The organism is Pseudomonas sp. N40(2020) (assembly GCF_014472415.1).
In the GTDB taxonomy this organism is placed as follows: domain Bacteria; phylum Pseudomonadota; class Gammaproteobacteria; order Pseudomonadales; family Pseudomonadaceae; genus Aquipseudomonas.
Genome location: NZ_JACSZV010000040.1, coordinates 1 through 56,082, shown reverse-complemented (window position 1 = coordinate 56,082; position 56,082 = coordinate 1). Strand labels below are relative to the sequence as shown.

Annotated in this window: 56 protein-coding genes, 2 tRNA genes and 2 pseudogenes (1 of these 60 only partly in view); 30 read left to right on the top strand and 30 right to left on the bottom strand. The window is 58.5% G+C overall.

Annotated features, from left to right (window positions below):
• The 11 genes from IAI51_RS22335 to IAI51_RS22285 all read right to left on the bottom strand — a co-directional run.
• Positions 1-36, bottom strand: the 5' portion of a protein-coding gene (locus IAI51_RS22335; RefSeq protein WP_187680431.1) for a YbjN domain-containing protein. The gene continues 435 nt to the left of window position 1, outside the view; the window shows 36 of its 471 coding nt (coding positions 1-36); the start codon lies at positions 34-36; its stop codon lies off the left edge, out of view.
• Positions 37-79: 43 nt separating this feature from the next.
• Positions 80-709 carry a DNA repair protein gene (locus tag IAI51_RS22330; RefSeq protein ID WP_187680430.1) on the bottom strand — a complete coding sequence of 210 codons (630 nt, stop codon included), beginning with the start codon at positions 707-709 and terminating at the stop codon, positions 80-82.
• A gap of 18 nt (positions 710-727) precedes the next feature.
• A complete protein-coding gene (locus IAI51_RS22325) occupies positions 728-2,425 on the bottom strand; it encodes a putative porin (RefSeq protein ID WP_187680429.1) in 1,698 nt (565 codons plus the stop codon).
• Between the two features lie 39 nt (positions 2,426-2,464).
• Positions 2,465-3,169, bottom strand: a complete 705-nt coding sequence (locus IAI51_RS22320) for an energy transducer TonB (protein WP_187680428.1) — start codon at positions 3,167-3,169, stop codon at positions 2,465-2,467.
• A 3-nt stretch (positions 3,170-3,172) separates the two neighbouring features.
• A complete protein-coding gene (locus IAI51_RS22315; protein ID WP_186551381.1) occupies positions 3,173-3,598 on the bottom strand; it encodes an ExbD/TolR family protein in 426 nt (141 codons plus the stop codon).
• A gap of 11 nt (positions 3,599-3,609) precedes the next feature.
• Positions 3,610-5,409 carry a DUF2341 domain-containing protein gene (locus IAI51_RS22310; RefSeq protein ID WP_187680427.1) on the bottom strand — a complete coding sequence of 600 codons (1,800 nt, stop codon included), beginning with the start codon at positions 5,407-5,409 and terminating at the stop codon, positions 3,610-3,612.
• 12 nt (positions 5,410-5,421) lie between these two features.
• A complete protein-coding gene (locus IAI51_RS22305; protein ID WP_187680426.1) occupies positions 5,422-7,020 on the bottom strand; it encodes a ShlB/FhaC/HecB family hemolysin secretion/activation protein in 1,599 nt (532 codons plus the stop codon).
• A 57-nt stretch (positions 7,021-7,077) separates the two neighbouring features.
• Complete coding sequence (locus IAI51_RS22300) at positions 7,078-7,689, bottom strand: transposase (protein ID WP_187680425.1); 612 nt, start codon at positions 7,687-7,689, stop codon at positions 7,078-7,080.
• Positions 7,690-7,961: 272 nt separating this feature from the next.
• A complete protein-coding gene (locus tag IAI51_RS22295; protein ID WP_187680441.1) occupies positions 7,962-9,170 on the bottom strand; it encodes a DSD1 family PLP-dependent enzyme in 1,209 nt (402 codons plus the stop codon).
• Positions 9,171-9,244: 74 nt separating this feature from the next.
• Entirely contained in the window at positions 9,245-10,573 is a 1,329-nt protein-coding gene (locus tag IAI51_RS22290; RefSeq protein ID WP_187680440.1) for a D-arabinono-1,4-lactone oxidase, read from the bottom strand.
• A gap of 75 nt (positions 10,574-10,648) precedes the next feature.
• Positions 10,649-11,002, bottom strand: coding sequence for a c-type cytochrome (locus IAI51_RS22285; protein ID WP_187680424.1), 354 nt, complete (start codon positions 11,000-11,002; stop codon positions 10,649-10,651).
• A gap of 321 nt (positions 11,003-11,323) precedes the next feature.
• Between IAI51_RS22285 and IAI51_RS22280 the strand changes: the two genes are divergently transcribed.
• Positions 11,324-12,949 carry an NADP-dependent glyceraldehyde-3-phosphate dehydrogenase gene (locus tag IAI51_RS22280; protein WP_187680423.1) on the top strand — a complete coding sequence of 542 codons (1,626 nt, stop codon included), beginning with the start codon at positions 11,324-11,326 and terminating at the stop codon, positions 12,947-12,949.
• 46 nt (positions 12,950-12,995) lie between these two features.
• Positions 12,996-14,036 carry an FUSC family protein gene (locus IAI51_RS22275; protein ID WP_187680422.1) on the top strand — a complete coding sequence of 347 codons (1,041 nt, stop codon included), beginning with the start codon at positions 12,996-12,998 and terminating at the stop codon, positions 14,034-14,036.
• A gap of 3 nt (positions 14,037-14,039) precedes the next feature.
• On the opposite strand, the gene IAI51_RS22270 is transcribed toward IAI51_RS22275, so the two are convergent.
• Complete coding sequence (locus IAI51_RS22270; RefSeq protein ID WP_187680421.1) at positions 14,040-14,933, bottom strand: DMT family transporter; 894 nt, start codon at positions 14,931-14,933, stop codon at positions 14,040-14,042.
• A gap of 138 nt (positions 14,934-15,071) precedes the next feature.
• Between IAI51_RS22270 and IAI51_RS22265 the strand changes: the two genes are divergently transcribed.
• Both IAI51_RS22265 and IAI51_RS22260 read left to right on the top strand, forming a co-directional pair.
• A complete protein-coding gene (locus tag IAI51_RS22265; RefSeq protein WP_187680420.1) occupies positions 15,072-15,509 on the top strand; it encodes an Lrp/AsnC family transcriptional regulator in 438 nt (145 codons plus the stop codon).
• Positions 15,510-15,566: 57 nt separating this feature from the next.
• On the top strand, positions 15,567-15,893 hold the full coding sequence (locus IAI51_RS22260) for a YceK/YidQ family lipoprotein (protein WP_187680419.1): 327 nt from the start codon (positions 15,567-15,569) through the stop codon (positions 15,891-15,893).
• A 65-nt stretch (positions 15,894-15,958) separates the two neighbouring features.
• Here the strand turns inward: IAI51_RS22260 and IAI51_RS22255 are convergent, their stop codons facing one another.
• Positions 15,959-16,630, bottom strand: coding sequence for a Bax inhibitor-1/YccA family protein (locus IAI51_RS22255; RefSeq protein ID WP_187680418.1), 672 nt, complete (start codon positions 16,628-16,630; stop codon positions 15,959-15,961).
• Positions 16,631-16,752: 122 nt separating this feature from the next.
• Between IAI51_RS22255 and IAI51_RS22250 the strand changes: the two genes are divergently transcribed.
• Positions 16,753-16,840: transfer RNA gene (locus IAI51_RS22250), tRNA-Ser, on the top strand.
• A 439-nt stretch (positions 16,841-17,279) separates the two neighbouring features.
• On the opposite strand, the gene IAI51_RS22245 is transcribed toward IAI51_RS22250, so the two are convergent.
• Both IAI51_RS22245 and IAI51_RS28360 read right to left on the bottom strand, forming a co-directional pair.
• Positions 17,280-20,360, bottom strand: coding sequence for an autotransporter outer membrane beta-barrel domain-containing protein (locus IAI51_RS22245; protein WP_187680417.1), 3,081 nt, complete (start codon positions 20,358-20,360; stop codon positions 17,280-17,282).
• A gap of 315 nt (positions 20,361-20,675) precedes the next feature.
• A pseudogene (locus tag IAI51_RS28360) lies at positions 20,676-20,848 on the bottom strand (integrase); the annotation flags it as partial.
• 89 nt (positions 20,849-20,937) lie between these two features.
• Here IAI51_RS28360 and IAI51_RS28025 point away from each other — a divergent pair.
• A pseudogene (locus IAI51_RS28025) lies at positions 20,938-21,060 on the top strand (integrase); the annotation flags it as partial.
• Between the two features lie 140 nt (positions 21,061-21,200).
• On the opposite strand, the gene IAI51_RS22240 reads toward IAI51_RS28025, so the two are convergent.
• The gene (locus IAI51_RS22240) at positions 21,201-22,142 is read right to left on the bottom strand and encodes a LysR family transcriptional regulator (protein ID WP_187680416.1); all 942 of its coding nucleotides are present in this window, start codon (positions 22,140-22,142) and stop codon (positions 21,201-21,203) included.
• Between the two features lie 104 nt (positions 22,143-22,246).
• Here IAI51_RS22240 and IAI51_RS22235 point away from each other — a divergent pair, with 104 nt between their 5' ends.
• Positions 22,247-22,723, top strand: a complete 477-nt coding sequence (locus IAI51_RS22235) for a GFA family protein (protein ID WP_187680415.1) — start codon at positions 22,247-22,249, stop codon at positions 22,721-22,723.
• 78 nt (positions 22,724-22,801) lie between these two features.
• Here IAI51_RS22235 and IAI51_RS22230 read toward each other — a convergent pair whose 3' ends face one another.
• Positions 22,802-23,677, bottom strand: a complete 876-nt coding sequence (locus IAI51_RS22230) for a LysR substrate-binding domain-containing protein (RefSeq protein ID WP_187680414.1) — start codon at positions 23,675-23,677, stop codon at positions 22,802-22,804.
• Between the two features lie 154 nt (positions 23,678-23,831).
• On the opposite strand from IAI51_RS22230, the gene IAI51_RS22225 reads away from it, so the two are divergent.
• The 7 genes from IAI51_RS22225 (at position 23,832) to IAI51_RS22195 (ending at position 29,056) form a co-directional block, all read left to right on the top strand.
• The gene (locus IAI51_RS22225; protein WP_187680439.1) at positions 23,832-24,257 is read left to right on the top strand and encodes a VOC family protein; all 426 of its coding nucleotides are present in this window, start codon (positions 23,832-23,834) and stop codon (positions 24,255-24,257) included.
• 113 nt (positions 24,258-24,370) lie between these two features.
• The gene (locus IAI51_RS22220) at positions 24,371-25,627 is read left to right on the top strand and encodes a cation:dicarboxylate symporter family transporter (protein WP_187680413.1); all 1,257 of its coding nucleotides are present in this window, start codon (positions 24,371-24,373) and stop codon (positions 25,625-25,627) included.
• Between the two features lie 107 nt (positions 25,628-25,734).
• Positions 25,735-26,838, top strand: coding sequence for an alkene reductase (locus tag IAI51_RS22215; RefSeq protein WP_187680412.1), 1,104 nt, complete (start codon positions 25,735-25,737; stop codon positions 26,836-26,838).
• Between the two features lie 73 nt (positions 26,839-26,911).
• Positions 26,912-27,655: an SDR family oxidoreductase gene (locus tag IAI51_RS22210; protein ID WP_187680411.1), complete on the top strand. Its 744-nt coding sequence runs from the start codon at positions 26,912-26,914 to the stop codon at positions 27,653-27,655.
• Positions 27,656-27,725: 70 nt separating this feature from the next.
• The gene (locus IAI51_RS22205; RefSeq protein WP_187680410.1) at positions 27,726-28,106 is read left to right on the top strand and encodes a nuclear transport factor 2 family protein; all 381 of its coding nucleotides are present in this window, start codon (positions 27,726-27,728) and stop codon (positions 28,104-28,106) included.
• A 59-nt stretch (positions 28,107-28,165) separates the two neighbouring features.
• Entirely contained in the window at positions 28,166-28,552 is a 387-nt protein-coding gene (locus IAI51_RS22200; protein WP_187680409.1) for a nuclear transport factor 2 family protein, read from the top strand.
• Between the two features lie 66 nt (positions 28,553-28,618).
• On the top strand, positions 28,619-29,056 hold the full coding sequence (locus tag IAI51_RS22195; protein ID WP_187680408.1) for an SRPBCC family protein: 438 nt from the start codon (positions 28,619-28,621) through the stop codon (positions 29,054-29,056).
• 31 nt (positions 29,057-29,087) lie between these two features.
• On the opposite strand, the gene IAI51_RS22190 is transcribed toward IAI51_RS22195, so the two are convergent.
• A complete protein-coding gene (locus tag IAI51_RS22190) occupies positions 29,088-30,284 on the bottom strand; it encodes an MFS transporter (RefSeq protein ID WP_187680407.1) in 1,197 nt (398 codons plus the stop codon).
• Positions 30,285-30,514: 230 nt separating this feature from the next.
• Here IAI51_RS22190 and IAI51_RS22185 point away from each other — a divergent pair, with 230 nt between their 5' ends.
• From IAI51_RS22185 to IAI51_RS22165, 5 genes are all read left to right on the top strand, one after another.
• Positions 30,515-31,447 carry an AraC family transcriptional regulator gene (locus IAI51_RS22185; protein WP_187680406.1) on the top strand — a complete coding sequence of 311 codons (933 nt, stop codon included), beginning with the start codon at positions 30,515-30,517 and terminating at the stop codon, positions 31,445-31,447.
• Between the two features lie 89 nt (positions 31,448-31,536).
• Positions 31,537-31,992 carry a (2Fe-2S)-binding protein gene (locus IAI51_RS22180; RefSeq protein WP_187680405.1) on the top strand — a complete coding sequence of 152 codons (456 nt, stop codon included), beginning with the start codon at positions 31,537-31,539 and terminating at the stop codon, positions 31,990-31,992.
• On the top strand, positions 31,992-34,247 hold the full coding sequence (locus IAI51_RS22175) for a xanthine dehydrogenase family protein molybdopterin-binding subunit (protein ID WP_187680404.1): 2,256 nt from the start codon (positions 31,992-31,994) through the stop codon (positions 34,245-34,247). Before IAI51_RS22180 ends, IAI51_RS22175 begins: the two co-directional genes overlap by 1 nt.
• A 17-nt stretch (positions 34,248-34,264) precedes the next feature.
• Positions 34,265-35,617 (top strand): c-type cytochrome, encoded by a 1,353-nt coding sequence (locus tag IAI51_RS22170; RefSeq protein ID WP_187680403.1) that lies wholly within the window; start codon positions 34,265-34,267, stop codon positions 35,615-35,617.
• A gap of 12 nt (positions 35,618-35,629) precedes the next feature.
• Positions 35,630-36,667 carry an XdhC family protein gene (locus IAI51_RS22165; protein WP_187680402.1) on the top strand — a complete coding sequence of 346 codons (1,038 nt, stop codon included), beginning with the start codon at positions 35,630-35,632 and terminating at the stop codon, positions 36,665-36,667.
• Positions 36,668-36,873: 206 nt separating this feature from the next.
• Here IAI51_RS22165 and IAI51_RS22160 read toward each other — a convergent pair whose 3' ends face one another.
• From IAI51_RS22160 to IAI51_RS22150, 3 genes are all read right to left on the bottom strand, one after another.
• Positions 36,874-37,803: a ZIP family metal transporter gene (locus tag IAI51_RS22160; RefSeq protein WP_187680401.1), complete on the bottom strand. Its 930-nt coding sequence runs from the start codon at positions 37,801-37,803 to the stop codon at positions 36,874-36,876.
• 255 nt (positions 37,804-38,058) lie between these two features.
• A complete protein-coding gene (locus tag IAI51_RS22155; protein WP_187680400.1) occupies positions 38,059-38,274 on the bottom strand; it encodes a hypothetical protein in 216 nt (71 codons plus the stop codon).
• A 217-nt stretch (positions 38,275-38,491) separates the two neighbouring features.
• A complete protein-coding gene (locus IAI51_RS22150; protein WP_187680399.1) occupies positions 38,492-39,157 on the bottom strand; it encodes a TIGR02466 family protein in 666 nt (221 codons plus the stop codon).
• A gap of 191 nt (positions 39,158-39,348) precedes the next feature.
• Here IAI51_RS22150 and IAI51_RS22145 point away from each other — a divergent pair, with 191 nt between their 5' ends.
• Complete coding sequence (locus IAI51_RS22145) at positions 39,349-39,558, top strand: hypothetical protein (RefSeq protein ID WP_187680398.1); 210 nt, start codon at positions 39,349-39,351, stop codon at positions 39,556-39,558.
• A gap of 1 nt (position 39,559) precedes the next feature.
• Here IAI51_RS22145 and IAI51_RS22140 read toward each other — a convergent pair whose 3' ends face one another.
• Positions 39,560-39,973, bottom strand: a complete 414-nt coding sequence (locus IAI51_RS22140) for a cupin domain-containing protein (RefSeq protein WP_187680397.1) — start codon at positions 39,971-39,973, stop codon at positions 39,560-39,562.
• A 259-nt stretch (positions 39,974-40,232) separates the two neighbouring features.
• On the opposite strand from IAI51_RS22140, the gene IAI51_RS22135 reads away from it, so the two are divergent.
• Complete coding sequence (locus tag IAI51_RS22135) at positions 40,233-40,613, top strand: RidA family protein (protein ID WP_123464338.1); 381 nt, start codon at positions 40,233-40,235, stop codon at positions 40,611-40,613.
• A gap of 211 nt (positions 40,614-40,824) precedes the next feature.
• A complete protein-coding gene (locus IAI51_RS22130; RefSeq protein WP_187680396.1) occupies positions 40,825-42,813 on the top strand; it encodes a peptidase U32 family protein in 1,989 nt (662 codons plus the stop codon).
• 113 nt (positions 42,814-42,926) lie between these two features.
• Here the strand turns inward: IAI51_RS22130 and IAI51_RS22125 are convergent.
• A tRNA-Gln gene (locus IAI51_RS22125) sits at positions 42,927-43,001 on the bottom strand.
• A 318-nt stretch (positions 43,002-43,319) separates the two neighbouring features.
• Here IAI51_RS22125 and IAI51_RS22120 point away from each other — a divergent pair.
• A complete protein-coding gene (locus IAI51_RS22120; protein ID WP_187680395.1) occupies positions 43,320-44,354 on the top strand; it encodes an alpha/beta fold hydrolase in 1,035 nt (344 codons plus the stop codon).
• Between the two features lie 74 nt (positions 44,355-44,428).
• On the opposite strand, the gene IAI51_RS22115 is transcribed toward IAI51_RS22120, so the two are convergent.
• From IAI51_RS22115 to IAI51_RS22085, 7 genes are all read right to left on the bottom strand, one after another.
• Positions 44,429-44,725: a DUF6124 family protein gene (locus tag IAI51_RS22115; protein ID WP_187680394.1), complete on the bottom strand. Its 297-nt coding sequence runs from the start codon at positions 44,723-44,725 to the stop codon at positions 44,429-44,431.
• A 16-nt stretch (positions 44,726-44,741) separates the two neighbouring features.
• Complete coding sequence (locus IAI51_RS22110; protein WP_187680393.1) at positions 44,742-45,107, bottom strand: DUF6124 family protein; 366 nt, start codon at positions 45,105-45,107, stop codon at positions 44,742-44,744.
• A 442-nt stretch (positions 45,108-45,549) separates the two neighbouring features.
• A complete protein-coding gene (locus IAI51_RS22105; protein WP_187680392.1) occupies positions 45,550-45,888 on the bottom strand; it encodes a DUF6572 domain-containing protein in 339 nt (112 codons plus the stop codon).
• Positions 45,889-45,950: 62 nt separating this feature from the next.
• Positions 45,951-46,304 carry a DUF6572 domain-containing protein gene (locus IAI51_RS22100; protein WP_187680391.1) on the bottom strand — a complete coding sequence of 118 codons (354 nt, stop codon included), beginning with the start codon at positions 46,302-46,304 and terminating at the stop codon, positions 45,951-45,953.
• 10 nt (positions 46,305-46,314) lie between these two features.
• Complete coding sequence (locus IAI51_RS22095; protein ID WP_187680390.1) at positions 46,315-47,514, bottom strand: S-type pyocin domain-containing protein; 1,200 nt, start codon at positions 47,512-47,514, stop codon at positions 46,315-46,317.
• A 299-nt stretch (positions 47,515-47,813) separates the two neighbouring features.
• Positions 47,814-48,836: a GlxA family transcriptional regulator gene (locus IAI51_RS22090; RefSeq protein ID WP_187680389.1), complete on the bottom strand. Its 1,023-nt coding sequence runs from the start codon at positions 48,834-48,836 to the stop codon at positions 47,814-47,816.
• 87 nt (positions 48,837-48,923) lie between these two features.
• On the bottom strand, positions 48,924-49,817 hold the full coding sequence (locus tag IAI51_RS22085) for a LysR family transcriptional regulator (protein ID WP_187680388.1): 894 nt from the start codon (positions 49,815-49,817) through the stop codon (positions 48,924-48,926).
• A 114-nt stretch (positions 49,818-49,931) separates the two neighbouring features.
• On the opposite strand from IAI51_RS22085, the gene IAI51_RS22080 reads away from it, so the two are divergent.
• The 7 genes from IAI51_RS22080 to IAI51_RS22050 all read left to right on the top strand — a co-directional run bounded on the left by IAI51_RS22080 (position 49,932) and on the right by IAI51_RS22050 (position 55,979).
• A complete protein-coding gene (locus IAI51_RS22080; RefSeq protein WP_187680387.1) occupies positions 49,932-50,333 on the top strand; it encodes a RidA family protein in 402 nt (133 codons plus the stop codon).
• 168 nt (positions 50,334-50,501) lie between these two features.
• On the top strand, positions 50,502-51,365 hold the full coding sequence (locus IAI51_RS22075) for a putative selenate ABC transporter substrate-binding protein (protein WP_187680386.1): 864 nt from the start codon (positions 50,502-50,504) through the stop codon (positions 51,363-51,365).
• Positions 51,362-52,159 (top strand): phosphonate ABC transporter ATP-binding protein, encoded by a 798-nt coding sequence (locus IAI51_RS22070; RefSeq protein ID WP_187680385.1) that lies wholly within the window; start codon positions 51,362-51,364, stop codon positions 52,157-52,159. Before IAI51_RS22075 ends, IAI51_RS22070 begins: the two co-directional genes overlap by 4 nt.
• Positions 52,153-52,977 carry a PhnE/PtxC family ABC transporter permease gene (locus IAI51_RS22065; RefSeq protein ID WP_187680384.1) on the top strand — a complete coding sequence of 275 codons (825 nt, stop codon included), beginning with the start codon at positions 52,153-52,155 and terminating at the stop codon, positions 52,975-52,977. Before IAI51_RS22070 ends, IAI51_RS22065 begins: the two co-directional genes overlap by 7 nt.
• A complete protein-coding gene (phnE, locus tag IAI51_RS22060) occupies positions 52,974-53,741 on the top strand; it encodes a phosphonate ABC transporter, permease protein PhnE (RefSeq protein ID WP_187680383.1) in 768 nt (255 codons plus the stop codon). Before IAI51_RS22065 ends, phnE begins: the two co-directional genes overlap by 4 nt.
• Before the next feature lie 188 nt (positions 53,742-53,929).
• On the top strand, positions 53,930-55,609 hold the full coding sequence (locus IAI51_RS22055) for an MFS transporter (RefSeq protein WP_187680382.1): 1,680 nt from the start codon (positions 53,930-53,932) through the stop codon (positions 55,607-55,609).
• 151 nt (positions 55,610-55,760) lie between these two features.
• Entirely contained in the window at positions 55,761-55,979 is a 219-nt protein-coding gene (locus IAI51_RS22050) for a hypothetical protein (protein WP_187680381.1), read from the top strand.
• The last annotated feature ends 103 nt before the right edge of the window (positions 55,980-56,082 follow it).

Below are 56,082 nucleotides of genomic sequence, written 5' to 3'. Positions count from 1 at the left end.
GGATTGCGGGGAAACGTGGCTGATCAATTGAGTCATTGTTTCTTCCTTGTTTATCAGTCTTTTAAATCAGGCTTTTTAATCAGTGCAAGAGCGCGGCTTGCGGCGCGTCGAATTGAGTCTTGTAGAGGTCGTCACCCAACCCCTGGGCCAGTTCATCGAACTTGACCCGGGCGCTGCCCGCGAAGGGCTGGCGGATCTTCATCACCTCGGCCACATCGATGTTTTCGTAGGCAGTGAGGATCTGTTTGGCGACGCCGTACATCTGCTGATTCTTGACTGAACATTGCTGCACTTGTGTGTCACGTTCAGCCAATTGCGCTTGAAGCTTAGACCGTTCTGCCTCTTTGGCACGGGCCATGACCAACAGCTCGTCATAGGCCTTTTTGAACTTGCCGGTTTGCTCGTTACTGGCCGCCACTTGCGCCTGAGCCTGGCTGTGCAGGCTCTGCTGCTGCCCGGCGAGTTGCTCGGCGACGCCTTTGGCCTTGGCCAGTTCGGCGCTCAATTGCTTGATTTGCGCCTGGGCGGCTTTGGCCTCGTTCTGCGCCGCCAGTTGCGCGGCGCTGGCCTGGGCCTGCTGACTTTGCAGGGCCTGCAACTGCTGGGTAGTGCTGCGCAACTGGGTGCGCAGGCGCTCTTCCATGCCTTCGGCGCTCGCCCCGTGCGCGATGAAAAAACTCAGCCCCAACAGTAAAACTCGTGCGTGCATGATCGTTCTCCCGGCGCCTTAGAAGCGCGTGTTGATCTCAAGCTGCAAGACGTCGATGTCGAAAGGCGCGCCGTACACCGCCTCGGTGCTCATCCAGCGACCGGTGGCGTAAACGTTCTTCGCCAAGCCGTAATTACCACCGATGAAATAGCCCTTGGCATTGGTGCCGCCGAGGTGGAACGACGAGTCGTTAAAGCCGTCCGGCAAGGCATCCGGCTGGATGTACTTGTAGCCGGCGAACATATTCCAGTCGCCCTGCTTCTTCAGGTCCAGCGCGTTGCCGAGGGTGAACTGCACCATCCATGCATTGGCGCCGCTTTCGATATCGCCATTGCTGTCGAGGTTGTTGACGATCTGCCCGGCGGAACGCTTGCTCATGTCGCCTTCGTCGTAGCTGAGGTTGTGGATGTAGTTGCCCTGGCTGCGCAGTTTGAAGTCTTGCGGCAGATCGGCATCCCAGACCATGTTCAAGTCGAGCAGGTTGAACTCCGACGCCAGACCGACGAATTGCGGTTGCGGCGTGGTGGTCGGGTTAAGCGGGTTCGGCGTGATGTCCCGTAGCAGGAACACGCTGTTGCCCTTCTGCATGAACGCCGCGCGGCTGCCATCGCTGTCGCAGCCCGGCGCGCCGGCCCACGGCTCGCAGGGGCCGGAGCGCTGGCCTTCGATGTCGTCGAAGCGGTAATAAGCCAGTGCGCCCTTCAAGCGGTTGTTGCTGTTGATCGCCCATTTGGCGCCGATCTGCGCGCCGTATAGCCATTTGTTGTCGCTCTCTTCCTTGTCGAAGCCATTGCTGCTGGTGGTGTCGTTGGTGTAATCCACCGGAAACGCGCCGACGGTGCCGAACACGCCCCAATCACGATTGAGCTTGTGATCGAAAATCGCCGCCACGCCGTCGAAGTTGAGGTCATGGGAATAGAGCATGTCGGTGGACATGAACGGGTTGGCAAAGCGGCCACCGGTCAGGGTCAACTCGTCCGTCGGCTTCCAGTTCAGGTAACCCTGATCGAGCCAGATGTCTTTCTTGGCGAAACCGCCGCCCAGGCTTTGCGTGGTCGATACAGGGTTGTTGTCGGAGCCGGTGCCGATGCGAATGCCGGCGGTCCATTCCGGCGAGATTACCGCTTTCATGCCCAGCCGAGCACGAATGCGGAACTGGTTGGTGCGGTCTTCACGGGTGTTGAGCAGCGGCGGCAGGCTGGTGCTGCTGTTGGGGTTTACGTCGTACGGGCCGTTGTTGTTGAGTTTGGCAAAGTCGACGATTTCGTTGCTGTTGCTGTCCGAGTAATAGCGCGACTCGTTACGCAGGCGAATGTCGCCGTCAAAGCTGATGCGCGACGCCCAGTCCGGGAAGGTGTTGGGCGCTGCCCAGTTTTCCTGCTTGGCGGTGGCCATGACTTCGGCTTTGACCTGATCGCGGATCTGGTCGCGCACCGCTGCTGGTACATACTGCACGCGCACATCGCCTGGGGCGGCAACAGGCCCTGCCGCCACTGCCGTGGTTGCGGCAGCCTGTTTGGCCTGCGCCGCTTCGTTCTGCGCTTGAGCAATCAGCGCGTCGGCCTTGTCCTGTTTCAAAATGCCCTGCTCGACCAGCAAGCGGATCAGATTGATCGTGGCGTTCTCCGAGGGCGCAGGCGCTGCCACGGCCTGACCGACCAGGGTCGCGATGACCATGCCGACCGCCAGGGACAATCGATTCACGTTGGAAATCATCTGCACACAACTCCTTTTGGCAAAACTTTAAGAATTCAGTTAACCCGGACGCCGCCCTTGCAGGGACAGGCGCACAGGCAAAGTCATGGAGGCCGGTGGCCGTTCGCTTAAGTGCGGCGCACTGCGCAGCGCCGCCAAAACCTGGGTATCAATCTCGGGATTGCCGCTGGACTTGATCAGCTCGACCCGGGTGATCTCGCCAACGCTGCTCAGCCACACATCGGCCTGCAAGGTGAAGGCGAGGTTGCGCAGCTCCGGGTTCTCGCGCAGCAGCTTCTGAAAGGTGAACGCAAGGAACTGGCTGTAAGTGCCGTTACCCACGCGCCCGCCTCCAGCGCCGGCCATACCGCCGCCCTTGCCCGCACCGATGTTGAAGGCGTCGTTGCCCGACTGTGCATCGCCGTCCATTTGCATCGGGTTGGCCAGATCGTCCGCTGGCGATGGCGGCGCCTCTTCTTCAGGCTTGACCTCCTGCGGCTCGGGCGTTGGTTCCGGTTCGACGATTTTTTCTTCCACCGGGGTTTCCGGCTCCGGCGGTTTCTCGGGTGGCGGCGGTGGCGGTGGCGGCAACGGAATGATCGTCGGCACCTTCGGCGCTTCGCGGCGGATGCCACTCATGTCGTTGGCCCACTGCCACAGGAACCATGCGGCGAGCGCGCCAACCAATAGCCCGGCGCCCCACTTCACAAAGCGCATCGGCGACTTTTTCACCGGCAGCGGCTCGATCGGGAGTTGTGCGGTCATGACTCAGCCCTGACTCGGTTTGCCGGTCACAAGACCGACCTGGGACAGTTCGAGCCGGCGCAGCAGATCCAGCACTTCGATGACTTTCTGGTACTGCACCGTCGCGTCACCGCGCACGATCACCGGGAAGTCCGGGCTCTGTGCCTTTTCGATGCGCAGGCGCTCTTCCAGCTCGGCCAGCGTCACCGGGTAGGCATCGAGGAACACCTGGCCGCCGTCGTTGACCGAAATCGCCTTGGTCTTGGCTTCCGACAGCGACACCGATGCACTGGCCTTGGGCAGATTGATCTGGATGCCGGAAACCTGCGCGGTGGCGGTGAGGATGAACATCACCAGCACCACCATCAGCACGTCGACCAGCGGGGTGATGTTGATGCTGTCCACCGCAGCATCTTCTTCATCGTCGTGGGAGGCATTTACGGACGCCATGTCAATGCTCCTCAGGCCGGTACGGAATGGTTGGCGTGATGGCCGCGCGAGTGCGACGCCTCACTGAACTGGCTTTCGCCGTGCATCTCCGCCAGACGGGTGATGAACTCGTCGACGAACACGCGCATGTCGGCGCTGACTTCCTTGTTGCGGGTGATCAGGCGGTTGTAGCCAAACAGAGCCGGGATCGCGACGAACAGGCCCATGGCAGTGGCGAGCAGCGCGGCGGCCATGCCGGGAGCGATCGCATTGATGTTGACGTCGCCGGCCATCGCCGTGCCGAGGAAAACCACCATGATCCCCAGCACGGTGCCGAGCAGACCTATGTAAGGACCGCCGGCGATGGCGTTGGACAGTGTCGAAAGCTTCGAGCTGAGGGCCTGGTTTTCCCGGGTTCGCACGCCGTCCATCGAGCAACGGATCGCTTCGATGGTCGCCGCTGAAACCGAAGAGGTGTCGGCGCCCTGCTCGCGGCGGGTGCGGATTTCTTTCACCGCCACCAGATACAGACGCCACAGCGATGAATGCTGCAAACGCTGAGCGAGTTGCGCGTCATCGGCAAACATCTCCAGACGCGTGCCAACCTTGGCGAACTGCTCGCGGAAGGCTTCGTTGGCCTTGCTGACGCGGCCGAGGGTACGGTTCTTGCGCAGCATGATGATCCACGACTGGAACATCATCAGCACCAACACGGCGATGATCACCCAAGCGTCGACTGGCACCGCGTTGAGCAGGAAGCCGAGGCTGCCGAAACCGTAGCCGGACTGTTCTTCATCAACGCCGTAGGCCACCAGTTTCGACTCGGCGCCTTGCGAGGTGGCGTCGGCCAGTAATAACGGCGCAGGACGCGCGACTTTCGACAGGCGCAGTTCGTCGACAGCGCCCACGAATGGCTGGAAGGCGCTCGCGGAAAGGTCCGCGCCGATGGCCATGACCGAGTTGAACGCCGGCATCGCCACCGCCAGTGTCGTGCCTTCGCGACCATTGATGTACAGAGTGACTTTCGAGCCTTCGGCAGTCAGCGCGACGTGCTGCCATTGACCTGGATTCAGCGGCTGTGTGGCGACTGCGCGTTGGCCGTCGATTTCCACGAATGGCACACCCTGATTCACACCGACCAACAGACTGTTGGCACCTTCACGGCGGGCCAGAATCAGTTGCTCGCCATTAGCCTGATCCAGACGCAGCCAGGCACTGAAGGTGAATGCGCTGCCGGCGTTGTGTTGCAACGAGGGGCTGGCCGGCAGTAGCAATGGCTGACCGCTGAACTGCAAGGCACGCCCCACTACGCCGTCAATCGCCGCGCCGGTCGCGCTTTGCGCGGTGTTGCCATACGCGGTGGTGTCTTTGGCCGGCGTGCCGGTGGCGCCGTCGAAGTGATACAGCGCGGTGTAATTCGGGTCGAAGGTCAGTTGACCGTTGCCAGTGGCCGGGGCTTTTTGATTGCCGTAATACATCCAGATGTCCTGACGCTGACCGCCCTCGACATTCGGCACATCAACCCAGATCAGCGCCATGCCCATCAGCGCATCGAAGCTTTCGATCTGGTGATTGAGCACGGTCTTGTCATCGGCGCCGACAAAGCGCAGATCCGAACCGTCTTCTTTAACGCCATCGAAGGTGAAATTGCCGGTGTGCAGGCGCACCAGCAGCGCAGTGCGGCCCAATGCCTGATTGATCGCCGCGCCCTGCGGCGTGGTGTCGACGGTGATCTGTTTGCGGTAGTGCCAGTCGTCCTGCCACCAGGCCTGAGCCGTGGCCGGGAGCACGAAGCCCAGGCAGATCAACAACGAAAGGAAGAGGCGCTGCATGTACGTGCTCCTTTAGAAAGTGGCTTGAAGGTTGAAGTGCAGGCGCGATTCCTGTTTCGAGGTGTTCGGCCCTTCGAGTAGCGGATAGCCCCAGTCGAGGCTGCCGGACAGCCATTTGCTCAGGCTGGCGCGGGTGCCGAGGCCGACGCTGGCCAGGGCGAAATTGGCGTCCTGATCCGGCAGTTCGTCGCGCAGGTACAGTTGCGCGCCTTCGGCGAAGGCGTAGAAGCGCCAATCCTGCATCCAGGTGCCGGTGTACTTGGCGAGCGACGGCGTGCGCAGTTCCTGGCTCAGCAGGTAACCGTCATCAGCCGTGCGTTCGGCGGCCAGATAGCCGCGCACCGAGGTCGCGCCGCCGGCGGAGAATTGCTCGTTGGAAACCAGCGGCCCCGAAGCCAACTGGAACGCCGCTTTGCTCGCGCTCTGCCAGTCGTTGGCGAAGGTCCAGGTGAAACTGGTGTCGCCCTTGAGCACGGCGAAACTCGGGTTGGCGCGGTAGCGTTTGTAGTCGAAGTCTTCGTCGGAGCTGCCATAACCGAAGAGGCTGCGGGTGGCCGCGACCAGGCTCAGGCCGAGGCCGAGCTGGCTCTTTTCGGTGTAGCGATAGCCGTTGTAGGCGAAGGTGAACGGCGCGTATTGCAGCGGCACCTTGTCGCTTTCGCCGGACAGGGTCAGGCGTTCGTCGAAGTCCTTGAAGTCGATGCCCGCTGACAGCGAATTCGACCAACTGCCGCTGGACGGCAGTGTGTAGATCGCCGATACCCCATAGGAATGGCCCTTGCCCAGCACGTTGCTGCCGCCGATGGTGGCGACGTTGCTGTCGGACTGATAACCGGAGAACTGCACGCTCCAGCGATCAGTCAGCGGCGCGGTATACGAGCCGGACCAGACCTTGGCGTTGTCGGTGTCCTGCGGCGCAGTGAAGTAGGTCAGCGAAATGCTGTGGCCGAGTTGCCAGAGGTTGTTGTAGCCGAGGCTGGTGACGGCCCGCAGTTTTTCGGTGTCGGCGCTGTAGTCGTTGTTGAGGCCGACGCTGGCCGTCCAAGGGTTCTGGTCTTCGACCTGCAAATCGACGTCCATGGTGCCGGGGCGCTGACCTTCGCGAACCAGTGGCATGACCTGGCGGCCCGGGGTTTTGTTGAGTTGCGCCAGTTCACCCTGAACCTTGGCGAAGTCCGGGACCTCGCCCTCCTTGAGCGCGGGGACTTCGTCGCGGATGTCCAGTGGCGAATAGTGCTTGGCGCCCACCACGCGCACGCGGCCGACCTTGGTTTCGCTGACTTGCAGATAGACGATACCGTCCGCCACCGCTTGCTCCGGCAACTCGACGAACACCGATTGATAGCCGCGCTCCTGATAGGTCTTCTGCAACGCGTCGCGCGCGCCTTCGATATCGCTCAGGGCTTTTTGCGGGCCGAGAAACGGGTATACCGCTTCTTCGATCGCCCGAGCATCGAGCACGGTGTTACCACGCACGAAGTATTCGTTGACGTCGACGAGACGCTGCGCGGCGTTGGTTTCGGCGGCCTCTTCGGCCAGCGCCGGCTGCACGCCCGCCGTCACCAGCAGCCAGCCCCACAGCGCCAGCCGTGACGTAAAAATCTGTTCCACACTACCCCCTGAATTCGCGATGACCTGTTGGCGCTGTTGCGCGCCTTGTGTGTTGCGTCAGTTGCTGGCTGTCGAAGCGCAGGCGTGTTTACCGAGCCATGTGTGCAATAGCGCGAAGTTCAACGAGAACTCGGGCATTTGCAGCAAGGCACCGCAGAACACTTCGCCGATGATTTTCTGAATGAGTTGCACCGCACGCGGGTTGTTGAGCAGCGTGGCGATGTCGCGACTGAGGGCGTTGAAGCTCCAGACTTTCTGTTGCAGACCAAGGCCGACGAACCAGCGAAACAGCAGGTTGTAACTGAGCTGTTCATAGAGCTGCTGCTCGCTAGGCACCGAATACAGCAGTTGCAGGAGCAGAATGTGCATGACCGTTTGCGCGGGGATCAGCCGGCCGGGCTCGGCATTGAGGTCGTGCAGAAGGTCGCGATGGGCGTCGAGCAAATCGTCGATCTGCGGGCGTAGCAAGACCAGCGAATGACCTGGCGGAATGTAGCTGGAGACCTCTTTCAAGGCGCCCTGCCAGTCATCCTGCGAGACGATCCAGACCCACGGCGCGCCGTAGCGATACACCGAAACCGGCTTCTTGCGCGCGGCTTCGACGATCTTCGACAGACGTTGATCGAGTTCCTGCATGCCCACTTTCGAGTAGCGTTCCATAGTCCCCACTGCCTCACTCCCGGCGTCCCGCCTCGGCTTGTGAAAAGCGCCCTGTTGGGCCCCTCAAGCGCGTTACATAGGCATGACCGGACTGGCGATGTGCTACCGAACTTTTGTCATAAAAGCTTCATTACAGGATTGCTCGAGATTTAACAGACGACACTAAACCTGTGGGAGCGAGCCTGCTCGCGAATACGGTGTGCCAGTCAAGTAGATGGTGACTGACAGGACGCTTTCGCGAGCAGGCTCGCTCCCAGAGGGAGATTTACGGTGGGTTGGGGTCAGGAATAGACCGGCCACGTGTCGACGATCTTGCCGCCGCGCACAGCCAGCAAATCACCGAATTGCAACAGCACCGCTTCGGTCTGGGTCGGGCGCAGGAATACGTTATCTTCCACTGTCAGACCCACGGCATTCGAGCCATTGACCATCTCCTGATTGGAACTGCGCCCGTAGACACTGTTGCTTTGCAGACCCGGCGGCGATTCGAACGCGGCCATCCAGTTACCGCCGTAAATGAAAAAGGTCTGACGCTGGTTCGTATCCCACCACGAAAACAGCTTTGACTTGTCATCCAGCGCCGGGATGTTCACCGCGCCCGTGCTTTTCAAAACGGGCGTGGCGATGTAGGTGGCGGGCACATGATCGACCAGCGATGGCAAGTCGTAATGCGTCGGCTTGAGCATCGCCGTGCCCACCGACACTTCCGTGCTCAGCCTTTCGTTTTCATGGATTCGATAACTTGGGCTGCCGGCGGTGTTCAGGCACAAGCCGTCATGCCACAACTGCGGAAACTGCTGGCGGGTGAAATCGACGCAGCGCTGATAGATCACCATGACCTTGGCGAACAACTCTTCAGGCGAACCGAGAATCCCCGGCACGCCCATGCCCACGAAAGGGTCGTAGCCCATGAACCCGGCAAACTCCAGATGCTGCGGGTTGGCGCTGATCAGTGTGAGCATCTGCCCTAGCGCTTCAACGTCACTCACGCCGCCACGATGCAGGCCCACATCGAGTTCGATGTTGATGCGCATCCGCGTGCCCAACCCCTTCGCCAGCGCGAGGTATTGCTGCAAACGCTCAGGGCTGTCGAGCAGCCATTGCAGTTGCTTCGCCGGATCAAACGGGCCTTTGTGGGTTTGGTAGAACAGTTCAGCCGAGCGCACCGGCAGCGGCTTGCCGAGCAAGATGTCGGATTGCGGAAACTTCACGGCATCGTGGTTGAGAAACGGCTGATGAAATGACATCAAGTTCTGCGTTCCTGCTTTTTGGGCGATGTAACTGAGCAACCCCGGCGACGGCAGCGACTTTTCCACCAATCTCAGTTGCTTGCCACCGCGTCTCACCGACTGCATCACCACATCAATATTGTGATCGAGGCGATCCAGATCGATCAGCAGCACCGGGCGCATCGGGCCTTTTTCCTTGAGTTCACGGTTCAGTGCCTGGAAGTATTCGCTGTACGGCCCGCCGCGATCCCCCGGTCTCAGCCAGGCACCAACGCCCACCAGTAAAGCGCCGAAACCCAGTGTGCCAAGCAGAAAATTACGTCGATTGACCGCCATCAGCTCACTCCCAGAATCGACGACAGATGCGCATTCAAAAACTTGCCGCTCGGATCAAGCGCCTGGCGCACCTCGACAAACTCGCGCCAGCGTGGATACAGCGGCTGCAACGTTCGCGCATTGAGCGTGTGCAATTTGCCCCAGTGTGGCCGGCCGTTGTACTTCCAGAAGATCGGCTCGATGGCAGCGAATAGGTTGTGATGGTCCATCTGATAGTGCTGATGCACCGAGATCGAACAACTATCGCGCCCCTCGAACATGCTCAACGGAATGTCGTCAGCCCTGACGTAGCGGTACTCGATGGGAAACCAGGTGCGCAGGCCCTTGTCCTGAATCAACTTGAGGATTTCGCGCAGGCAGGCCGGGCCGTATTCCGCGGGCACCGAGTATTCCATCTCGTTAAACCGCACCGTGCGCACGTTGGCGTAGATGTCGAACGAGTCGCCCACCCGGTCATCGAAACTCGCCAGATGCCGCAGGCTGTTGAGCATTGTCCGGCGCAGGTCGGGAAAGTCGCTGCCGTACTTGTCGATCTTCTCGATCAGGTTGACGAACTCGTTGCCGCCCTCCTCTTCGGGGCTGATCGGCGGCGTCGCCGGGTCAGTGGTTTCGTTGAGGGCGATGGACAAGGCGTAGTCGGAATGGGTGACGACGAGCATTTCCCAGTGCTGGTTTTCCCGGGTGTTCTTGTCGAGGTCTTCGAGCAGTTCTTCGGTCTTGGCGATCCATTGAGTTTCACGCAGGCGATAGGCCGGACGGTTTTGCAGGCGGATTTTCGTTGCCACGCCGAGTGCACCCAGGGAGACGCGAGCGGCGTTGAACACCTCAGGGTGGCGCTGACTGTCGCAGTCGAGCACCTCACCATTGGCAGTGACCATTTGCAGGCCGCAGACATGGGCCGAGTAGGACTGGAAGTTTTTGCCGGTGCCGTGGGTCGACGTCGCGATTGCTCCGGCGAGGGTCTGGTAGTCGATATCCGCCATGTTTTGCAGGGCCTGGCCGACGTCTTTGAGCGGCACACCCATGCGCGACATCGGCGTGCCGGCGGCGAATTCGGCTTGCAGGGTTTTCGGGTCGTGGTCGAGCAAACCGTTGAAGTAGCTCAGCGACAACAATGTGCCGTCGGTGGGCACCAAGGCGCTGAAGGAGTGCGCCGAACCGACCGGACGAATTTTGCCTTGGGCCTGACGAATCACCGTCGTCAGCTCATCCAGATTTTTCGGCGCCAACCGTGCTGCCGGCAGGCAACTCTGCGCGCCCGACCAGTTGCGCCAGGGAATCAGCCGTGGCGCGCGCATCAATTGACCCAGGGCCGTGTTGCTCGCCAGCGCACTGTACGCGCCGACGATACTTGCCCGTTGCAATAACTGACGCCGTGTCAGATCCATCGTCATGCGCGCACCTTATTGTGGGAGAGGCTGGTCGGCCATGAAGCCGATCAATTGCAGGAACTGCTCTTGCGAGCACTCGACGCACTGGCCCATCGGCGGCATGCCGTTGTAGCCGTTGATGGTGTGGTCGAGCAGCGTGTCGGCACCCTGCTGGATGCGCGGCGCCCAGGCTTTGCGATCGCCAGTGAGCGGTGCGTTGGCCGCCGGATTGGCGTGACAGAGCTGGCAACTGTTGGTGTAGATCTGTGCCAGTGCTGGGTCAGAGGGTGTGGCGCTGCTGGATGTCACTGACGGTTTTGCTTCGTCGCCACAGCCCGCCATCGCAGCGACCAGAGCCAGCAGTAAAGTGAATCGGATTGCCCGCATAACGATCCTCGCGTGGGGTGCGGCTTATTGTTGTGATCACACCTTAAGACAGCCACGCCAGACGCTTGAGGGCATTGCGGGACAGCGAGGGGGGCAAACGGGGCCAGCCTTCTCTCCAATGATCGTTCCCACGCTCTGCGTGGGAATGCAGCCCCGGACGCTCTGCGTCCGCTTGGAACGCGGAGCGTCCCTTGAAGCTCTGCTCTGCGCCTTTGCGTGACATTCGGGTGACATTCGCGGGTTTAAATTTCGGCGCATTCAGGCGTATAACCTTTAAAGGCTTTTTTGATTGCACGCGGACATCCAACACGGGGTAGCGACATGACCACAGCAAACATCCTTGGCAACCTGTTCCCTTCTGTCAGCGACATCCCGGAAAAATACCGCCCAGGCGCTCAGGTCGAGCAACGCGAATACCTCGTCGACGGCCAGTTGCGCCGCTGGGACGGCCCGCTCGCCTCTGTACGCAGCCCGGTTTATCTGCACGGTGAAAATGGCGACGAACAAGTGATTCTCGGCAGCACGCCACTGCTCGACGCCGACACCGCCCTCACCGCACTTGATGCCGCCGTCCGCGCTTACGACCGGGGCCAGGGTCTGTGGCCGACCATGCGCGTTGCCGAGCGCATCCAGCACGTCGAAGCCTTCCTTGGCCGCATGCGTCAGCAACGCGACGCTGTGGTGAAGCTGCTGATGTGGGAAATCGGCAAAAACCTAAAGGACTCGGAAAAAGAGTTCGACCGCACCTGCGATTACATCGTCGACACCATTAACGCCCTCAAGGAACTCGACCGCCGCTCCAGCCGTTTCGAGCTGGAGCAGGACACGCTCGGTCAGATACGCCGCGTACCGCTCGGCGTCGCGCTGTGCATGGGGCCTTACAACTATCCGCTGAACGAAACCTTCACCACGCTGATCCCGGCGCTGATCATGGGCAACACCGTGGTGTTCAAACCGGCCAAGCTCGGCGTGCTGCTGATCCGCCCGTTGCTCGAAGCGTTCCGTGACAGCTTCCCGACCGGCGTCATCAACGTCATCTACGGCAGCGGACGTGAAACCGTCAGCGCGCTGATGGCCAGCGGCAAGATCGACATTTTCGCGTTCATCGGCACCAACAAGGCCGCCAGCGACCTGAAGAAGCTGCACCCGAAACCGCACCGCTTGCGTGCCGCGCTGGGTCTGGACGCGAAGAACCCCGGCATTGTCCTGCCGGAAGTCGATCTGGACAACGCCGTCAGCGAAGCCGTCACCGGTTCGCTGTCGTTCAACGGCCAGCGCTGCACCGCGCTGAAGATCCTCTTCGTACATGAAGACGTAGTCGACAGCTTCATCGAAAAATTCAACGCCAAACTGGCCACGCTCAAACCCGGCATGCCATGGGACAGCGGTGTATCGCTGACGCCGCTGCCGGAGTCGGGCAAGGTCGACTATCTGCACGGTCTGGTGGCGGACGCGCGCAGCAAGGGCGCCGAGGTGGTCAACCCGAGTGGCGGTGAATCCCGCGAGTCGTTCTTCTATCCGGCGGTGCTGTACCCGGTGAATCCGCAAATGCGCGTCTATCAGGAAGAACAGTTCGGCCCGGTCGTGCCTATCGTGCCGTACCGTCACCTCGATACCGTGATCGATTACGTGCTGGAATCGGACTTCGGCCAACAGTTGAGCATCTTCGGTACCAACCCGGTGGCGGTCGGCCGACTGGTCGACACCTTCGCCAACCAGGTCGGCCGGATCAATCTCAACGCCCAGTGCCAGCGCGGCCCGGACACGTACCCGTTCAACGGTCGCAAGAACTCCGCCGAAGGCACGCTGTCGGTACACGATGCGTTGCGGGTATTTTCGATCCGCACGCTGGTGGCGACCAAGTTCCAGGACAGCAACAAGGATCTGATCAGCGAGATCATTCGCGGACGCGATTCGAGCTTCCTGACCACCGACTACATCTTCTGACGAGGGCCTTGCACTGAGTACGTTCAGCACCCACAGATTGCCTCCGTTGTTGCGCCGAATCCTGCGTCCGCTGCTGGACCCGTACCGGCGCTACCGCCACGCCCGATTGATCCACGCGGTGCGGGTGGCATTGGGGTTGCTGGCGACGATTTTGCTGACCACCGGCATCAACCTGCCCCACGGTGAATGGGCGTCGGTGACCATGCTGGTGGTAATCGGCGGTTTGCAGCACCACGGCAACATCGGCAAAAAAGCCGCCGAACGCGCTACCGGCACCTTGATCGGTGCCGGCGTCGGATTATTGCTGGTGGCGCAGCAGGCCTGGCTCGGCATGCCGTGGCTGACCTACTTCGCCATGGCCGTGGTCTGCGGCTTCTTCTCGTATCACGCGATCGGTAAGGGCGGCTATACCGCGCTGCTCTCGGCGATCACCGTATTCATTGTTGCCGGGCATGGCGACAACCCGATCACCGATGGCTTGTGGCGTGGGGTCGACATCCTGATCGGTATCGCGCTGGCATTGGCCTTCTCCTTCGCCCTGCCGTTGTACGCGGTGTACTCGTGGCGCTACAACCTGGCCGATGCCTTGCGCGACTGCGCCACTGTGTACGGACGGATCATCAGCGGCCAACCGGTCAGCGCTGACGAGCATCTTAAATTGATGAGCCGTTTGGGCGCAGTGATGGTGCAATTGCGTTCGCTGATGCCATCGGTGTCCAAGGAAGTGAAAATCTCCATGACCGAACTCGATGCCATCCAGCGCAACCTGCGCATGTGCATCAGCACCCTGGAGATCCTCGGCAACACCCGCCCCGATGCCAACGACCCAGAGGCCATGGCCCATCTGCAATCGGCGCTGAAAGCCGAGCATCGGGTCATTCGCGTGCAGTTGATCGGCATGGCCCGCGCCCTGAAATCCGGCGCGGCACAGCGATTGGATCGGCCAGTGGAGTTGCAGGAGACCAGCCTTGACGCGCCGGTCTACAGCGCGCTCGATGGCTATCGTTTGTTGACCCGGCAACTCGCCGCGAACATCGGCGAGATGCGCCAGCGTCTGGCAAAAACCGCACCGCGCTGGAACATCTGAGAATCACTGCGCGGTCAGCCGCCGTGCCTTGAAACCCCAGCCCTGTTGCATGCCGGCCGCCGCCAGCAGAATCGCCGCAACGCCAACCCATTGCAGGATTTCCAGGCGATGACCGAAGGCAAGCCAGTCGACGAAGATCGCAGCAATCGGATAGATGAAGGACAGTGCACCGGTCAAAGCCGTCGGCAACTTCTGGATCGCGCCGTACAGCAGCACGTACATCAGGCCGGTATGAACAATGCCCAACGTAATCAGACTGGCCCATGCACTCGGTGCCTGCGGCAGTGCAGAAAAGTGCGCGAATGGTACGAGCAACAGCACACCGGTGCAGACCTGAATCAGTGCGATCAAGTGCGGTGGCGTGCCGGTCAGACGCTTGATGATCAACGCCGCAATCGCATAGAGAAACGCCGCGCCCAATGCCAGGGCAATCCCCACCAGATAGTCGTTACCGCCCTCGCCTTGCTGGCCGTGGGCGCTGACGATCGCCAGCATCCCGAGAAAAGAAATCGCCAGCCAGAACAGCTTCTGCACGGTGATTTTCTCGCCGAGAAACAGCGCCGCCAATCCGACCAGCATGAACGGCTGCACGTTGTACACCGCCGTGCCAATGGCAATCGAGGCCCGAGAGTACGAGGCGAACAACAGCACCCAGTTACCGACAATCGCCACGCCGCTGAGCACGGCCAGCAAAAATGTTGTGCGAGTCAGAATGCCTGGGCGCAGAAAGCCGAATGCTGCGCAGATCAATAACAAGGTGCCGGCACCGAACACGCAGCGCCAGAACACCACATCCAGCACCGGCTGCCCGGACACCAGCACAAACCAGCCGATCGTCCCGGATATGAGCATGGCAGCGGTCATTTCAAATGAGCCGCGACGCAGTGTGTTGTCCATCATTATTCTCCTGTGTTTGTGGCAAAAGTATGCCAAGCCGCCACAGGGCCACTCCAGTGCATAAAGCAGGCTAAACTCACTTTCTGCCTTTTTTATCGGGGGTAGTTCTCACCAATCGCCTAATGCGGGAGTTTGTTCATGACCGACGATATCGACCAGATCCTCATCAGCGCATTGATGGAGGATTCGCGGCGATCGCTCAAGGCGCTGGCGCAGATCAGCGGGCTGTCATCGCCCAGCGTGGCCGAGCGTTTGCGCAGGCTGGAGGAGCGCGGTGTGCTCAAGGGCTACACCGTCGAGATCGATCCCAAGTGCTTCGGCTATCAATTGCAGGCGATCGTCCGGGTACGGCCGCTACCGGGGCAATTGCAGGAAGTCGAGCGTCAGATTCAGTCGATTCCCGAGTTCACCGAGTGCGACAAGGTCACTGGCGAGGACTGCTTTATCGCCCGTCTGCACGTGCGCTCGATGGAACAACTGGACACCCTGCTCGACCGCCTCAATACCTTGGCCGAAACCAATACAGCAATAGTCAAGAAGACCCCGGTCAAACGCCGCTTGCCGCCGATGGCTTAGGTGCTTTTTCTGCAAATTCGGCTTAGATTGACGTTTTTCCAGCGAAGGATTCGCGGTATGAAGATTCAGGCAGTAATTCTGGCGGCGTTGATGCTCGTTGGTTGCGGGACTGTGCAGACAGTCGTTCGCAGCGATCAAGACGCCGCGGCCTATCTGAAAGAGAAAAAATCCCACTGCGGCGCTGTTCCGCGAATCTACAGCGGCGTGACCTATGACTTCTGTTTGCTCCACGCAGAGCGTCCGGATGATGTCGATGCGTTCAATTACAACAACGCGACACCCGGCGTACTGGTAGATGCTGCATTTTCAGGGGTGCTCGACACGTTGCTGTTGCCTTATACAATCTACAAGCAACAGGCCGATGGCAGTATCGTCATCAATTGATAGCCTTTTCTGCAGACAACAAAAAACCCGCCTAGGCGGGTTTTTTGTTGTTTCAACGACTGAAATCAGTCGTCGCGGCTCATGATGCCGAAGATCTGCAACAAGCTGACGAACAGGTTGTAGATCGATACATACAGGCTGATGGTCGCCATGATGTAGTTACGCTCGCCGCCGTGGATGATGGCGCTGGTCTGGAACAGGATGCAGACGGACGAGAACAGCACGAAACCTGCGCTGATCGCCAGTTGCAGACCGCTGACCTGGAAGAAGAAGCTCGCCAGCGTTGCACCCAGCAGGACGAAGAAACCGGCGGTGATGAAACCACCGAGGAAGCTCATGTCCTTGCGGGTAATCAGCACGTAGGCCGACAGACCACCAAACACCAGTGCAGTCATCGCGAACGCCGAGCTGACCACTTCAGCGCCGCCCTGCATGCCCAGGTAACGGTTAAGGATCGGGCCGAGCAGGAAACCCATGAAACCGGTCAGGGCAAAAGCCGACACCAGGCCCCACGCGGAATCACGGAGTTTGTTGGTGAGGAAGAACAGCCCGTAGAAGCCGATCAGCACCACGAAAATATTCGGGTAGCCAACACGCATCTGCTGGGCAACGAACGCCATCACGCCGCTGAATGCGAGGGTGAGAGCGAGTAGACCATATGTGTTGCGCAGGACGCGGCTAACCTCTAGCTGCTCAGCCTGCACGCCGTTATTAACTGCGTAATCCTGTTCGCGCATGGCGACACTCCTGTTGGTTTGAAACGTTCAGTCGCAAAGATCATAACAGACGCTCTGTAACAAGCCATGCAGAGAGTTTGACAGTGTGTTTCACTCAGGTATTATGGCGCCCGCAACGCAACGGAGGTGTGGCCGAGTGGTTTAAGGCAACGGTCTTGAAAACCGTCGACTGTAACAGGTCCATGAGTTCGAATCCCATCGCCTCCGCCATCTTATATACTACAAAGCCCTGATTATTCAGGGCTTTGTCGTTTCTGGCATTCAGAAAATTGGCTCCTCTCTCTACGGATCGTTTCCGCATCTTTTCGGCCATTTCCGCAACCCTGCCCTTCGACACTGGTGCGTACCCTTAAATTTAGTTGATTCGACCACGAAGCTCATGGGATGCGGCTGCATTCGATACGCAGCTTTCGGCCGTAATCGGACAGTGGTCTAAACGCCCAATTGCCAACAGAATCGTCAATGCGTACTAGTCATGTGCCCCAATTGGCTAGAGGCGGCGGTTACTTTCCTGGGAAGGAATCGTTTCTTGTCTGAAATAACGAAATGAACCTGCCGATTGTCATCAACAAAAATACAAACGAACAAGACCCGAATTCAAAGATCCGGGTCTTGTTCGCTTACCTGTAACGGCCTTCAGTAGAGGCTTTTACCAGGCGTAGCGGTAGCCTACGTTCACCGAATAAGGCTGTTCGATGCCATCGCCCTTGGTGTATTCCGCATCGATGAAGAACTTGTGTTTCTCGGCGGTTTGCAGGATTACCCCGCCACCGATTTCCGCCCGCGAACCTGGCAATTTGCTGTCCAGACTTACATCGTTGACGCTCACATGGCTGTCACCGGCATGTTCGGTAATCCACGATGCTTTGGCGTATGGCTGCACAGTCATACCGTTATCCAGCTTCATGTTACGACCGAACAGGCTGCCAACTCGGCTCTGAACAGAAGTAACGGCATCCTGTTCGACTTTCAAGCCATTGCTTGCGGTGTAATCGCCACTGCCCACACGGAACGCTTGCAGCTCCAGCTGTGGCTCGACGAACCAGCCTTGTCCAAGATCGATTTGCTTGCCAACCTCTACACTCGCCGCTACTGCGTGATTCTTGTATTTACCGTCGACCTTCTGGCCCATATTGCTGGTGATGTCGACCTTGTTGTCCAAGTGGGTGTATTTCAGCACGCTGTCAACGTACACGCCGTTTTGGTCGATGTAGGTTGCATAGGTGCCGAGCATGGCGCTGTCGATCTGGCCTTTGCTGCCTTCGCCGAAGTTCTGACGAGCCTCACCTTGTCCGGCCATACCGCCGAGATACAGCTTGCCGTTGTAGAAAGGAATGGCCTTGTCGGCGCCGATCTCGAAACCGTTGACCTGCTGCTCAAAGGCACGGCTGGAACCGGTATTGATGCGCTGTTCCTTACCGAAGCCACGTGTCCACAGACCGCCCTCATCATTGCCCATACGCAACTCGCCGAGTCGTTTGGTCAAGGCATTCATCTGCGCACCGATGAGTCCCGTGGCCGCCGCCTGTTGAGCGATGGCAGCGTTTGCGCCCTTACTCAGGTTCTCTGGTTGAGGATTGCTGATAATGGGGTCAATGGGCGCAACGATACCTCCGGCACCGCCACCGGTATCACCCACTGGCTCCTCGCCACCGCCCGCATCCTGTGCAGTGCCGGCCAGGTACCAGTCATCGCCACGCTGCTCGAGGCCATAACGGAAGGCACCCACGTCGACTTTACCGCCGTACAAATCGAACTTCCCCGCGCCGCCGTTGGTATCCACCAGCATCAGTGCACCACCCTGTGCCTGGTGGCCGGAATCGGCAACGATCAGCGTGTGCTCCCCGTCAACTTGCCCTTCAACCTTGAGCAAGTCGCCTTGTAGCGTCGCCAGGTCAGTGTTAAGCAAGAAGCTGCCATTGCCGCTCAAATTGCCCACCGTCAGCGTTTTGAACAAGCCGTTGGAGTGGTCGAAATTGACACGGCCGTCGTTCAACGAAAGAGCACCCAACGAAGAGTCGCCAGTCATTGTCCAGGCGCTTCCACTGTTTACACCAAGTTTATCCAGCCATTGAGCTGCACCTTGCCAGGTCGTACCGCTTTCAAGGGTGATGCCGCTGTCTAGCGTTTGATCATGGTCGATCGACACGTCGCCTTTGAGTCGCGACCCATTGGTGGCGGTCAGTGTCATGCGTTCGATTTTCTCGCCGCTCGTCTCCACGCTACGGGAGCCCATCAAGATGTTACCTTCAATCGTTGAACCGTCAGCGGTCACATCAACACCGGCGAGAACCCCTCCCTTGATAGCATAGTCATTGGAGCTTACCAGGCTGTTTTTGAGATGAACGCTATGCTGGCCCGATGTCAGAGCGACGATCCCGACAGCGGTCGTGCCATTTACCACAACACGTGAGTCTTCGAGGCTCACCGATGAACTGTCGTCCGTGCCTACATAGACACCGTAGCTGCCATTACCATTGAGAGCGATATCGACATTCTTACCGATGACAGTACCCCCAGATGCAGAGTAGAGGCCGATGCCACCGCGCTCACCGTGGATGCGGACATTATCGAGCGTTGCTATCCCGCCATCGATTTTGCTGCTCCAGAAACCGTGCTCCCCTAAATCCACTTCACTGTTAGTCAGGTTGAGGTTTGAGCCTACAGATGCCCGGAGCATAGGTCCCGATCCGTCGCTGGTGATCTTCACATTGTTCGCATTGACCACACCTCCCTGTTTGGCCGAGATGGCAGTGGCCGTTGAGTGCAAGTTTGACGACTCAACATTCACCGTCCCTCCAACATCAGCAAATACGGCTTCGGCGTTAGAGGTGATGTCCATGTTCTTGACATCAACGGTCGCCCCTTGGGATGCCTGAGCACCATAGGCGTACCCTCCGGAGGTGGTTATGCTGCCGCCATCCAGACTTATATGAGCACCCTCTCCTGAGGCCAGCACTCCACGACTATTGTCCCCTGAAGTACTGATCGCAATATCGTCCGCCACCACCGTCCCGCCTGCGGTGGCGTATATTCCATAGCCCCTGCTATTGGTGGTTTCAATGGAGCCTCCGCGAACGTTGACGTTACTGGTCCCCGTTGTTGCAATTCCATACCCGTTAGATCCGTGGGTAACAATATCGAGATTGCTGACATCGGCCGTCGAGTTCGTCACGAGCAGGCCCGAGCCTGTGCTGTTGATCTGCACATGGTTACCAAGTAGCTGGCTTGCTTCTTTGACATCCAGCGCGACGCTGTTGCCCAGTGTAGCGACCTGGGTGTTCTGAAGGTTTACCGTAGAGCCGCCAGACGCCATCAAGCCAGACGTATTGGCCATGAGGGAATTTACGGTCATGCCGATCAAATTCAGCGTGGAGTTGGTTTCTACCAGCACAGCGCCCAAGCCAGTGCCTGAAGCGCTGAGAATACCGTTGCTCCAAGTCGCCTCACCGACATTCATAACCCGCAATACAGGGTTGTTGTCACCTGATGTCGTCATTGTCCCGGTACCGTTATAGATCGTACCGTCGACGAGCACAGCAGCGGCGTGCCCCATGCTGGAAAAAGCCAACAACAAGCTGGCAGACAACGTGCTCAAGGGAAAAGCCGGGGCTTTTGAAGATAAGCGCACAAGGCTGTTGCGCGATTTTAATACGTCAGACGCCGACTCCGACGGCAACATAAAATAGGTACGTGTGCGATTCCATATAGCTCGGTAGATGCTGTTCATAAATCTCTCATTCATTGATTTTTTTCAGGACCGGCTTAAACAAGCCAGAGCTCGAAAGTCATTGAGGAGAGATTTGAACAGGAAATTTAGCGGCAAAAATTCAGGCTTTTCCGACTGGACTGTAGGAAAATTCCTACGAGCTGGCTGCTCTTTTTGGTACTCAGCAACTCTTATCTCCGTCTACTTTCAGATGAAACCTGGCGGAGTTGAGTGGTAAGTATTGGTCGTTTCCAGCCCTTGGTAATCGGCGCCAATGGGGCGGATCGCGACGGTCTAGCATCGACCGTCGCAACGGGTGGTTAAACTTCCGTCTGTTCAGCCATTCCAAGACATCTTCGTCCTCCGATAAATCAGCGATGCTTTGGTTTTCCCTAGCGAATGAGTACCGTACATCGTGCGTCAAGGCCAATGGCTGTTACCCACGCTTTGACTATCCGAGCGTACTGTCTGGTGGAGAGATGTTGTTCCAAGGCTGATGGCTGTAAGTAGCAATAGTGCTCATGGCCTGTCCTCCACGTTCAGGGAGGACAAGGGTGGATCACTCACAATGAGTGGTGGTCGCTATTCGACCACTACAATCCGCCCGAAAGCCGCTTCGAAAATCAGCGATGTGGGTGACGCCAGCCTGCTGCTTGGGCACACAAAAGGCGACATTACCGAGCGGATTTATCGCCGCGCTGGCGGAGTTCGAGCCCCATCGCCTCCGCCATCTTATATACGACAAAGTCCTGATTTTTCGGGGCTTTGTCGTTTCTGGAGTTCGCGATTTTTCGCTTCATACTCTTTAGATCGTTTCAGCCATTTCCGCAACGCTTCCCTTCTGATACCGGCGCTGCCTACTCAAATCAAATTGCTCGCGACCAGATGTTTAGGGTGTTTGGCTGTGCTCTGTACGCTGCTTTCGTCCAGATAAAGGGCCAGCGCTTCCCCCAAGGCTTCGAATGTTCTGGCGATGCGCCCAACTTTGCGCAGGTCACTGTGCATGGCAATCCAGACATCAACGTCGAAGCCAAAGCTGTCAGGCAATAACTGGATCAGACCATAGGTCGCTGCGACGGTGGTAGCGCATAAGCCAAATCCGAGACCATTTCTGAGTGCGGCGAGTTGAGCAAGGTGGTTATCGGTGGCGATAGAGAACGGTTGGTCTACTTCGCACAGCCCCACCTCGACCAGTCTGCGTAAGTCAGCAGTGCGGCGATCGGGTCCAATCAGTGGCGCGCGACGCACCTCTTCGAGATTTGCAGGCTCGCCATAGCGTTCAAGGCATTGGGCATTTGCGAACAGGCCCACTCGTAAAGCACCGGCGCGTCGCACGACTATTTCCGCTTCTCTCGGGCGTACGAGGCGCACAGCGATGTCTGACTCCTGTCGGGCGATGTCTTCCAGCGAATCGTTGATACTGAGCTCAAGTTTCAATTCTGAATGCTTGTAATGAAACTCACGCATCAACCCCGGGAGCACCTCGACGCCCAGAAAAGCGCTGCTTGCGAGCCTGACGGTGCCACTCGTGACCTGCGTTTCAGCGCTGGCCATGCGATTGAACGCCTCGGCAGCCATCGCCATGGATTCGACATGGTGAACCAGCCCACGTGCCGATGCTGTAGGCACGAGCCCCGAAGAGGTTCGTGTGAATAACTTCACGCCCAGACCCGCTTCAAGGCTGTCGAGACGTCGACGAGCCGTTGCCTGCGCAATTCCCAGCAACCTGGAGGCGCCCGATAGGCTGCCACTGCGCAGAACCGCCAGGAACACTCGCTGGCTTTCCCATTCCAGCCCGCTCATCTATTCCGTACCAACGGTTGCTCCATTAATTGTCTTCTGGTGGATTCGAGAAGCATGGATGATGAACCCCTGACTCGTAGCGCAGCATTATAAGGAGCAACATCATGGGTTTCACCGGCCAATGCCGATGCGGACAAGTGCATCTTCAAATGCAGATTGAAGCACTTCCGCCTATATATGCATGCCACTGCCTGAACTGCCAGCGATGGAGCGGCAGTGCGTTCGCATTGCATATGCTCTGTCCCGCTCAGGCGATTGAGGCTTCGGGAAGGATGCTCACTTATATCCATGCAACGGATGGGCGTACGTCGACCGAGTACGCATGCGGCAAGTGTTTCACCCGGCTGTTCAATGAGACTGACGCGGCTCCAGGCATGCGTGTATTGCGGGCCAGCGTACTCCACGGCGCGGATCGTTTGAAGCCCTTGGCACACATCTGGACCAAGCGTAAACAGCCCTGGATTTCGTTGCCTGAAGGTGTAGCCCAGTGGCCGGAAAGCCCAACTCCCGAAGACTTTGCCTTGGCCATCAGTCAACACGAGCCGGACGCATCTGGCCCCACAGGTTCAAGTTTTCATTGAATGGCTGCAAGAGCGTTTTGCGCAGCTTCATTCTGACTGGCTGGAACCCCAGCGGTCATTGGAGAAAAACTCTCTTCGTTAAAAGCCACGCTTGAATTGATCACTGATCAGGTCAGCCAGTGTCCGCACAGATTCAGTAAAGCTTCGGCGAGATCGATGTATCAATCCGATATCACGGTGAAATGTGTGCACGCCCAGGTCGAGTGCCCGGACACCTGCTGGCCATTCAGGATTCGGAGTAGTTTGCGGTACCAGCGCAACGCCAACGCCGTTTTCGACCAGTTTGACGATGGCCTCCAACTCATCCAGTTCGCAAACTTCATGCAGGTTGAAATGCATCTGTCGCAGGAAGCGATCGACCTGTCGGCCGCCGAATGATGATCGGTCATAACGAATGAATGGCTGGCTGGAAAGCAGTTTCGACCAGTCCTCACCGGGCACATCGCGCGGCACGATCAGACGGTAAGGCTCAAGCGCCAACGTCGTCCAGCGCAGATCGCTTTGTAGTGAAAACGGAGGGCGAATGATAGCGGCCATGTCGATCTCGCCGGCATCGACGAGGTTCACCAACTCCATCGACAACCCAGGAATGACACGCGTGCGGCACTGCGGACATTGCTGGTGAAATTTGGCCAGCGCATCGGGCAGACAGGAACGCTGTACGGACGCGATAGCACCAATGTTCACCAGCACGCTTGGAGGTTGCCCCACAGTCGTTGAGCCCAGACTTTCATAAAGTCTGAGCAGCTCTTGCGCTTGCAGGAGTATTTGCTGGCCCATTTTGTTGAGGTGGGCTGTGCGCCCTTTTCTGTCGAAAATTTCGAAACCGAGCTCAGCCTCCAGGCGCTGGATCTGTGCGCTGACGGCCGCCTGAGTGAGGCCGATCTTGTTGCCGGCAGCGGCAAAAGTGCCTTCCCGCGCCACAGCGATGAGTGTTTTCAGTTCTTTGATCATTCACAAATATTAATTGTTTTTCTAAGAAATATATATTGATTTTTATGTTTGGTTATACGACCTACGATGCTTCCCATCCCCGACAACGGCTGAATCCTGACAGCCCATGCCGGTGGGAATGTTCGCCAACCAACAAAAAATATTTGGAGTTCTGATGAGCCTCTCGCCTTTCCACCTTGCAATCCCTGTTTACAACCTGGCTTCAGCGCGGACCTTTTACGGTGAGGTTTTGGGTCTTGAGGAAGGACGCTCAAGCAGCCAGTGGGTCGATTTCGACTTCTATGGTCACCAACTGGTGATCCACGAGCACCCGAAAACCGCCTCACAAGAGAGCGTTCACAGCAATCCGGTCGATGGTCACGATGTTCCCGTTCCGCACTTCGGCATCATCCTGGGTTGGGAGCAATGGGAAGCGCTGGCCGAGCGCCTCAAGTCTTTCGGCACCGAGTTTGTGATCGAACCGTACATTCGCTTCAAAGGCCAGGTGGGCGAGCAAGCCACCATGTTTCTGTTTGATCCATGCGGCAACGCTTTGGAGTTCAAGGCATTCAAGGATATGAGCCAGCTCTTCGCGAAATAAGCACATCAATGGCACAACTGTGTTGTGCCATTGGATCTCAAGTGAGCTGGAAGCTCATGACTCTAGCAACTGCGAATAGACGCAGACCTTTCATTCCAACAAGAAGGCTAGACATGAAACGTATTCCCCTGGTGTGGCAAATCGTTGCCGGGCTGCTGCTTGGCGTGCTTGTAGGTTGGTACTTCAATACGCATCCGCAATATCAAACATGGGTCAGCGCAGAGATTCTGAAGCCACTCGGCGACATCTTCATCAAGATGATGAAGATGGTGGTTGTGCCGATTGTGTTCTGTTGCATGATCCTGGGTATTGCTGGCGGTGGAGACAGCAAGTCGTTTGGCCGTATGGGCATTAAGTCGCTCGGCTACTTCTTTGCGATTACCGCGCTGGCGATCGTTATAGGGTTGTGTTTTGCGAACCTCTTCGAACCCGGAACAGGTACCGACATTTCAGGCGTCTCACACAACTCTGCAGCCATCAACATGGAGCCGTCCAAAGGGGCTCTGGTCATTTTGCAGAACATCGTTCCAGACAACATATTGGTGGCGATGTCGGAGGCGAAGTTGCTGTCAGTGCTGTTTTTTGCCGTTCTTTTCGGCTTGGCATTGAATGCGTTACCGAAAGACAAAAGCGCACCCGTCATCGCACTGGTTCAAAGTATTTCGGACGCGATGTTCAAGGTTGTCTCCCTCGTCATGGCCTACGCGCCGATCGGGGTGTTTGGCATGATCGGCGCGACCGTGGCGACGTTCGGTTTCGCCTCACTGTTGCCCCTGCTCAAGTTGATTGCTGTTGTATATCTGGCGCTGATTGCTTTCGCACTGGTCGTGCTGGGTGGCATTTGCTACTTGATTGGCGAAAACATTTTCAAATTGATCCGGTACTTCCGCAATGAACTGATCCTCGCGTTTTCGAGTGCCGCCTCAGCAGCCGTCATGCCGCAATTGATGACCAAGCTGGAGAGCTACGGTGTACCACGCAGGATCGTCAGTTTCGTGGTGCCGGTGGGTTATGCGTTCAATCTCGATGGTGCGTCGATTTTTCTCGGGGTGGCGACGATCTTTGTGGCGCAACTTTATGGCATCGACTTGTCGCTGTCCCAGCAGATCCTGCTGGTGGTGACGATGGTGCTGACCTCAAAGGGTGCGGCAGGAGTGCCGGGGTTTGCCATCATCATCTTGTCCGCCACATTGGCATCTGCCGGTCTTCCATTGGAGGGTGTGGCATTGATCGCCGGCATTTTCAGGATTATCGACAGCGGCACTACCACGTTGAATGTATTGGGTAATGCCATTGCGCCGCTGGTGATCGCCAAGTGGGAAAAGGTCGAACTGGAACCTTCAGGGACTCACCCAGCAGCATGCGGCTAAGCGCTGGCGGCGCAAAGAATGGCAGATCACGAGTAAGCGCCTGCTGGCATAGAGGCGTTTTTATTTAGCACCTCACTAGACGACCGGTCTAATTAACTGGAGATTTTATGACTGATATTGGCTTTGAAACCGATCTTTTTTCCCCCATGCAAATGGGCGCGCTTCAATTGGCCAACCGAATTGTCATGGCACCTGTGACACGCAGCCGAATGGCTGACGACGGCGTACCTAATGAAATGCATGCGACTTATTACGCTCAGCGTGCCAGCGCCGGCCTGATCATTGCCGAGGCGACGAATATTTCCGCTCAAGGGCGTGGCTATGCCATGACGCCGGGTATCTGGTCGCAAGAACAGGTCGCCGGCTGGAAAAAAGTCACCGACGCCGTGCACGCGGCGGGGGGCAAAATCGTCAGCCAGTTGTGGCACGTGGGGCGTTTTTCCAGCGTCGAGTTACAGCCCAACGGCGATGCACCCGTGGCGCCTTCGGCTATCAAGGCTGAAGGTAGCACTTACACCGAAAAGGGCTTTGTCGAGGTGTCGATGCCTCGTGCGCTTGAGACCTCGGAGATTCCCGGCATCATCGAGCAATACAAACTGGCTGCAGAGAATGCCAAACGGGCCGGTTTCGATGGCGTGGAGGTCCATTCCGCCAACAGCTATCTGCTCGATCAGTTTCTGCGCGATTCCACCAATCAACGCACCGACCAATACGGCGGCTCCATCGAGAACCGCGCTCGACTGACGCTGGAAGTGACCGAGGCCGTGGTGTCGATCTGGGGCAACGAGCGTGTCGGTATTCGCCTTTCGCCCGTTACGCCGGATGCCGGTAATACGCCTCCCGACAGCAACGTCATGGCGACTTACGGTTACCTGATCCAGCAACTCAATAACTTCAATCTGGCCTACCTGCATTTCGTTGAAGGCGCCACGGCCACTTCTCGCACGGTCCCTGACGATGTGGATCTGGACGCATTGAGTGCGCAGTTTGCAGGGGCGTTCATCGGCAATAACAACTACGACCTGGCGATGGCACTCGAGCGTCGGGCGCAGGGCCGGATTGACGCGGTGGCGTTTGGTCGATTGTTCATTTCCAACCCCGATCTCGTGGAGCGCCTGCGTCGCGGCATCGAGCTGACCATCGCGCCACGCGAAAGCTACTACGGCGGTGGCGCCAAAGGTTACATCGATTGGCCAACCGCTAACGCTTGAGTCCTGAGTAGCCATTTCCTTCGCCAAGCAAGGCGCAGGGACCGCAATCGCATTCCCGCAAAGAGGTGTGAGCATGAATTATTTGCAAAACAAGGTCGCCATCGTCACCGGCGCATCCTCCGGTATCGGCGCGGCAACCACCCGCGCGCTGGCAGCACACGGTGTACGTGTCGTTGCCGCCGCACTCGATGAAAAAGGCCTGGAATCCTTCGTCTGCGAACTGCGCAAGGCCGGAAGTGAGGTGGTCGCTTTTACCACTGACGTAACTCAACCGGATCAAACCCAGGCACTCGCCAGGTTTGCCCGGGAAACTTACGGCACCGTCGACATTCTGGTGAACAACGCCGGGCTGATGCTGTTCTCAAACTGGGTCGATCTGGCTGTGCACGATTGGGAAAAGATGATCGATGTAAATATCAAAGGTTACCTCAACGCTATTGCGGCGGTGCTGCCGTTGATGCTGGAGCACAAGTCCGGGCAGATCCTCAATATGGATTCCGTTGCGGGCCACCAGGTCGGACAGGCCGCAGGTGTTTACAGCGCTACCAAGTTTTTCGTTCAGGCCATGACCGAGTCCATGCGCAAGGAGCTTGGCGTGCAGCATGGCATCCGCGTCAATACCGTCAGCCCTGGCGTGATCAATACGGGTTGGGCCGACAAGGTCAGTGACCCCGAGGGGCGCAAGGCTGCCAAGGAACTGAACCGGATCGCCATCGCCCCTGACGATATCGCCCGAGCGGTGATTTACGCACTCAACCAACCGGAAAACGTCACCGTCAACGACTTGATCATCTCGCCGACCCGCCAGGATTGGTGACGGTCGTTCAGTCATCGCGCCCGCCGGCAGCTTCGCTGTCATCGTTAATTTATTCACTCAGGAATACATCATGTCCGTTCCAACTTACGTTCAGGAATACAACGCAATCGTCGAGGTGCTTAACCAGTACAACGAAGGTGGCGCAAAGGCAGACAGCACGCTGATGAAGCCTGCATTCAACGAGCAGGCGACTCTGTTTGGCGTTGACGGCGACAAGCTCGTCGGCGGCGCGATTCAGAACCTGTACGACGTCATCGATAACGTCTTCCGCCCCTCTCCCGAAGCCAAAGCCGCAATCGTTCGCATCGATATCGTCGGCACCGCAGCCAGTGCCCGAGTGGATACCGACAACATTTCCGGATTTCGCTTCACCGACTTCTTCAACCTGCTGAAGGTGCAAGGCAAGTGGACAATCGTCAGCAAGATCTACCACACCCACCCAAGTGCATGAAGCCGCGTGCGGTTCTGATCAGAACCGCTGTAGCTCGCCTTCATTGAAAGGAAAGAACCATGTCGAAAAATATCAAAGCAGTACCCACCGCTGAGTACAACGCTGTCATCGCCACCGCCAATCAGTATGTTGAAGGTCTCCGGATCGGTAGTGCTGAAAGCGTTGCGCAAGCCTTCCATGAACACGCGGTGATGTACGGTTTCACCAATGGAGAGTTGCTCGGCGGCCCGATCAACAACCTGTTTGATTTCGTTGAAAAGAACGGCAGTGCACCCGAAATCACCACCCGGCTCGACGTATTGGCAATCACGCCGACCACCGCTGTGGTGCGTGTAGACATGGAAAACGATGCGATTGGCGCTGACTACAACGACTACCTGACGCTGATCAAAATTGACGGCGTCTGGAAGGTGATCGCCAAGGTTTATCACCAGTTCGACGTGTAAGCATCAACCGGTCCCGGCGGACCTGATTCCGGGATCGACCAACTGTTCATTTAAAGGGTGTAGACAATGCCAATGGTTGATTTTTCCGCTGTCCTGAACAGCGATGCACAGCGCGTCTGGAGTGTGGTGAAGCAGTTTGGTGAGATCCATAAATGGCATCCCTCGATTGCAGAAAGCAGCATCGAAGGAGGTGGGCCTGATGGATCAGTCGCTTGCGTTCGCAAACTGACACTGACTGATGGAGCGGTTGTCAGAGAGCGCCTGTTGTCGGTCGATGACCGCGCCTTAACGCTGTCCTACTGTATCGAGGAGGCGCCGCTGCCTCTGGACAACTATGTCGCAACGGTACGTTTGGTAGCGATCACGGGACAAGAACAAACCCTTGTCACCTGGTCAGCATGTTTCGACCTTCAGGAACCGAATACCGCCGAGCACTATCAGGCGTTGATTCGAAGCCTGATCGTTGATGGTCACAAGGGTTTGCAGTCTTTGCTTACTCAATAATGCATCGGTGCACTCCACCTTCCCGATCTCGTCAGGCTGTCGCGTTAGACCCGACAAGATGAACTTCGGTGGCATGGCGACCCGCTAGCCAAGCAAGCGCAGAAGCGGCGACCAACACGGCTGCGCTGAGCTCGAATGTGGCCTTGTAACCGCTCAGATCAAATGCCAGGCCACCAATGATTGCTCCTCCCGCGATAGCTAACTGGACGATGGCCACAAGCAAGCCTCCTCCGGCTTCCGCATCATCAGGCAGAGTTTTCGCCAGCCATGTCCACCATCCGACCGGAGCGGCCGTAGCGACCAATCCCCAGAGGCCAAGCAGCACAGCGGTCAGTACCGGCGATTCGCCGAAGTTCACCAGAGCCAGTGCGATGCCAGCCATGATCAGCGGGATAACTGTCAGCGTGCGGTACAGGCTGCTCCCCATAAACCTTTCGATCAGAAAGGTGCCGATAAACCCTGCAAGTCCCAGCCCCAGCAGCATGAAGGACAACGTTGAGACACTGACGCCAGTCACGCCCTCAAGAAATGGCCGCAGATAAGTGAACAGCATGAACTGTCCCATGAAAAACACGCTCACCGCGACCATTCCCAATGCGACTGGCAACTGCTTCATCAGCCGCAGAACGTTACCGCTACCTGCCTGGCGCTCAGCACTGAACGACGGCAGGCTGATCAGCAGCCATACGGCTGCAAGCACTGCAACAGGAACCACACAGAAGAAAGCGCCGCGCCAGCCTATCAGCGAGCCAAGGAACGCGCCCGCCGGTGCGGCGATTACCGTGGCCAGAGCGTTACCGCCATTGACGATGGCCAGCGCTCGGGAAACTTGATCAGGCTTTACCAAACGCATTGCCGTCGCCGCCGACAATGACCAGAAACCGCCGATGGCTATGCCGATCAAAGCACGTCCGATCATGAATGAAGGATAGCCTGGCGCGAGCGCGACGACCGTGCCTGACACGATCATCAGCAAGGTCAGACACAGCAGCAACTTCTTGCGTTCTACGCGAGCGGCGATCGATGCAATGACCAGGCTTGTGATCAATGCAAAGGCACCGGACACGGAAATACCCTGCCCTGCCTGGCCTTCCGTGATGTGCAGGTCTGCCGCAATGGGCGTCAGCAGGCTGACGGGCATGAACTCTGAAGCGACCAGGGCGAATGCGGCCAACGACATGGCAAGCACCGCGCTCCAGCCGCGTTTTTCTGTAGAGGGAGAAGTCATGGAAACTACCTTTGGTGCGAAAAACGTGTGGGTGTGATGCGCAGGGGTTCAAGCAGTTTGTCGCCCATACGGGCACTCCCCTGTAACAGATAGACACATTCTCCCGGTCGATCCGCCTCTGCCCTAGTGCATTCCTCTTGAATGCTTGCCTGATCCTCTGAGGATGCAGGGTGGTGGATAGGAAACGCCTCTGCAGCGGATTAGAGTTCAGTCAACAGGAGCGACCCGCCATGATCGATACACCCCTGCGCCATGAATCACCTTTGGCGTTGAACATTGACCCGCGCGTGAGCGCACCGGGTGATTTCGTCACGTCCATACCCGGGCTGTCGCTGTTTCGTCGCGACCAGCCGGCACCCCCTGTCGTGTGCATGATCGAGCCAAGCCTCATTCTCGTAGGCCGTGGGGAAAAGCGCTTGTGGGTCGGTGGCGAAGGCTACCGCTACGGCCCTTCGCGGTTTCTGGTCACGTCGCTGGACCTGCCAGCCAATTCCGAAGTGATGCTAGCCAGTCCCGAACAGCCTTGTGTCGGGCTCGTGCTGAAACTGGATGTGAGCATGCTCGCCGAGGTCATCACCAAGGTTGGCATGCCTGCGAAGCGACAACCCTCCACCGGCACAGGCGCAGGCATTGGCACTATGTCGACCGCCCTGGAAGGTGCGCTCGATCGCCTGCTGGCATTGCTCGATGAGCCCGAGGCGATCCCGGTGCTCGCGCCGCTGATCCTGCGGGAAATCCACTATCGGCTGCTCTATACCGATCAAGGGGCACGGCTGCGGCAGATCACTGCTGTCGATGGCCAGGGTTATCGCATCGCCAAAGCCATCGACTGGCTCAAGGTCAACTTCACCGATGCATTGCGCATCGATGATCTGGCGGCGCGAGTGCAAATGAGCGCTCCCACCTTTCACCATCATTTCCGCCAGCTCACCGGCATGAGCCCGCTGCAATACCAGAAGTGGCTGCGGCTGAACGAGGCCCGTCGGCTGATGTTGATGGAGCGTCTGGACGTTTCGCGAGCGGCATTTGCTGTCGGGTATGAAAGTCCTTCGCAGTTCAGCCGCGAATATGGCCGCCTGTTTGGGACCGCGCCCAGTCGTGACATTTCGCTGCTGCGTGGCCGGCCATTCGAGGCGCAAGCGCTCGACAACACGGCCAGTTGAGCGAACGACACGCTTTAACGGTGATGCGCCTCGCAGCGTTTCACCCCTTACAAAAAATGCACGTCAACCGATGATCAAGCGGGTGAATCATGGAACTACGAATCAACCAGAAGACCTATCAGGTCGATGCCGACGCCGATACCCCCCTGCTGTGGGTGATCCGCGATGATCTGGGCATGACCGGTACCAAGTACGGCTGCGGACTGGCGCAATGCGGCGCCTGCTCCGTGCTGGTGGACGGCAATGTCGTGCGCTCGTGCGTCACGCCAGTGGCTGGTGTGGTCGGCCGCGAGGTCACCACCATTGAGGCCATCGAGGCCGATGACGTGGGCAAGCGAGTGGTCTCGACCTGGGTCGATCTGCAAGTCGCCCAATGCGGCTACTGCCAGTCCGGACAGGTGATGGCCGCCACCGCGCTGCTCAAACAAAACCCCAAGCCGAGTGATGCACAGATCGAGGCCGCGATGGTCAACCTGTGCCGCTGCGGCACTTACAACGCCATTCATGCCGCGATGCATGAGCTTGCCGGCAAGGGAGAAGCGTGATGAATGTCCGTATCGACCCTCCCCAGGAAGTATCAGCGCTTGATCTGCACGATCCGGTGAATGTGTCGCGCAGACGTTTCTTGACCGGTACCGCCGTGGGCGCACTGGTGCTCGGCTTTGGCCTGCCGCTCGGCTCGACACGCGTGCAAGCTGCAGCGGCGGCGACTGCACCGCTCGAGCGCGGCACACAGGTTCCCGCGTTTCTGGAGATCCGCCCGGACAACCGCGTGCGTCTACTGTGCCCGTTCATGGAAGGCGGCCAAGGTACGTTCACTGCGATGGCGCAGATTGTCGGCGAAGAACTGGATGCCGACCCGTCGACCTTCCTGGTCGAAGCCGCACCGCCCGGCGAGGCCTATGTGGTGATGGAAAACGGCATGCGTGTCACCGGCGGCAGTATGTCGGTGCGCATGAGTTACTCGGTGATGCGGCGCCTCGGCGCACTTACCCGCGCCATGCTTTTGCAGGCGGGCGCAGAAAAGTTTGGCGTGCCGGTCGCCGAGTTGACCACCGAACCTGGCAAAGTCGTACATGCCAAGTCGGGCCGCTCGTTGACGTACGGTGAATTGGCCGAGCGCGCGATGGATCTGCCGGTTCCCGATCCGGCCTCTGTGAAGCTGCGTGATCCGAGCCAGTTTCGCTGGATCGGCAAACCGGTCAAGCGCGTCGATGCCTATGACAAGTCCACGGGCAAGGCGCTTTACAGCATCGATCTGAAGGTCGACGGCATGCTCCATGCCGCCGTTCAGCATGCCCCGCGCCTGGGTATGACGGTGGGCAACCTGCGCAACGAAGATCAGGTCAAGACAATGAAAGGCGTGCATTCCGTGCATCGTCTGCCCGGTGCCGTGGCGGTAGTAGCCGAGCGTTGGTGGCACGCAAAACGTGCGGTGGAGGCGATTCAAGTCGACTGGCAAGAGCCAATGGCCGACAGCAAAGTGCGGCCGATGCCCGCCGACTTTTCCAGCGATGCATGGCTCAAGCGACTCGCCGACGACAAAGGGCCTGCCAAAGATGATGAAACCCAAGGGGATGTGGCTTCGATTCTTGGCGATGCCAAGTCCCGCGTCGATGCCACCTACCATAACCAATACCTGAACCACGGACAGTTGGAACCGCCCTCTGCGCTCGCCAGATTCAATCCGGACGGTTCGCTGGAAGTCTGGCTGCCTAATCAGGCACCGGACATGTTCCGTGCGGATATCGCCAAACGCACAGGGCTCGATGCGTCTCGCATTACCTTGCATTCGCCATTGCTGGGGGGATTCTTCGGTCGACATTTTCTCTACGACTCAGCCAGTCCTTATCCTCAGGCGATCGAATTGTCCAAGGCAGTTGGCCGCCCGGTCAAACTGATCTGGAGTCGAGAGGAAGAGTTCCTGCGAGATGTGCTCCGCCCCGTTGCCGCGGTGAATTTCCGCGCGGCGCTTGATAGCGACGGCTGGCCGCTCGCAATCGAAGCGATCAGTGCCACCGAAGGTCCCACTGAAGCCATCGCCGGCAAGCAGGGTGAGAAGCTCGACCCTACGGCGCTTGAAGGGTTGTCAGGCAAGTCCTACGCGATCCCCAACAAGCGGATCGCGCAGATCTACGTCAAAGGCCCGGCGATGCTCGGTTACTGGCGTTCGGTGGGCAATTCCCTCAACGACTTCTTCTATGAGTCGTTCCTTGACGAACTGGCCGACAAGGGCGGCAAGGACCCGTTCGAACTGCGCCTGCATTTGCTGCGCGACAACCCGCGCCTGACCACGCTGCTGCAAGCAGTGGGTGAGTTGTCGGGCGGCTGGAAGCGCGGGCCGTTTACTGCCGAGGACGGCAGCAAACGTGCGCGAGGCGTGGCGATGGCTTCGCCGTTCGGTACAGAGACGGCCGTGATCGCCGAGGTGTCCATCGAGAATGGCCAGGTCAAGGTGCACGACATCTGGCAGGCGATTGACCCCGGCAGCATCGTCAACCCGGCGATTGTCGACGCTCAGGTCAATGGCGCGGTGGCGTTGGGACTGTCCCAGACGCTGGTGGAAGAGTCCGTGTGGATTGATGGTAAACCTCGGGCGCGCAACTACGACTTGTATCCGATCCTGCCGCCAGCGCGGATGGCACGGGTACACGTGCGTGTCATCGAGAGCGGGGAAAAAATGGGCGGTATCGGCGAACCACCGTTGCCGGCCGTGGCGCCAGCCGTCGCGAACGCAGTGGCAACACTGACCGGGCAACGGGTTCGCAGCCTGCCCATGAGCCGACACACCTTCACCTGATCAACGCCGGAGCGTCCATGAATAACAGCCGATTCGCAAGAACCGCTGGCTGGCTGGCAGTGCCGTGCCTGGTCGCGGCAGGCCTGCTGGCCTGGTATGTCACCCGCGAGCCCGCCTCGCCCCTTGAAAGCCAACCGATCGCTGCGGCCGACATCGAACCGGCGCTGGTCGCCCGTGGCGAATACGTCGCCAGGCTTAGCGATTGCGTGGCTTGCCACAGCGTGCCAGGTGGTGCGCCGTTCGCCGGAGGCCTGGAAATGGCCACACCGCTGGGCGCGATCCACGCGACCAATATCACCCCGGACACAGAAACCGGTATCGGCCAATACAGCCTGGCGGACTTCGACCGTGCCGTGCGCCACGGCGTGGCACCCGAGAGCCGACGTTTGTACCCAGCGATGCCCTACCCGTCTTACGCCAAGCTCAGTGATGACGACGTAAGAGCGCTGTATGCGTTTTTCATGAAAGGCGTGGCACCCGTGAAACAGGCGAACATTCCGAGTGCCATTCCCTTTCCGCTGAACCTGCGTTGGCCGATTGCGCTGTGGAACGGTGTGTTTGTCGACGCCGAGCCCTACGTGGCCAAACCGGCGCAGGATGAAGTGTGGAACCGCGGCGCTTACCTCGTTCAGGGCGCCGGGCACTGCGGCAGTTGCCATACGCCGCGTGGCCTGGCGTTCAACGAGAAGGCGCTGGATGAATCCGGCACACCTTACCTCGCTGGCGCCTTGCTCGATGGCTGGTACGCGCCGAGCCTGCGTGATGACCACAACACAGGCCTGGGTCGATGGAGCGAACCGGAAATCGTGCAGTTCCTCAAGACCGGTCGCAACAGGCACGCGGTGGTCTACGGTTCGATGACCGAGGCTTTCAACAAGTCCACGCAGTTCATGAGCGACGAAGATCTGACGGCCATTGCCCGTTATCTCAAGTCGTTGCCTGGGGACCGCCAGCGCGACGGGCAGCCATGGCAGTATCAAGAGGTCTCGGCAGCGACGCGCCTGAATGCGCCGGGCGCCCACACCTACGAGACGCGCTGTGCCTCCTGCCACGGCCTGGACGGCAAGGGACAATCGCAATGGATGCCACCGTTGGCGGGTGCCACTTCTGCGCTGGCCAAAGAAAGCGCCTCGGCGATCAACATCACCCTTAATGGTTCGCAGCGTGTCGTGGCTGCCGGTGTACCGGACGCCTATCGCATGCCGGCATTCCGCGAGCAGTTATCGGATCAGCAGATTGCTGAGGTACTGACATTCATGCGCAGCACCTGGGGTAATCAGGGCAGTGCTGTTGATGCACAGGCGGTTGGCAAGCTGCGCGAACACACCGATCCGGCCAGCAGCAGCCCGATCATCCTGCACATGCGCTAAGAGGAGAGCCTGATGGAAAGCATCGACTTGCTGGTCCTGCGCACGGCGCGGGACTGGCTCGCTGCCGGCGAGCGTGTACTGCTCGCCACGGTGGCGCGCACCTGGGGTTCTTCGCCGCGCCCGACAGGGTCGATGATGGCCTTGCGTAACGACGGTCGAGTGGTGGGCAGCGTGTCCGGGGGCTGCATCGAAGACGATTTGATCCATCGCTATACCACGGCCCATGGCGGCAGTGGTTTTGACGACAGCGCACCGCAAGTGGTGCGCTATGGCGTCAGCGCCGATGAGGCGCATCGATTCGGCTTGCCCTGCGGTGGCACGCTTGAACTGATCCTCGAGTTCAGCCCGTCCTGGCAGTCGCTCGATGAACTGCTGATCCATCTGGATGGCGGGCGGCTGGTGCGCCGCTGCCTGGCAGTGGCGTCCGGCCAGGTGACGCTCGCACCCACGGCGACCCCGGAGCAGTTCACGTTTGACGGCCAACAGATGCTAAATACGCTGGGACCGGGCTATCGGATGCTCATGATCGGTGCCGGCGCATTGTCCGAGTACCTGGCCACCATGGCGTTGTTCAACGGCTTCAAGGTAGCGGTTTGCGATCCACGTCCGGAATACATCGAGACTTGGGCGGTAGACGGCGTGGAGCGCATCGTCGGCATGCCGGATGACGTGGTCCGCGACTTCGCGGTCGATCTGCGAACCTGCATCGTCGCTTTGAGTCATGACCCGAAACTCGACGATCTGGCGCTGCTCGAAGCCCTCCACAGCCCGGCGTTTTACATCGGCGCCATAGGCTCGCGGCGCAACAGCCAGCTGCGACGCGAACGCCTGATCGAGCATTTTGGTGAGACCCAAGCCTCGCTGAAGCGTTTGCACGGACCGATCGGCCTCTACATCGGCAGCAAGACGCCTGCGGAAATCGCCGTCAGTGTGATGGCCGAGATTCTTGCGGCCAAGAATGGTGCGAGCTTGCCGAGTGAGCTCAGCATCGCCCAAGCTAAACATGCCATTGAATCTGTGGCCTCATCTGCTCGTTCATCATTGTCTTGACTCTGCATTTGCGTTTTACAGATGCAAAAAAGCCCCTGTGCATGCCAAGGCCCCGGCCGGAAAAGCTCTGGTGACAAAAACCTCACCAGGATGTCTACGCTGAAGATATCAAACCGGGATATTGGATCTCGACATTCAACGTCATCAGCCCCCCCTTTCCTCAGTCATCAGATTTGCGGCGACTCTGGCGGGACTGACGACGGGCTCTATCCCAGGGCGGTATCGAGAAACATCATCACCCCGAATCCAAGCATCAAGCCAAGCGTCGCAGGGGTTTCGTGGCCATTGCGGTGGGTCTCGGGAATCACTTCGTGGGACACCACGAAAATCATCGCGCCGGCAGCCAGACCGAGGGCGATGGGATAACCCAGCGCGAAGCTGCTGGATATACCCAGGCCGACAATAGCGCCGATCGGCTCCATCAATCCTGAACCGACGGCGATCAGCGCCGCGCGCAGTGCGGAAATGCCCGTCACGCGTAACGCCAACGCGACAGCCAAACCTTCGGGGATGTCTTGAATGGCAATGGCGGTGGTCAGAGGCAAGCCCACCTGCATGTCACCGTTGGCGAAACTCACACCGATGGCCATGCCTTCCGGCAGGTTGTGCAGCGTGATCGCCAAAACGAACAACCAGACCCGATTGATGCGCTTGGATTCAGGCCCGCGACGGCCACTTTTTTCGTGCTCGTGAGGGACGAAACGATCCAGGCCAACCATCAACCCCACGCCCAGCGCCAACCCTGCAACGACAACACATGCGGCAAGCAGTTGATTGCCGCACAGCGCTTGCGCCGCCTCGATGCCGGGAAGGATCAGCGAAAAAGAACTGGCAGCAAGCATCATGCCGGCGGCAAACCCGAGCATGATGTCCTGGGTACGTGCAGCGATGTTGCGCAACGCAATCGCCGCAACGGCACCGGCCGCTGTCGCGGCGAAGCCGGACATTCCACCGAGGAAGGCAAAATACAGATTTTGTTTGTTGGCACCGACGAAAGCGCCATAGCCGCTGATCAACAGCAAAACAGTTACGCCTATCAGCACTGCCCAGAAAACCCGTCCGCCCCATCCAGGGCCTGAGAATCGGGCGAACGAGGTTCGAAAAGGCGCGTCGGACGAGGTCAACGGTTCGGGCATGACGATCTCCTGTTTTCTTGAATAGCTGCGACGTTCCAGGGTTCCGACATCACCATGAACGCAAATGCTTCAGTGATAGTCCTCTCCGGCGACCGCTCGCGGACCCAACTGATGAGTCAGCCTCATATGTCCATGCCGATTTGACCATCCAGTGCCTGCCCCACCTACCAGACCAAGCGTCAAGACTTCGAGAGCGCTGTTGCCGAGTTTGCGCTTTTGCATAGGAGATCTCCCTGATGAGCGGGGCTCGCGCACTCACGTAAACCAGAAAAGAAATCGCTCCGCCCTTTCATACCCCTTCTCGCTGGCAAAAAAACACAGCATGTCGAGCATAATGCCCGGCACAGCGAGCACGACGCCTTGGCCAACCGCGTCGAAGATAATCAGAAAGATACCCAAAACAGTAAAGGCACAGCCAAGCGCTGCCAGCATTCTGCGGCTGTTGGTTTGACTCGGATACTTGTTCAGCATTTCTCACCGGCTGAAGTCATCAATTCCATGGCTGCAACTGTAGACCACGCTGCTGCGCACCTATCCATACCGTCTTTCAGAAAGGGCCATTGCAAGGCGTCTACTCATGAATGACCTTGATGTAATCGTTCAACTTTGAGCGCCGCAACAGCACCCAGTCGCTACTTTGCAGGCCAAAACATCTAGAAGTGTTTTGTTCGAGCAGATCGGGCTGTCATCAAGCGCCAAAGTTGAACGCTATGGAAATCCGCGGTCTCGCCCCTTTATAACGCGTTACTGAATGCATCAGCCACGATGGAAACATGAGGAACGTTCCACTTTGGGCGGCACACGTAATACTGAAACCGGCGGTAAGGCAATCTTCAACTCGCATGCGCAGCGCCGGGTTGTAGGTCGATGCAACCATGCCGCGCGGGTCGATGAATTCCAGATCTCCGCCAACGCCGGGATCTTCCTCCCGGCCACCGGCGTCGACCCAGTAAACCCCAGACCAGAACGCACCGGGATGGCCATGAAGTGCATTGCTGTGGCCGGCCTCGTTTACGTTGGCCCAGGCATTGAGTTTCCATTCGAAAGCAGGCTCGGTCAGACCGTATTGATCGCTGTGCACCGCTGTCAGTTGAGTTGCGAAGTCAGTGGCGAATCTCACCAACGCATCGCAGGCCTCCCCTCCCCATGCACAGAAATCGCTCGCCGACTGCCAACCACCGTCATTGCTGTGGTGTGCACCATTGCGTTCTTGCGCCATACGACGGGTGACGATGGACTTCAACTCGGCATTTAGTCTTTCTGCATCGGGGTACTGAATACTCGCCAGGGGTGTTGCGAACAGTCGCCGGATCTTTATAAGTTCGGGATCTATCAGATTGTTGCTCGACTGCATTGCACTTTCTCAACTTGCGCTAGTTGCAACGAACTATATCGAGCGAAGTGAAAGACCGATGTAAACCTTTGTTAAAACTATAATTGAAAAAGTTAAAAGTGCATTTAAGCACTCTCGCTTTCAACTTCCCGGCGACCGGTCATCGTGCTAAAACTGCACATCCCCGCACAAACTCGCAGGACAGTCACGCAATGTCCAAGAAACCGCCGGTCAGTAAAGAGGCCGCAACCGCCGCAGAAATCGAGCGCTCCATTCAGGCGTTGAACAAAATGGCCGAACGCCTGTGGGGTGATGGTCGAGAAGCCGAGGCCAAGGCGCTTCTCGACGCGCTTGATGCATTAAACCGGGCGCTCGACCGGATCAGAATTGGCGAGAGTCGCAGGATTGTGACGCTTCATTAGCCTACGGTTTGAGAATCAGCAGCGGCTCGCCCTTCTTCACAATGTAAGTCGCCAGTTCAGAAGCCTTCTCTTTGCCGACGTTGCTGGCGACATGCGCAACACCCGCCGGAATAAACAGCGAATCCCCGGCCTTCAGTATCACCGGCGCCCTGCCCTCAAGTTGATATTCAAATGTCCCGCTGATCACGTAAGCGACTTCCACGCCCGGATGCGCATGCTTGGGCGAGGTCACGCCGGGTTCGAAATCGACCCGTGCCTGAATCACCTCACGGTCGGCAGCGCCGAGATCCTGGCGAACCAGATCCGTGCGGCTCAGGCCTTGTTGCCAACTCTTGGGTTGCGTGTCAGCGGCGTGTGAGATTGCGGTCATCGAAGCGAGTACTACAGCGGTAGCCAGAAACAGTGGACGGCGCATGATGTTGCCCTCTTGTACGTAGTGGTGTGGTGACCGCTACTTTGCACAGGGCATGTATGGCTGATGTGTCTTAAACCCGGTGTTTGTTATTGGCGTGTGTACACGGGCGTGATTGATACACGCTTATACAAACGTTTCGCTGTCGGGTCGCTGCGCGGCCACACAGCAGGTCTGATCCGTGCCGTTTGCGCGAACGGGCCATGTCGCCAGTGAATCTGTAAACTGGCGCAACTTTTACTCACTCAAACAAGAGATCAGCATGGCCAACCAAGACATCACTTTCACTCCGGACCCGGACGCCGACTCGATTTCCTCCGACGTCGCGACCTTTGGCGGGATCATGGTCTCCACGCAGATTCCGACGCGTGCCGATGGCAGCCTGGAACTGGGTGGTATTACCGAGCAAAGCGAATGCACGCTGCAAGCGCTGAAAGTCGCACTGGAACGTGCCGGCAGTTCGATGGATCGGGTGATGCACCTTACCATCTACCTCACCGACATGGCTGATCGCGCGGCGTTCAATGAGGTTTACAAACGTTTCTTCGCCAAGCCGTGGCCAGTGCGTGCGGCGGTGGGCGTCGCCTCGCTGGCCGTCGAAGGCATGCGTGTGGAAGTGACTGCGATGGCCGCCAAGGCCTGACGTCACACCCTAACGCCCTGTAGGAGCTGTCGAGTGGAACGAGGCTGCGATCTTTTGATCTTTGAAATCAAGATCAAAAGATCGCAGCGTGCCGCAGCTCCTACAAAAGCGAGACCAGGTCTGCAATAGCCATCGGGCAGCACAGGCGTGCCGGGCGCGCGTTTCGCGGGTAGAATGCGCGCCTAACCGTGACAGCCTGACTAAAAAAACTATGTCCTTGCCCAAGCATCATCTGGAATTGCTCAGCCCTGCCCGCGATGTCGCCATCGCCCGTGAGGCGATCCTGCACGGCGCCGACGCCGTGTACATTGGCGGCCCGAGCTTCGGCGCGCGCCACAACGCCTGCAACGAAGTGAGCGAAATCGCCGGACTGGTGGAATTCGCCCGCAAGTATCACGCGCGGATCTTCACCACCATCAACACCATCCTGCACGACAACGAACTGGAGCCGGCGCGCAAGCTGATCCATCAGTTGTACGACGCGGGCGTCGATGCGCTGATCGTCCAGGATCTGGGCGTGATGGAACTGGACATTCCGCCGATCGAACTGCACGCCTCGACCCAAGCCGATATCCGCACCCTTGAGCGAGCGAAGTTCCTCGATCAGGCCGGCTTCTCGCAACTGGTACTGGCTCGCGAGCTGAATCTGCAAGAAATCCGCGCCATCGCCGACGAAACCGATGCCGCCATCGAATTCTTCATCCATGGTGCCTTGTGCGTGGCATTCTCCGGCCAGTGCAATATTTCCCACGCGCAAACCGGTCGCAGCGCCAACCGTGGCGACTGCTCGCAGGCCTGCCGTTTGCCGTACACCCTCAAAGATGAAAAGGGTGGCGTGATCGCCTACGAAAAACACCTGCTGTCGATGAAAGACAACAACCAGAGCGCCAACATCCGCGCCCTGGTTGAAGCCGGTGTGCGCTCGTTCAAGATCGAAGGTCGCTACAAAGACATGGGCTACGTGAAGAACATCACGGCCTATTACCGCCAGCGCCTCGACGACGTACTCGAAGACCGCCCGGATCTGGCCCGCGCTTCCAGCGGCCGTACCGCGCACTTCTTCCTGCCGGACCCGGAAAAGACTTTTCATCGTGGTAGCACCGATTACTTCGTCACCGATCGCAAAATCGACATCGGCGCCTTCGATTCGCCGACCTTCACCGGTTTGCCGGTGGGCACGGTCGAGAAAGTCGGCAAGCGTGACATGCAGGTCGTGACCCACGAGCCGCTGTCCAACGGCGATGGCTTGAACGTGCTGGTCAAGCGTGAAGTGGTCGGTTTCCGCGCCAACATCGCCGAAGCCAAAGGCGAGTTCGATGAAGACGGCGAGAAGCGCTACCGCTATCGCGTCGAGCCGAACGAGATGCCGGAAGGCCTGTTCAAGTTGCGTCCGAATCACCCGTTGAATCGCAACCTCGATCACAACTGGCAGCAGGCACTGCAAAAGACTTCTTCCGAACGCCGCGTGGCGCTGAGCTGGTTTGCACGCTTGCGTGAAGAGCAGCTGGAAATCACCGCCACCAGCGAAGAAGGCATCAGCGCCAGCGTCACCCTGAACGGCCCGTTCGGCGTCGCCAACAAGCCTGAGCAGGCGCTGGAGCAACTGCGCGATCTGCTCGGCCAGCTGGGCACCACGCAGTACCACGCCACCGACATCAAACTGGATGCACCACAGGCGTTCTTCATTCCTAATTCGCAGCTCAAAGCCCTGCGCCGTGAAGTGATCGAAGCCCTGACTGCCGCACGCATCGCCGCTCACCCGCGTGGTAGCCGTAAAGCTGAAACCAGCCCGCCGCCGGTGTACCCGGATTCGCACCTTACCTTCCTGGCCAACGTCTACAACCAGAAGGCGCGCGACTTCTATCATCGTCACGGCGTTAAGCTGATCGACGCCGCGTACGAAGCGCACGAAGAACCAGGCGAAGTGCCGGTGATGATCACCAAACACTGCCTGCGCTTCTCCTTCAACCTGTGCCCGAAACAGGCCAAAGGCGTGACCGGCGTGCGCACCAAAGTCGCGCCGATGCAGTTGATCCACGGCGATGAAGTGCTGACGCTGAAGTTCGACTGCAAGCCGTGCGAGATGCACATCATTGGCAAGATGAAGGGCCACATCCTCAACCTGCCGCAACCGGGCAGCGTGGTCGGCCACATCAGCCCAGAAGACCTGATGAAAACCATCCCCCGCGCACCGCACTGAGTGGTTGGCGAGTGCGGTGCTTCGACGCTGTACTCGCCCGCCCTGCTCTACCGGGTCAAATCGCAGGCATAAAAAAACGCCAACTTCTTGCGAAGTTGGCGTTTTTCAATAGATGGCAGGGGCGGCTGGATTCGAACCAACGCATGGCAGGATCAAAACCTGCTGCCTTACCGCTTGGCGACGCCCCTACAGCTCTTGTCAGCGGCTCCGTGAGGATCGCTGCGAGAACGGGGCGCAATTTAACAACATTCGTTACGTTTGTGAAGCGCGAAGTGAAATATTTTTTGTTTTAAAACAGCGACTTATTATTTTGGCCGAATTCGGGCCAGTGATCAGTGGGTTTAGCGCGGTGTATCACACTGTGTACGAACCCCGCCGCGATACAGCGCCTTTCAACAACGCCCCACTTCGACACAGGCCAGATACGTCCCTACGCTTAAATGCACTGAAGGTTTCAAGGATTCATACAGAACCCTTGGCCAAAGGCTCGCACAGGAGACGTCACCATGAAGATGGCACTGCACACCCGCAAAACCGGCACCGCGCTCGGCTTGTCGATTCTCGCTTTCTCCTTGTTTGGCGCCTTCGGCACAGCTCAGGCGCAAACCTCTGAACCTGCGGCAGTAAGCTATTCCGCACCCTCGCCCTTCGGCCCGTTGAAACATGTGAAGGCCGGCGTGCTGGACGTCGCCTACGCCGAAACCGGCCCGGCCAATGGCCCGGTGGTGATTCTGTTGCACGGCTGGCCGTACGACATTCACAGCTACAACGAGGTCGCGCCTTTGCTGGCGGCCAAGGGCTATCGGGTATTGATGCCCTATGCTCGCGGTTATGGCGATACACAGTTCCTCTCCAAGGACACCCTGCGCAATGGCCAACCGGCGGCGCTGGCCAGTGACGTCATCGACTTCATGGATGCCTTGAAGATCAAGCAAGCGGTGCTCGGCGGGTATGACTGGGGCGCACGCTCGGCGGGCATCGTCTCCGCGCTGTGGCCGGAACGGGTCAAGGCACTGGTGGCGGTCAGCGGCTACCTGATTGGCAATCAGGCCGCCGGCCAGAATCCGCTGCCGCCCAAGGCGGAATTGCAGTGGTGGTATCAGTTCTACTTTGCTACCGACCGGGGTCGCGCCGGCTACGCGAAAAACACCCACGACTTCGCCAAGCTGATCTGGCAACTGGCGTCACCGCAGTGGAAGTTTGATGACGCCACGTTCGACCGCTCTGCCAAAGCCCTGGAGAACCCGGATCACGTCGACATCACCGTGTTCAACTACCGCTGGCGTCTGGGCCTGGTGCAGGGCGAAGCGAAATACGCAGCGCTGGAGCAGAAACTGGCCACCGCACCGTCAATCAGCGTGCCGACCATCACGCTGGAAGGCGACGCCAACGGCGCACCGCACCCGGCGCCTGAGGATTACGCCAAGCGCTTCACCGGTAAATATCAGTTCCGTTTGATCAATGGCGGTATTGGCCACAACTTGCCGCAGGAAGATCCGCAGTCGTTTGCCAAGGCTGTGATTGATGCGGATCACCTGTAAAAGCGTCTTATCCTGGCGCAAACAAAAAAGCAGTCAGCCGCAAAGGCTGACTGCTTAATCATTAACGTGAGTGATTAATCGGTTGGCACAACGTTATCCAACGCCTTGTTCACCGCCAACTCCCCCAACATGACCACTTGCGCAATGCCCAGCAGGGCATTGCGGTTTGACCCCTCCAGCACACCTGCAAAATTACCGAGCATGACCGCGGCGGACGCCAAGGAACCGCTGGCATTGGTCAGCAAGGATTCGGTGTCGGATTGCGGGTTGACCGTAAATAGAGTGCTGGGCGTATAGGGTGTGGCCATGATCACGGCCGCCGGCAGCAGGCAATCCGGATCGGTAACCGGTGGTTCGGGTGTCTTGGACATCAGCTGAAACTCCCAACTAGTGCGGCAAGCGCTGGTTGTCGAGGACTCGACCGACCACCAGCTCACTGAGCATGATCACCTGTTGCAGGATGAGCATCTTTTTGCGCTGTGAAGGGTCGATCGTATCGGCGAGCTCACGCGCCATGTCACTGGCTGAGGACAACGTTTCAGTCGCCTCGACGAGCAGCGTTTCGTTATCGACCGTGGGATCGATGAGGTAGATCTTGCCGGTCTTGCGGGTGGTTATTGAAGTCTTCGGTGCCGCAGGGTTGAGGTAGAAGTTGATCGCGTGTTCTGTAGCCTTTTTGATGTTTTGCACATCAAGGGCAGGATCGTAGGGGATTGGATCGGTTTCTGGTGGGTTCGGCGTGATTTTGAACATAAAGGACTCTTTGTCTTAAAAGAATTGAAGAGCCGTCACTTTCGCTACCAAACGAAGGGTGGCGGCCACACGTGGGTTGGTAGACCGGTCAAGACAGAGAAAAACCCCGGCGCCCCCGAAAGGGCCCCACGCATGGCCACCATATAAAAACTGAGCCCCAAAAAAGAGACTGCATAAGGTGTGACGCCATACGGTTGTCGAGAAACGGGCTACCAAACCCGATCACTGTTTTGCAGTGACAGGGAAACGATACAGCCCGCCTCATAGACGTGTAAGCCGGCGGATTCTGGCGTACGCGTAGGTAACGGCGCAAGGTGTTGTAGCCGTTATGGCGTAACAGCTGGTGTAACTTAAACGCCTTTGCCGAGTGATGTTTAAAGGGGACTGTCAGCTTTCAGATGACAAGCACAATGCTGGGTAATCCGTTCACCTGGCGTGTTTCTTAATCTGCTATGAGTACGAACTCGAATCCGATACCCACGCCCTTCAGTGTCTCGGCAACACGATCTATAAGTAACTCGCCTTGCTTGGGTAACGCGTACTGACCTTGAACAAGGATGATCGGTGATTTACCGCGTGCACCGGGTATCTCTATGTAGATTTCACCGCTTTCGATAAAGGCGATGTAGTTGTTGATTTTCTCTTGTAGCACCAGCAGGTGCTCGCCTTGTTCGGCCTTGTCGCCCCATTCCAGATGATCAGCGATGCCCAAAATGATCTTGTTGTTGTCCCATTTTGGGATGCCCCACATGTCGATGGTTTTGGCGTCCGACACGGACATTTCAGTTCCTTTATTCCATGTAATTTTACGGTGGTCCGCGCGATTCAATCTCGCCCCGGCGACTAGTTGCAAGCCGCCAAGTCGTCTTTGAGCACAAATTCCATTTGAATGCCCACGCCTTTGAGCACCTCGGTAACGCGATCAATGAAGGTCTCACCTTGTTCGGGTAATTCGTACAGACCGTTGATACGAATTTTGGGATTCTTGCCTTTGGCTGGTGGATAGCTTTCCAACAATTCGCCGCTCTCAATAAAGGCGATGTAAGTGTTGATCTTCTCTTGAAGCAACAACAGGTGCTCACCCTGCTGGGCTTTGTCACCCCATTCCAAATGATCGGTGATAACGAGTACGACATTGTCGGGTTCCCATTCAGGTACTGCGATGATGTCGACAACTTTTGTTTCGGTGATAGACATGTCTGCTCCCTCAGAGGGTCGGGTCAGGTCGAATGATGTCGACTCTGGTAGGTGGAATTCTGGTGCCTCCGGTGAAACCGGGTTTGCCTTTGCCGACGACAGTTGCGCCGGATTTTTCTATCTCTGGAAAGCCACGTTTTTGGTTGCGGGTGAGCGGCGCCGTTTCTGAAGATTTGCATTCGACGCATGAGATATTGCCATCGGAATCGCGGCCCATCATATCAATACGCGTGCGAACACCGCTGTCGGTTTTGACGGTGACCTCACGGGCGGCTTCAGGTTTAGTCTTGCTGAATTCTTCAAAGGACGCTTCTTCAAAAGCCTTGCCCTTTTGTTTGTTCTTCTCTAGCTGCGTGCTGAGCACGATGTAGATCGGTTCGAGACCTGCTTCATCGGGAAACCAGATGATTGCGTCCTGGAACTCGGGAGGATGCGCAGGATTGGCCAGAAGCGTGTCTGACTTTTCTGTCGGGGGGTATACCCACACGGGAGGTAATTGGGGCGCACCCTCCAGCGCTGGAATACCCAGTACACCGTCCGGGTTTGCTGCGGGCGTCCAGGTAAGCCCAATGCCGTTGCCTATGTCGGCGATGTATTTTTCGCCGTCCTTTTCCGCTTTGATGACGGGAACATTTTCCCAGTCCTTTTTGCCACCGGTGTAGAAGCCGTAAGCATTGACAGAGCCATCGGGCAAGGTCTTCACGTTGACGCGGACACGCGTGCGCCCCGTTTCGAGCGTGGCGTATTGGTCGTTTTTGTAGAAGGCGCTGTCCGGCGCAATGCTGTTGTTCGGCATCAGTAGCGCGACGGTGCCTACGGCGGCGCCTGCTGTTAGTGCACCTGCACTTTCGAGCAAACCTAGCGCGAGGGAGCCACCCAATCGTTGAGCGATGGCGCTGCCAGTTGTGGAGCCTCCGACCAGTTGAAGAGACGTACCTTCTGCGGTAATTGCTGCCCCTGTCGCCAGTACGGCCCACAAACCGTAGTCCGCGAGTTTCTCTACGGGGACGAATCCAGTTTGGTTGGAGTGGTTGATTTCGCCGTCGGGCAGGTTGCAGCTTTTGGCGAACACGCAACCCATGGGGTCGGATTTTGTGTCTGGCGCTGCAGGGAGGTCTTTGTATTGCGCCCAGTGTTGGGCGTTTACGTCGACGGGTTCGACGCCGCTGTTGCGGTAACCCTTGGGTGGGTTGGGGACATAGCCACTCAATCCTTGATTCCTTGTCCTGATCCTTTGAACGAGGCGCAGGGTGACAGGTGGGGTTTAGAGTGACAATCGGTGGCACTTTGACGCCATCTTCAACGGCTCGGAGGGACGAATCCACGAGCGTACTACCTGTGACAGGCTGGTGTACTGGAGAAAACGGCGGGGTTCAGTGATGCGGATCATTTTCAAGATTACCCTCACCCTAGCCCTCTCCCGTAGGGAGAGGGGACTGACCGAGTTGAATGGGAGAGGTACGCCGACGTGTGAAACCGCGTTGAATTCGAGTGAATGGACGGTTTGAGTTATTTAACGAGGCGTTTTTCTTTTGACGGTCGATAGCCAAAATACGAGCTGTAGCACTTGCTGAAGTGGCTCGGCGAAACGAACCCGCACGCCACCAGCACTTCCACTTGCGACAACTCGGTGTGTTGCAACAACCGTCGCGCTTCGGTGATGCGCAATTCCAGGTAATAGCGCTGCGGCGTGGTGCCCAGTTGTTCCTTGAACAGGCGCTCTAACTGGCGGCGGGACCGACCGGCGTAGACCGCCAGTTGCTCCAGCTCCAGCGGTTCTTCAAGGTTGGCGTCCATCAGCTTCACGACTTCACGCAACGGCGCGCTGACGCAGATGTTTTCATCCGGTTTGATCCGCCGATACCGCGACTCTTCGAACGCCAGAATGTCTTCGACGCCCTCCACCAGCGCCTTGCCGTGCAGGCCTTTGATCCAGTCCAGCGCCATGTGGAAAGCTCCCGACGGGCTGGACGCTGTGAGCCGGTCGCGATCGATCACGTAAGGCTCGCTGCTGACGTGGGTGGACTTGGCGATTTCGGTGAGCGCCGGACGATGCTCCGGGTGGATCGCGCAGCGGTAACCGTCAAGCAATCCGGCGCGCCCGAGAAACCACGCGCCATTCCACAAACCGGCCAGACTGACGCCCCGCTCCGCCGCTGCACGCAACAGATGGATCAACTCATCCGACGCTTTCAACTCGGTTCGATAACCACCGCACACCACCAGCAGATCCAGTTCCTGAAACGCCGCCAGATCAATCCGCGCATCCGGGCGAATGACCAGCCCCAGATCACTGACCACCTCGCCGTCACTCAATGCCAACGTACGCGAAGAGAACAGGCCCGGACGGAGCAGGTTGCTGGTGATGATCGTGTCCAGCGCCTGGGTGAAGGCCGGCAGTGAAAAGTGTTCGAGCAGCAGAAAACCGGTGCGGGTCAAGCGGGTGTCAGCCGATTGCTCATTCAGATAGCGGAGGTTTTTGCCCTTCATGCCCCCGCTGAATTGGCGTCGTTCGATCAAGGTCTGGTCCATCGGTCATGTTGTTATTCGCCGATAGTTGGCCTGAAGCGCCGAAGAGTCAATCGCGCCTGCGGCAGGTGTCTGCTTGCACCAGATCCACTACGCCATCAACTCCACAATCCAATCAATAAAAACCCGCAACTTCCGGCTGACATGACGGTTCGGCGGATACGCCACGTAGAGCGGCATCGGTTCCAGTTGCCAGTCTTCGAACAAGGGCACCAACTCGCCCTGAGCCACGTGCGCATCGGACATGTATTTGGGCAGCCATAACACTCCCATTCCGGCCAGACCTGCTGCGAGATAGGCATTACCGTCGTCGACGGCCAGCACATGACGGCCCTTGATTTGCAAACGTTCACGCTCGTTATGCAAGGCATACGGCACGGGTTTGCCGGTGCGCGCCCATAAGAAAGCAACGACGCGATGATGTGAATCTTCCAGCTCCTGTGGATGCAGCGGTGTGCCTGCACGCGCCAGGTAGTCAGGCGCGGCAAACACACCCAGTGGAAGATCCGCGACTTTGCGAGCCATCAATGACTGATCCAGCAGTTCACCTCCGCGCACCACGCAATCGACGTTCTCATCGATGATGTCGACGATACGATCACTGACGCCCATGTCGATCTGGATGTCCGGGTAGCGCGCGTGAAACCCGGGCAATGCCGGCACAAGAATATGGCGCGCCAGAGGACTGGGTACATCCACGCGTAACCGGCCACTGGGCAAAGCGGCGGCGCCGGACAGGCTGGTTTCGGCATCCTCCATGTCGGCCAGCAGCTTGATCACTCGCTCGTAATACAGCGCGCCGTCCGCCGTGACGTTGACCTTGCGTGTGGTGCGGTTGAGCAATCTGACCCGCAACCTGGCTTCCAATTGCTGGACGAGCTGGGTCACGGTGGTCTTGCTCATGTGCAGGGTTTCGGCGGCTTTGGTGAAACTCCCCGCCTCAACCACCCGGGCGAAGGCCTGCATTGCATCAAAACGGTCCACTTTTCGCCCTCTGATTGTTTGTATATTGCAAACAGTGAGCGCCAAGATTGCGCGTTTATCGCCCCACTGCAAACCCCTAATGTTGCTCCATCAACTCACTGATGGAGACACCCCATGACTCAGCGCGATGTTGTTTTTCCACCTGGACGCCAAGCGCTTTACGAACGTCATCAATACTCCCCTGCCGTGCGGTCCAACGGTTTTCTGTTTGTCTCGGGACAAGTCGGTAGCACCGAGGACGGCTCGCCCGAGCCCGATCTGGAAACCCAGGTGCGGCGCGCGTTCCACAACCTCAATGCGATTCTTGAGGCTGCCGGGAGCAGTTTTGAGGATGTGGTCGACGTCACCGTGTTCATCGTCGATCCGCAATCGAAGTTCGAGACGATCTGGAACATCGTCGTCTCCGAGTTCTGGGGCAACGCGCCGCATCCGACGGCCACCGCCATCGGCGTCACTTGGCTGTACGGTTTCGATTTCGAGATCAAGGTGATCGCCAGAGTGCCTGAGTCCAACTGACCCTAAAACGTGGGGGCAAGCTGCTCGCGCCGTGCTCATTTGTAAGCGGCGCGTGCAGACGCTGGCCTTTGGATCGTCGAATGCGTATAACCTCGCCGTTTCGTCTAACCTGACTTTGCGCCCGGATGCAGGCGCAATGATTTTGACGCTCACGAAACGGAGATTCCCATGCTCAAACGAACCCTGGCTCTGACAGCCGGCCTGGTCCTGTCCTTTTCTGCGCTGGTGTCGCAAGCCGCTGATGTATTGCGGGTCAGCGCCATTCCCGATGAAGCCCCGACCGAGTTGCTACGCAAGTTCGAGCCACTGGGTGCGTATCTGGAACAGCAATTGGGCATGAAGGTGCAGTTCGTTCCGGTAGCCGACTATCCGGCGGTGGTTGAAGCGCTGGCCACCGACCGTCTCGACATGGCCTGGCTGGGCGGTTTCACCTTTGTTCAGGCGCGTTTGAAGACCGACGCCACCACCCCGGTGATTCCGCTGGTGCAACGTGAGCAGGACGCGCAGTTCACCAGCAAATTCATCACTGCTGATCCGAGCGTCAAGAGCCTGGCCGACCTCAAAGGCAAGACCTTCGCTTTCGGTTCGGTATCGTCCACCTCCGGCAGTTTGATGCCGCGTTACTTCATGCTGAAAAATGACAACATCAAGCCTGAGGCGTATTTCAGTCGTGTCGCTTATTCCGGCGCTCATGACGCTACCGTCGCCTGGGTGCAGGCCGGCAAGGTCGATGCCGGCGTACTGAACGCCAGTGTCTGGCAGAAACTGGTAGATGCCGGCAAGGTCGACACCACTAAAGTGAAAGTCTTCGCCACCACCCCGACCTACTTCGATTACAACTGGACGGTGCGCGGCACGGTCGATCCGGCATTGGCGGCGAAGATCAAAAAAGCCTTCCTTGATCTCGACCCGGCCAACCCTGAGCAGAAGAAGATTCTCGACTTGCAGGCAGCCAGCCGTTTCATCGATACCAAGCCTGAAAACTACAAGGGCATCGAGGAAGCCGCCCGCGCTGCCGAACTGCTGAAATGACCTTACGCCTCACCCAGGGCAGCCTGCGCCACGCCAATGGAGTCGACGCCCTGCGCGGCGTCGACTTGCAGATCGGCGTCGGCGAACAGGTCGCCATCATCGGCCCGTCCGGGGCCGGAAAATCGAGTTTGCTCAACCTGCTGGCCACCGCTCTACGGCCCAGCAGCGGTGACATTGAAGTGCTCGGCGAGCGTACCTGGCACTTGTCCGCCCGGCAGCGACAGCGCCTGCGCGCGCGGATCGGCCTGGTGCATCAGGCGCCGCCCCTGCCACCGCGTCAGCGCGTGGTCACGGCCGTGTTGGCCGGCAAACTCGGCCAGTGGAGTCTGGGCAAAAGCCTGCTGAATCTGTTGCATCCGCTGGACGTGCCCGGCGCTCGCGCGGCGTTGGCGCGCCTGGATCTCGCCGACAAGCTGTTCGCCCATTGCCAGCAATTGTCCGGCGGCCAATTACAGCGTGTCGGCATTGCCCGGGTGCTGTATCAGGCGCCGGAGATTCTGCTGGCCGACGAACCGGTTTCGGCGATGGACCCGGTCATGGCCGGTCACACGCTGTCGATCCTGTCGCGCCACGCCCGCGAACACAACGTCACGTTGGTGGCGAGCCTGCATGCGGTGGATCTGGCGCTGTCGCACTTCCCACGTATCATCGGTTTGCGTGACGGGCAGATTCTGTTCGACAGCCCTTCCGATCAAGTCAGCCACGAGATGCTCGACGCGCTGTACGCCAACGAACAACTGCAGTCGCCGACCGCTGCGGTAGCGCCTTTGACTGTGCAGATTCCACGATGCTGAACGCCGATTCACGCGACCCCGCTGCGTGGCCGCGACTGCTGCTGACAATCGTGGCGATTGCCTTGTTGTGGCCGGGGATCCAGCTCAGTGAACTGAACCTGGGCGTGCTGCTGCCCGACAGCCAGAATGAAATGGGCCGGTTTGTGGCGCAGTTCTGGCCGCCGGCACACGATGAAGCGTTTTTGCAGTTGTTGTTCAAAGCCACCTTGCAAACTCTGGCGATTGCCACCGCCGGCATGGCGTTGGCGCTGCTGTTGGCCGTCCCCGCCAGCCTGCTCGCCAGTCGCGCCTTGTCGCTGTCTGCGGCCTCACGGGGTGGCGTGCCAAGCCGTTGGGGCCGGTTGCTGCGCTGGCCGGTTCGCGGTGTGTTGATCTTCCTGCGCAGCGTGCCGGAGATCGTCTGGGCATTGCTGTTTGTGCGCGCGGTCGGCCTCGGGCCGGCAGCGGGTGTGCTGGCAATCGCCATCACCTACAGCGGCATGCTCGGCAAGGTCTACGCAGAAATTTTCGAATCCACCGACCAACGTCCGGCCCATGCCTTGTTGCAATCGGGCAGCGGCCGGCTGGCGAGTTTTGCTTACGGCATTCTGCCTAATGTCGGTGCCGAACTGCTGTCGTACACGGTCTATCGCTGGGAGTGTGCAATCCGTGCTTCGGTAGTGATGGGGTTTGTCGGTGCCGGCGGCCTGGGCCAGCAGATCGACCTGTCGATCCGCATGTTCGCCGGCGGTGAAGTCGCGAGCATTCTGCTGACCTTCCTGCTACTGGTGCTGGCGGCCGATCAACTCAGCCGCTTGCTGCGCTGGAGGCTGGCATGAATCGCCTGATCAATCTGTTGCTCATCACGGGTATCGGCGTGGCGGTTTTCGCTTCGTTTGCTTATCTGAGCCTCGACCTCGGCGAACTTGGCAGTGCAACCAGCCTCAAGCAGATGGGCGCGTATGTGCAGCGCTTTCTCAGCCCGGATCTGAGCGCCGGTTACCTGAAGGCGATTTTCCACGGTTCGATGGAAACCCTGGCCATGTCGGCCCTCGGCACCCTGCTCGCGGCTGTGTTTGGCATCGTTCTCGCCCTGCCCGCCGCCGGGCGTTTCGGCTGGCCGCTGCAAAGTGCCTCGCGCCTGCTGCTTAACGGCCTGCGGGCGATTCCGGAACTGGTCTGGGCTGCATTGATGGTGCTCGCCGCCGGCCTCGGCCCGAACGCCGGCACCCTCGCCCTCGCCCTGCACACCACCGGCGTGCTGGGCCGCTTGTTCGCCGAAGCACTGGAAAACACCCCGGCGCAACCCGCCGAAGCGATCCGCTTGCAGGGCGGCAACCCGGTCCTCGCCTTCTGCTACGGCACCCTGCCCAACCTCGCCCCGCAACTGCTCGCCTATATGCTGTATCGCTGGGAAAACAATATCCGCATGGCCAGTGTGCTGGGCTTCGTAGGCGCCGGCGGTTTGGGGCAGATGTTGTATGTGAGCCTGAGCCTGTTTCAGGAAGCGCAGGCCAGCACGGTGATTCTGGCGATGCTGGCGCTGGTGTTTGCGGTGGACTGGTTCAGTGCGTGGAGCCGCCAGCGCTGGGTCAAGGCGTAAAAGCAGATGATGGCGAGTGGATATCTAGTAAAAGCTGATTATGCTTCAGGAAACCGCGCACCAATGCGCGGCGGGCAGACTGTGCACGCTTCACCCGACAGCAATGGCGACAGATGCCACAAGGCCAGAGTGCAGTAAGCGATATGTGGAACTCCGGCCTACAACAATAAGCACGACGGAGAACACCTATGGCCACAATCGACACAGCATCCACAGGCAGTCCACCCCGCAGCGGCGGCATCACCAAGGAGGAGCGCAAGGTCATCTTTGCCTCGTCCCTTGGCACGGTGTTCGAGTGGTACGACTTTTACCTCTACGGCTCACTCGCGGCGATCATCGCCAAGCACTTTTTCGCCGGCGTCAACGAGACCACGGCGTTTATCTTTGCCCTGCTCGCCTTCGCCGCCGGATTCGCCGTGCGGCCGTTTGGCGCGATCGTGTTTGGTCGCCTCGGCGACATGATCGGGCGCAAACACACGTTCCTGATCACCATCGTCATCATGGGTGTCTCTACGGCTATCGTTGGTTTGCTACCGGGCTACGCGACCATCGGTGTCGCCGCGCCTGTGATCCTCATCACCCTTCGATTGCTGCAAGGCCTGGCGCTGGGCGGTGAGTACGGCGGCGCGGCCACTTACGTCGCTGAACATGCGCCACCAGGCAGACGCGGTTTCTTCACTTCATGGATTCAAACTACCGCGACCCTCGGTCTGTTTCTCTCGCTGCTGGTGATCCTGGCCTGCCGCACCGCGCTGGGTACCGAAGCGTTCGAAGCTTGGGGCTGGCGGATTCCGTTTCTGCTGTCGATCCTGCTGTTGATCGTCTCGGTGTATATCCGCCTGCAACTGAGCGAGTCGCCGGTGTTCCAGAAAATGAAGGCCGAAGGCAAGGCGTCCAAGGCGCCGCTGACCGAGTCGTTCGCCCGCTGGGACAACCTCAAAGTGGTGATCATGTCGTTGCTCGGCGGCACGGCCGGCCAAGCCGTGGTCTGGTACACCGGGCAGTTCTACGCGTTGTTCTTCCTCCTGCAGACGCTGAAGATCGACCCGCAAACCGCCAACCTGCTGATCGCCGGCTCACTGCTGATCGGCACACCGTTCTTCGTGATCTTCGGCAGCCTGTCCGACCGTATCGGGCGCAAACCGATCATCATGGTCGGCTGCATTCTGGCCGCGCTGACCTACTTTCCGATCTTCCATGCGCTGACTCAGTACGGGAACCCCGACGTGTTCATCGCCCAGGAGAAAAACCCGGTCAAGGTGATCGCCAATTCCGATCAGTGTTCGTTCCAGTTCGATCCGGTGGGCAAGGCGAAATTCACCAGTTCCTGTGACCTCGCGAAAACGTTACTGGCGAAACGGGCGATCCCTTATGAAAACGTCGAGGCCGAACCCGGCACCGTGGCGCAGGTGCGCATTGGCGACAAAGTCATCGAGAGTTTCGAGGGCAGCGCCCTGCCGGCCGCCGACTTCAAGACCCGCAACGATGCCTTTACCGCCAGCCTCGGCACGGCGCTGAAGGACGCCGGTTACCCGGAAAAAGCCGATCCGGCGAAAACCAACTACCCGATGGTGCTGCTCCTGCTGACCATTCTGGTGATCTACGTGACCATGGTTTATGGGCCAATCGCGGCATGGCTGGTCGAACTGTTCCCGACCCGCATCCGCTACACCTCCATGTCACTGCCCTATCACATCGGCAACGGCTGGTTTGGCGGTTTCCTGCCGACCGTGGCGTTCGCGATGGTCGCGGCCACCGGGGATATTTACTACGGCTTGTGGTACCCGATCGTGATTGCGGTGATGACGGCGATACTCGGCACGTTCTTCCTGCCGGAAACCAAGGATCGCGACATACTGAAGGATTGATGCTGTCCACCTGCAGGCGCTGTCGAATGCAGACTTCGGCTGCGCCTGCAGGTGCTTTATGGTTCAGCGCCGTTCATTCCGATATCCGTAGAAAAATCGAACACTCGCCACAACGCTGCCTCCAATGTTTACACCCACGGAGGTCAACGATATGAACAGCAACGACAATAAAACCCCGAACGCCCCGCCTACCGATACGTCCGGCAAACCGGTGAATGTAGTCGAGCGAGATCTTGAGGACAGGGACGACGACATAAGGGCAGTGGATGACGTCATCACGCCGTCGTCTACTCGTGTCAAAGAGCAGGATGCCGAAGAGTTGCAGCGCAAGGTCGATGAGATTGAGCGCAAGGTGGCGGACGGGAATTGAGGTTCGCGGAATCAATTGGATTTACTCCCTCACCCCAGCCCAAGACTCCAGCCTGCACAGCCGATGAAAAACAAATGGGTATCTCCGTTTTCCAATGTAGGAG

Coding starts and splice junctions, on each gene's coding strand:
- IAI51_RS22330 (WP_187680430.1), bottom strand. CDS start 709: ATGCACGCACGAGTTTTACTGTTGGGGCTGAGTTTTTTCATCGCGCAC.
- IAI51_RS22325 (WP_187680429.1), bottom strand. CDS start 2,425: ATGATTTCCAACGTGAATCGATTGTCCCTGGCGGTCGGCATGGTCATC.
- IAI51_RS22320 (WP_187680428.1), bottom strand. CDS start 3,169: ATGACCGCACAACTCCCGATCGAGCCGCTGCCGGTGAAAAAGTCGCCG.
- IAI51_RS22315 (WP_186551381.1), bottom strand. CDS start 3,598: ATGGCGTCCGTAAATGCCTCCCACGACGATGAAGAAGATGCTGCGGTG.
- IAI51_RS22310 (WP_187680427.1), bottom strand. CDS start 5,409: ATGCAGCGCCTCTTCCTTTCGTTGTTGATCTGCCTGGGCTTCGTGCTC.
- IAI51_RS22285 (WP_187680424.1), bottom strand. CDS start 11,002: ATGCGGGCAATCCGATTCACTTTACTGCTGGCTCTGGTCGCTGCGATG.
- IAI51_RS22280 (WP_187680423.1), top strand. CDS start 11,324: ATGACCACAGCAAACATCCTTGGCAACCTGTTCCCTTCTGTCAGCGAC.
- IAI51_RS22270 (WP_187680421.1), bottom strand. CDS start 14,933: ATGGACAACACACTGCGTCGCGGCTCATTTGAAATGACCGCTGCCATG.
- IAI51_RS22265 (WP_187680420.1), top strand. CDS start 15,072: ATGACCGACGATATCGACCAGATCCTCATCAGCGCATTGATGGAGGAT.
- IAI51_RS22260 (WP_187680419.1), top strand. CDS start 15,567: ATGAAGATTCAGGCAGTAATTCTGGCGGCGTTGATGCTCGTTGGTTGC.
- IAI51_RS22255 (WP_187680418.1), bottom strand. CDS start 16,630: ATGCGCGAACAGGATTACGCAGTTAATAACGGCGTGCAGGCTGAGCAG.
- IAI51_RS22245 (WP_187680417.1), bottom strand. CDS start 20,360: ATGAACAGCATCTACCGAGCTATATGGAATCGCACACGTACCTATTTT.
- IAI51_RS22240 (WP_187680416.1), bottom strand. CDS start 22,142: ATGAGCGGGCTGGAATGGGAAAGCCAGCGAGTGTTCCTGGCGGTTCTG.
- IAI51_RS22235 (WP_187680415.1), top strand. CDS start 22,247: ATGGGTTTCACCGGCCAATGCCGATGCGGACAAGTGCATCTTCAAATG.
- IAI51_RS22230 (WP_187680414.1), bottom strand. CDS start 23,677: ATGATCAAAGAACTGAAAACACTCATCGCTGTGGCGCGGGAAGGCACT.
- IAI51_RS22225 (WP_187680439.1), top strand. CDS start 23,832: ATGAGCCTCTCGCCTTTCCACCTTGCAATCCCTGTTTACAACCTGGCT.
- IAI51_RS22220 (WP_187680413.1), top strand. CDS start 24,371: ATGAAACGTATTCCCCTGGTGTGGCAAATCGTTGCCGGGCTGCTGCTT.
- IAI51_RS22215 (WP_187680412.1), top strand. CDS start 25,735: ATGACTGATATTGGCTTTGAAACCGATCTTTTTTCCCCCATGCAAATG.
- IAI51_RS22210 (WP_187680411.1), top strand. CDS start 26,912: ATGAATTATTTGCAAAACAAGGTCGCCATCGTCACCGGCGCATCCTCC.
- IAI51_RS22205 (WP_187680410.1), top strand. CDS start 27,726: ATGTCCGTTCCAACTTACGTTCAGGAATACAACGCAATCGTCGAGGTG.
- IAI51_RS22200 (WP_187680409.1), top strand. CDS start 28,166: ATGTCGAAAAATATCAAAGCAGTACCCACCGCTGAGTACAACGCTGTC.
- IAI51_RS22195 (WP_187680408.1), top strand. CDS start 28,619: ATGCCAATGGTTGATTTTTCCGCTGTCCTGAACAGCGATGCACAGCGC.
- IAI51_RS22190 (WP_187680407.1), bottom strand. CDS start 30,284: ATGACTTCTCCCTCTACAGAAAAACGCGGCTGGAGCGCGGTGCTTGCC.
- IAI51_RS22185 (WP_187680406.1), top strand. CDS start 30,515: ATGATCGATACACCCCTGCGCCATGAATCACCTTTGGCGTTGAACATT.
- IAI51_RS22180 (WP_187680405.1), top strand. CDS start 31,537: ATGGAACTACGAATCAACCAGAAGACCTATCAGGTCGATGCCGACGCC.
- IAI51_RS22175 (WP_187680404.1), top strand. CDS start 31,992: ATGAATGTCCGTATCGACCCTCCCCAGGAAGTATCAGCGCTTGATCTG.
- IAI51_RS22170 (WP_187680403.1), top strand. CDS start 34,265: ATGAATAACAGCCGATTCGCAAGAACCGCTGGCTGGCTGGCAGTGCCG.
- IAI51_RS22165 (WP_187680402.1), top strand. CDS start 35,630: ATGGAAAGCATCGACTTGCTGGTCCTGCGCACGGCGCGGGACTGGCTC.
- IAI51_RS22160 (WP_187680401.1), bottom strand. CDS start 37,803: ATGCCCGAACCGTTGACCTCGTCCGACGCGCCTTTTCGAACCTCGTTC.
- IAI51_RS22155 (WP_187680400.1), bottom strand. CDS start 38,274: ATGCTGAACAAGTATCCGAGTCAAACCAACAGCCGCAGAATGCTGGCA.
- IAI51_RS22150 (WP_187680399.1), bottom strand. CDS start 39,157: ATGCAGTCGAGCAACAATCTGATAGATCCCGAACTTATAAAGATCCGG.
- IAI51_RS22145 (WP_187680398.1), top strand. CDS start 39,349: ATGTCCAAGAAACCGCCGGTCAGTAAAGAGGCCGCAACCGCCGCAGAA.
- IAI51_RS22140 (WP_187680397.1), bottom strand. CDS start 39,973: ATGCGCCGTCCACTGTTTCTGGCTACCGCTGTAGTACTCGCTTCGATG.
- IAI51_RS22135 (WP_123464338.1), top strand. CDS start 40,233: ATGGCCAACCAAGACATCACTTTCACTCCGGACCCGGACGCCGACTCG.
- IAI51_RS22130 (WP_187680396.1), top strand. CDS start 40,825: ATGTCCTTGCCCAAGCATCATCTGGAATTGCTCAGCCCTGCCCGCGAT.
- IAI51_RS22120 (WP_187680395.1), top strand. CDS start 43,320: ATGAAGATGGCACTGCACACCCGCAAAACCGGCACCGCGCTCGGCTTG.
- IAI51_RS22115 (WP_187680394.1), bottom strand. CDS start 44,725: ATGTCCAAGACACCCGAACCACCGGTTACCGATCCGGATTGCCTGCTG.
- IAI51_RS22110 (WP_187680393.1), bottom strand. CDS start 45,107: ATGTTCAAAATCACGCCGAACCCACCAGAAACCGATCCAATCCCCTAC.
- IAI51_RS22105 (WP_187680392.1), bottom strand. CDS start 45,888: ATGTCCGTGTCGGACGCCAAAACCATCGACATGTGGGGCATCCCAAAA.
- IAI51_RS22100 (WP_187680391.1), bottom strand. CDS start 46,304: ATGTCTATCACCGAAACAAAAGTTGTCGACATCATCGCAGTACCTGAA.
- IAI51_RS22090 (WP_187680389.1), bottom strand. CDS start 48,836: ATGGACCAGACCTTGATCGAACGACGCCAATTCAGCGGGGGCATGAAG.
- IAI51_RS22080 (WP_187680387.1), top strand. CDS start 49,932: ATGACTCAGCGCGATGTTGTTTTTCCACCTGGACGCCAAGCGCTTTAC.
- IAI51_RS22075 (WP_187680386.1), top strand. CDS start 50,502: ATGCTCAAACGAACCCTGGCTCTGACAGCCGGCCTGGTCCTGTCCTTT.
- IAI51_RS22070 (WP_187680385.1), top strand. CDS start 51,362: ATGACCTTACGCCTCACCCAGGGCAGCCTGCGCCACGCCAATGGAGTC.
- IAI51_RS22065 (WP_187680384.1), top strand. CDS start 52,153: ATGCTGAACGCCGATTCACGCGACCCCGCTGCGTGGCCGCGACTGCTG.
- phnE (WP_187680383.1), top strand. CDS start 52,974: ATGAATCGCCTGATCAATCTGTTGCTCATCACGGGTATCGGCGTGGCG.
- IAI51_RS22055 (WP_187680382.1), top strand. CDS start 53,930: ATGGCCACAATCGACACAGCATCCACAGGCAGTCCACCCCGCAGCGGC.
- IAI51_RS22050 (WP_187680381.1), top strand. CDS start 55,761: ATGAACAGCAACGACAATAAAACCCCGAACGCCCCGCCTACCGATACG.